This window comes from Bacillus sp. Xin1, assembly GCF_013314535.1.
Taxonomy (GTDB): Bacteria; Bacillota; Bacilli; order Bacillales; family Bacillaceae_G; genus Bacillus_A.
The window spans coordinates 346,028-403,698 of sequence record NZ_JABUAE010000002.1; the positions used below are offsets into that span (position 1 = coordinate 346,028).

Here is a 57,671-nt window from a genome sequence, read left to right on the forward strand (position 1 = left end):
TTGCACCACGTTATATACAAGAAGCACCTGGAAATGCATATGAGAGTGGTGGAGTGTATCAATATGTATTAGTAGATGTAGAAACAAATCCAACGGTAAAGTTACTTGATGTCAGAATGGCGGAACAAATACGAGATGTCCAGTTGAAGTTACAAATGTATCGCGATGATCATCAATATCCTCCTTTTAAAAAGGTTATTGCAGACGGTGTTTATGAACTGGATTTTAAAAAAATGGGATATAAAGATGTGCCGCAAGTGACAAGTCCGTATTCTGGAAGAGGATTGCCGCTTGTAATCAATGAAAAAGGAGAGATTTTTGTTGATTATCGAATGGATTTATATGAAATGTTACAAAAAAATGGAGAAAAAATGAAAGAGGGGGAAGATATTCGGAGTATACTTTTAAAAGATACGCCATTTGTGCCTGCATACTCTTTACCGTATACAGTAAAAAACGGAGAACCAATTTTTTTTAAATGATAAGTCATGAACCTTTCTTTTAGCGAATAAGTTCTAGAAGAAAGGTTTTTTCATGTAATACAACTTATGATGAAAACAAAAAAGTTCCTTTTAAATAGTCATATGAATTTAGGACAAAATCATATGATATATTGTCCGCACTTCTAGAATATTTTATATGATAAAAAACATCAATGAAGGCTATTGTATGTAAATACAAACTTGTATTATTCCCAAAAATTTTGAGGGAGGGAATCACTTGGAAAAGGTCGATATTTTTAAAGATATTGCTGAGCGCACGGGCGGTGATATTTATTTAGGGGTTGTAGGAGCTGTTCGAACAGGGAAATCAACGTTTATTAAAAAATTTATGGAACTTGTTGTTATTCCGAATATCGAAAATGATTCAGATCGTCAAAGAGCACAAGATGAATTACCTCAAAGTGCCGCTGGACGTACGATTATGACAACAGAACCAAAATTTGTTCCAAACCAAGCGGTTTCCATCCAGGTTGATGACGGTCTTGAAGTAAATATTCGATTGGTAGATTGTGTAGGTTATACGGTTCCTGGAGCGAAAGGGTATGAAGATGAGAATGGCCCAAGAATGATCAATACACCTTGGTATGAAGAGCCTATCCCGTTTCATGAGGCTGCTGAAATTGGAACGCGTAAAGTAATTCAAGAACATTCTACTATTGGGGTTGTCATTACAACGGATGGAACGATTGGAGAAATTCCAAGACGGGATTATATAGAAGCAGAAGAACGTGTGATCAATGAGTTAAAAGAAGTAGGTAAACCATTTATCATGATTATTAATACTGTACAGCCATATCATCCAGATACAGAAAAGTTACGCCAAAGTTTATCAGAAGAGCATGATATTCCTGTATTGGCAATGAGTGTGGAGAGTTTAAGGGAAACAGATGTTTACAATGTACTTCGCGAAGCATTATTTGAATTCCCTGTTTTGGAAGTGAATGTAAATCTACCAAGCTGGGTTATGGTATTAAATGAAGGGCATTGGTTACGTCAAAGTTATCAAGAAGCTGTTCAAGAGACAGTTAAAGATATAAAACGACTTCGTGATGTAGACCGTGTTGTCTGGCAGTTTAGTCAATATGAGTTTATTGATCGGGCAAGTCTAGCTGGAATCGATATGGGGCAAGGTGTTGCAGAGATTGACTTATATGCACCTGATGAGTTGTACGATCAAATATTAAAAGAAGTTGTAGGGGTAGAAATTAGAGGGAAAGATCATTTGTTGAAGTTGATGCTTGATTTTTCTCATGCGAAAACGGAGTATGATCAAGTTTCAGATGCTTTAAGGATGGTCAAACAAACAGGGTATGGTGTGGCTGCACCTGCATTAGCTGACATGAGCCTAGATGAGCCGGAAATTATTCGCCACGGATCGCGATTTGGCGTGAAATTAAAGGCCGTTGCACCGTCGATTCATATGATTAAAGTCGATGTTGAATCTACTTTTGAGCCGATTATTGGTACTGAAAAGCAAAGTGAAGAGCTTGTCCGTTACTTAATGCAAGATTTTGAGGATGACCCGCTTTCTATATGGAATTCTGATATCTTTGGACGTTCGCTGAGTTCAATTGTTAGAGAAGGGATTCAAGCAAAATTGTCTTTAATGCCTGAAAATGCACGTTATAAATTAAAAGAAACGCTCGAAAGAATTATTAACGAAGGATCTGGCGGATTGATTGCCATTATTTTATAAGCAAAAGCTCCCTGATTGCAGGGGGCTTTTGTTTTTTTTATCCCGGATAAAATACCTACCGCAAAGGAGGAGGACAGGTGGAGAGTGCGCGGTTTGTGATGGGAGTTTCGCTTTATAGGGGAGTAACTAGCAAATAAATAGACATTATCTAACACTTTGTAGCATATTGTCAAGTTTCATCGTTTTTTCACATTTTCGTAGTAACAATTTCTTTAAAAATATTGAATTATACAGGAGAATCGTATAATATAGGCGTTGATAATGATTTATCTACATCTTTGTAGTATAGAATTTGTAAAAATTGCCTACAAATGAAAGTAAGACTCATTTTATGATCATTATACAGTCTTATCTTTGGGAGGAGGTGAATGGCATGAACAAGACAGATTTAATCAATGCTGTTGCAGAAGCAAGTTCCCTTTCTAAAAAGGACGCAACAAAAGCAGTTGACGCTGTTTTTGATTCTATCTTAGAAGCTTTAAAACAAGGTGATAAAGTACAATTGATCGGATTCGGTAACTTCGAAGTTCGTGAGCGTGCGGCTCGTAAAGGACGTAACCCACAAACTGGTGAGGAAATTGAAATCGCTGCAAGTAAAGTACCTGCATTCAAACCTGGTAAAGCGTTAAAAGATGCGGTTAAATAATCTTTACATATTAACAGGGAAGAAGAGTTTCCTTTTTTGGGGAACTCTTCTTTTTGCTTTTAAAATCATAAATATGCTAGAATGTGTTCGTATCACTTTTAGGTTTTTCGGGAGGGTTAAGCGGATGGCAAAAGTTAACTTAGAACAAATCGAGCAAGCAGTGCGTCTTATTCTAGAAGCAATTGGAGACGATCCAAATCGTGAAGGAGTACTTGATACGCCGAAGCGTGTTGCAAAAATGTATGCAGAAGTATTTTCAGGTATGCATGAAGATCCAAAGGAACATTTGCATAAAGTGTTCGGGGAAGATCACGAGGAGCTTGTATTAGTAAAAGATATTCCATTTTATTCGATGTGTGAGCACCATCTTGTTCCGTTTTACGGAGTTGCTCATGTTGCATACATTCCACGTGGTGGGAAAGTAACGGGTTTAAGTAAATTAGCTCGTACTGTAGATACAATTGCACGTCGTCCACAACTTCAAGAACGTATTACTTCAACAGTAGCGGATTCTATTATGGAAGTACTAGAACCACATGGTGTGATGGTAGTTGTTGAAGCGGAGCATATGTGCATGACAATGCGCGGAGTGAAGAAGCCTGGTGCAAAAACGGTAACTACAGCAGTGCGCGGTGTATTAGAAAATGACGCAGCGGCACGTAGTGAAATTTTGTCTTTTATTAAGGCGAAGTAAAGGAAAGCGGGAAACTGCTTTTCTTTTTTATTTATATCATTTTATAAAGGGTTACATATAGTTTTCGATTGTCCATGAACTTATGGATGAGTGATTTTTTGTTTTTTATGCATATTATATGAATAGAAATCTAAATTGTAGTTTGTTTTGATTCCCTAAGTTTTGGTTATAGAAAATAGAATGTATGTGTTATAATAGGTTTTATGAATTAGAAAACAAGGGTGATTTTTTGTGTGTGACATCTACGGAGGGTATGCGGATATAAGGGAGCAGTTGCTAGCAAAACTGCGCCATCCTTATTTTATAAACTATATTGAAGAACCATTTATTGATGAAGAAAAAGTAGTGCTTTTATATGCTGCTTTAAAAAGTGCAAATTTACATAAAGAACAAATTGATCATTATGTAGTAACGATTATGCTTGTGCAGATTGCTCTTGATACACATGAAAAAGTGTCAAACAAAGCAGATAAAGAAACGAGCGGATTTCATAAGCGGCGTCAACTTACAGTCCTTGCAGGTGACTATTATAGTGGGTTGTATTATTATTTGCTTTCAATGAATTGTGATATTGTACTGATTCGTGCGCTCGCTGAAGGAATTAAAGAAATTAATGAACATAAAATTATGTTGTATCAGAAGGCGTATCAAACAGTTGATGAAGTCATTGAAAGTATGATGACGATTGAATCCGCACTTTTGCAGAAAACATGTGATCATTTTCATGTATCATATTGGAAGCCATTTATAGCGTATGTATTAGGGAGAGATCGTCTTCAAAAAGAGTATCAATTGCATGCTGAAAGACAAAATGCACCTGTTTTTCAAGCGGTTCAAGCGACTCTATCAAATGATGATGACAGAAACGTGGAAACCGTATATAAAGAATGGTTGGAAGAAGTGGACAAACAAGAACGTGCATTTCTACAAAAGCATAAAGAAATTGGAGATGTAGTTTCTACTTTAAAAGGTAAATTGAAAACATAAGCAATTTTATATTGGAAGAAGGGTAAGAGCATGCAGCAATCAAAAGAAGAAAGAGTACATGATGTATTTGAGAAAATCTCTGATAAATATGATGTAATGAATTCGGTTATAAGTTTTCAAAGACATAAAGCATGGCGGAAAGAAACAATGCGAATTATGGATGTACAGCCTGGAAGTAAGGCGTTAGATGTGTGTTGTGGAACTGCTGATTGGACAATTGCACTTGCGGATGCAGTAGGAACGACTGGAAAAGTATATGGATTAGACTTTAGTGAAAATATGCTATCTGTCGGAAAAGAAAAAGTAAAAGCTTTAGGGTTAAAACATGTAGAACTTATGCACGGGAATGCAATGGAACTACCGTTTGAAGATAATACATTTGATTATGTAACAATTGGTTTTGGATTGCGTAACGTTCCAGATTATATGCACGTATTAAAAGAAATGACTCGAGTGGTAAAACCGGGTGGAAAAGTAATTTGTTTAGAAACGTCCCAACCAACGATGATTGGTTTTCGTCAGGGATACGTTTTATATTTCAAATACATCATGCCATTATTTGGGAAAATGTTCGCAAAAAGTTATAAGGAATATTCATGGCTTCAGGAGTCTGCTAGCACATTCCCAGGGATGAAAGAATTAGCAAGTATGTTTGAGTCCGCTGGGCTTGAGCGTGTACAAGTGAAACCATTTACTTTTGGAGTAGCAGCTATGCATTTAGGGTTTAAACCCGGCTCAAAATAGAAAAAAGACGTTTTAGGTTAAGGTGAACAATATGAAGTTACAACTTATGTACTCTTTTTTACGATCGGATATTAATGTGATAGAAAAAGAATTAAAGAAGGTTGTTGCCTCAGAGCAACAGCTAATAGAAGATGCGGCATTGCAGCTTATTGAAGCTGGTGGGAAACGGATTCGTCCTGTTTTTGTGTTGCTTGCAGGGAAATTTGGGGACTATAAGTTAGATGCAATTAAGCATGTGGCAGTTGCGCTAGAACTTATTCATATGGCTTCTCTTGTTCATGATGACGTAATTGATGCAGCGCTATTGCGACGTAGTAGCCCAACGGTTAATGCGAAATGGGGAGACCGAATTGCGATGTATACAGGAGATTATTTGTTTGCAAAGTCTCTTGAGTGTATTACTAATTTGGAAGTTCCAGAAGCACATCAAGCTTTATCGTATACAATTTTGGAAGTTTGTAAAGGCGAAATTGAACAAATTAAGGATAAGTATAATTACAACCAAAATTTAAGAACATATTTACGAAGAATAAAGAGGAAAACAGCACTATTGATTGCAGCAAGTTGTCAGTTAGGTGCTATTGCTTCGGGAGCGAATCGTGATACGGTGAATCGTTTGTTTTGGTATGGCTATTTTGTTGGCATGTCTTATCAAATCATTGATGATATTTTAGATTTTGTGTCAACAGAAGAAAAGCTTGGAAAGCCTGCAGGTGGAGATTTATTGCAGGGGAATGTTACATTGCCAGCGCTGTATGCTATGGAGGATCCAAAACTTCGAGAGAAAATTGTAGCAGTTCATGAAAATACAACGGCAAGTGAAATGAATGAAATTATTCATGCGATTAAAAATAGCCCAGCAATTGACCAAGCTTTTGCGTTTAGTGAACGTTATTTACATAAAGCATTAGAGGTAATAAAACCATTGCCACGTGGGCAAGCAAAATATGCATTGCAAAATGTTGCGAAGTATATTGGAAAACGAAAATTTTAATGCATTTCTTTTACAAATAAAATAATCTCTCTATTTCAAAACTATTGCACAATTGTGATAACGGTGTTAATATGTGTGTGGGGATATACAATTACATACATAATTCAGAAGTGGAGAGATTTTTTATGGAAAAAACATTTCTAATGGTAAAACCAGACGGCGTACAACGTGCCTTCATTGGGGAAATTGTAGCTCGCTTTGAGAAAAAGGGCTTTCAATTAGTTGGTGCGAAATTAATGCAAGTGACTCCAGAAATTGCAGGACAACATTACGCTGAGCACACAGAAAAACCTTTCTTTGGTGAATTAGTAGATTTCATCACATCTGGTCCTGTTTTTGCTATGGTATGGCAAGGTGAAGGTGTAGTAGATACTGCTCGTAATATGATGGGTAAAACAAGACCTCATGAAGCGGCACCGGGTACAATTCGTGGCGATTTTGGTGTAACAGTTGCGAAAAATATTATCCATGGTTCTGATTCTCTAGAAAGTGCAGAACGTGAGATTGGTATTTTCTTCAAAGAAGAAGAGTTAGTAGATTACTCAAAATTAATGAATCAATGGATTTACTAATTATTTTGAAATAATTTGTAAACGCTTTAATCACTGTGATAATAGTGAAAAGTGCAAGGGGATAATGACTTCCTCTTGCACTTTTTTAGTTTCAAATAGTTACGAAGGTAAGCTTGGTATGATATATTGATACATAAAGTAAAGTTTCTTAATTAATAGAAACTTTACTTTATGTATTAACAGGATAAAAATTTATGTTTAAGCGAATAGTATGTGTTCTGCCCTGCTATTTTCGTTTTTAGTATGGTGTTGTAGTATTGCTAGAACAAATGAAATAAATACAAGAAAAGAGGAATAACCGATGAGATATATTACAGCTGGTGAGTCTCATGGTCCGCAACTTACAACGATTTTAGAAGGAATTCCGGCAGGTTTATCTCTAGTGGCGGATGATATAAATGAAGAGTTAGCGAGAAGACAAAAAGGATACGGCCGCGGAAGACGCATGCAAATTGAAAAAGATCAAGTGCAGATTGTCAGTGGTGTTAGACATGGGTATACACTCGGGTCTCCAATTGCGCTCGTTGTAGAAAATCGAGATTTTACCCATTGGACAAAGATTATGGGAGTAAATCCTTTGACTGAACAAGAAGCAAAAGAGATGAAAAGACAAATTACAAGACCAAGACCTGGTCATGCTGATTTAAATGGTGCCATTAAATACGGACATCGTGATATGAGAAATGTACTTGAACGCTCTTCAGCACGTGAAACAACAGTTCGAGTTGCAGCAGGCGCTGTTGCGAAAAAACTTTTAGCAGAGTTAGGTGTAAAGGTTGCAGGGCATGTAATTGAAATTGGTGGTGTGCAGACAGAAAAGCTTGCATATGACTCGATAGAACGATTACAAGAAATTACAGAAGCGTCTCCTGTTCGTTGCTTAGATGAAGAAGCAGGGAAAAAAATGATGCAGGCAATTGATGATGCAAAAACAAGTGGAGATTCTATAGGTGGTATTGTGGAAGTAATTGTAGAAGGAATGCCAATTGGGGTAGGAAGTTATGTCCATTATGATCGAAAGCTTGATGCGAAATTAGCAGCCGCAGTAATGAGCATTAATGCTTTTAAAGGTGTAGAAATTGGTATTGGATTTGAAGCAGCACATAAACCAGGGAGTCAAGTGCATGATGAAATTCTTTGGGATAAGGAAGATGGATATACAAGAAGAACAAATCACGCGGGCGGATTAGAAGGTGGTATGACAACAGGAATGCCGGTTGTCGTTCGAGGCGTCATGAAACCAATTCCGACCCTGTATAAACCCCTTCAAAGCGTTGATATTGATACGAAAGAATCTTTTTCAGCGAGTATTGAACGTTCTGATAGTTGTGCTGTACCGGCAGCTAGCGTTGTGGCAGAAGCAGTCGTTGCGTGGGAGCTAGCGGTAGCTCTAGTAGAACAATTTGGAGAAGATCGTATAGATAGTATTCGTGAAAATATAAAGAAACATAATGAATATGCGAGGGGATTTTAATGGAAAAAATACATATTCAGGCGCAGTCTAAAGAGTATGATGTATATGTAGGAAAAGATGCGTTGGCACATTTGACAACGCTTGTTCGAAATATAAAGCCAGCTGTTTCTAATATAATGATTATTTCTGATGAATCTGTCGCATCATTTCATTTAGAAAAAGTTATGAATACATTGCAAGTAGAAAAACATGTTTTTTCATTTGTTGTTCCAAGTGGAGAAAAAGAAAAATCATTTGAAAATTTTTATGCGGCTCATACTTCAGCGCTTGAAAATGGGATGGATCGACATTCTCTAGTTGTTGCACTTGGAGGAGGAATGATCGGTGATTTAGCTGGTTTTATTGCGGCGACATTTATGCGTGGTATTCGCTTCATTCAAGTTCCAACAACGTTACTAGCGCATGATAGTGCAGTTGGTGGAAAAGTTGCCATTAATCATCCATTAGGAAAAAATATGATTGGGGCGTTTCATCAGCCAGAAGCAGTGCTGTATCATACGCCGTTTTTAAATTCGTTACCGGAAAAAGAATGGCGTTCAGGATTCGCTGAAGCAATTAAACATGCTTTGATTGGTGATGTGGAATTATATCATTGGTTAAAGCGTGAAGTGAAGACATTGGAAGATATAAGAGATGAAAAGTTAATTTATATTTTAAAGAGAGCGATTCCTGTAAAGGCGAATATTGTAGCTCAAGATGAAACGGAAAAAGGAGTGCGTGCTCATTTGAACTTTGGGCATACATTAGGGCATGCACTCGAAAAAGAGATGGGATATGGCAACATCACACATGGCGATGGGGTTGCAATTGGTATGTTATTTGCCATATTTTTAAGTGAGCAAATTTATAAGGTGGACCTTGGCTATAAAGAAATGAAGCGTTGGTTTTCTCAGTATGGTTATCCACATATGCCAAGAAATCTAAATACAGAACGTCTTGTACAAGTGATGAAGCAAGATAAAAAAGCAAACGCAGGAATAATTCGTATGGTACTAATGCAGGAATATGGGGTAGTGAATGTCGTATCTATTTCAGATGAGGCTGTTCACACTGCATTGAAAACATTTCAAAATGAGGAGGTATCTATTTGATTCGCGCAATACGCGGGCGCGATTACAGTCGAACATAATAAATCCGAAGAGATATTAACTGCAACAGAGCATTTAGCAAACAAAATCGTAAATGAAAATGAAGTCTTCCCTACTGATATCGTGTCGGTTTTAATTTCTACGACTTTAATGCTAGTTTTCCTGCAGTGGCATTAAGACGTTTAGAAGGATTTACATATGTACCGGTGATATGCGTGAAAGAAATAGAAGTACCGAATGCTTTGCAGAAATGTATTCGTGTAATGATGACAGTCATGACAAAAAAGTACAGTATGAAGTAAAGTATGTGTGTAGAAAAGGCAACTATACTTCGGCCTGATCTAATAGAATGACAGGGGGAATCAAAATGAGAGTAAAAGAGCAATTGTTAACTTTGAAAGCATATGTACCTGGCAAAAACATTGAAGAAGTAAAAAGAGAATATGGATTATCCAAAATTGTGAAATTAGCATCTAATGAAAACCCATTTGGTTGTTCAAAACGTGTAACGGAGGCTTTAGCTTCCTTAGGTACGCAATATGCTTTATATCCAGATGGAGCAGCTTTTGAACTTCGTGAAAAAGTAGCTGCGCACCTTCATGTGAAAGTAGAACAACTTTTGTTTGGTAGTGGATTAGATGAAGTCATTCAAATGATTAGCCGTGCTTTATTACATAAAGGTACAAATGTTGTAATGGCGAACCCAACATTTTCACAATACTACCATCATGCTGTGATTGAAGGAGCAGAGGTTCGTGAAGTGCCACTCAAGGATGGTATTCACGACTTGGATGCGATGCTTGAGAAAATTGATGAGAAAACACAAATTGTATGGATTTGTAATCCAAATAATCCAACAGGAACATATGTAGAAAAACAAAAATTACTTTCATTTTTAGAGGCAGTTCCGAAAAGGACCCTTGTCATTATGGATGAAGCATACTATGAATATGCAGGAGCAGAAGATTATCCGCAAACATTACCGCTTCTTGAAGAGTATGAAAACCTTATGGTGCTACGTACATTTTCAAAAGCATATGGTTTAGCTGCTTTTCGTATTGGTTATGCTGTAGGGAATGAAAAACTTATACAGCAATTAGAAGTAGCAAGACTACCATTTAATACGTCGACTATTGCGCAAGCTGTAGCCTCAGTTGCAATAGAAGATCAGGCGTTTTTACAAGAGTGTGTGAAGCAAAATGCCGAAGGATTAAATCAATATTATACATTCTGTAAGGAGTACGGCGTTTTCTATTATCCATCACAAACAAATTTCATCTTCTTAAAGCTCGGAATTCCTGGTAACGAAGCATTTGAGAGATTAATGCGAAAAGGGTATATTGTTCGTTCAGGCGCTGCGTTTGGTTTGCCTGACGGTATTCGTATTACAGTTGGTTTAAAAGAAGAAAATGCTGAGATTATTGAATTACTTACGGAACTTGTAAAGAAAGAAGAGACATATTCTTAAAAATGGTAGCGGCTCCTATTAATAGGAGTCGTTTTCTTTTAGAATAAACATATTTGCACGATGAAGAAAAAAAGAAGTACAATAAAGATATATACATACAAATTGAAAATAGTGATGCAGTCGCTGTATCCTATCCGAATTTTTTTGAGCAATTAGAATCTCTGTGAAGTAAAAGAATCTTTTCAGTTTGGAAAGATTCTTTTCTGCAGCCTTTTAGTTGCTTACATGACGACTGTTGTTTATGATTAATGAACAGAAGAGAATATTATAAGAGTTAAAGGAGACATTTATGCAAAAGTTTGAACAGGCTGTTTCTTGCATTGAAAACGGCGAAGCAGAAAAAGGGTTAGAACAATTAAAAGAATTGGTAAAACAAGGGACGGACGAAGAGAAATATGATATTGCTCGTTACTACCATACACTTGGATTTATTGATGAATCGCTAGCGATTACAGAAGATTTACGGTTGTTATATCCCGAAGAAAGCGAGTTTACCATATTTTTAGCAGAATTATATATTGATTTAGATAAAGAAGATGAGGCAATCGAAGTACTCCATGATATCCCTGAAGATGATGAACTATATGTCCAATCTTTATTACTTGTGGCGGATCTATTCCAAATGCAGGGGTTCGATGATGTTGCAGAGCAAAAACTATTAAAAGCAAAAGAAATGATGCCAGAAGAGTCTGTTATTACTTTTGGACTAGCGGAACTTTATAGCAGTAAAGGTGAAGAGCAAAAAGCGATTGCTTATTATCAGTCATTACTTTCTGAGCACAAAGTAATGGGTGGTGTTGTGATTGCCCTACGCCTAGCTGAAACGCTAAGTGCAATTGGAAACTGGGAAGAAGCAATTACATATTATGAAGAAGGATTAGAAGAACAGAAAGATATTCATTCTTTATTTGGCTATGCATTTACACTTTATCAAGGTGAAGAGTATCAAAGGTCGATTGGAGCTTGGCAAGAATTAAAAGAATTAGATCCAGAATATGCATCGTTATATATGTATTTAGCTAAATGCTATGAAAAAGAAGGAATGCTTCAAGAAAGCTATGAAACACTTCATGAAGGCATTAAAATTGATGAGTTATCCGTGCCACTTTATGTAGAACTTGCAAATATTGCAGCGAAGATAGGGAAATTAGGAGAAGCTGAAGAATTGCTTCAAAAAGCATTGCAGCTTGACCCGGGACATTTAGGTGCGATATTAAAATATGCATATATCTTAAAAGAACAAGAAAAATATGAAGAGTTAATCGCTGTTGTAGAAAATGCAATGGACAGTGGAGAGCAAGATACACAATTACTTTGGGATTTGGCATTTGCTAAAAAACAATTAGAAATGTATTCTGATGCATTAAAACACTATGAGAGTGCATATACTTCTTTTAAGAATCATCCAGATTTCTTGGAAGAGTACGGTTATTTCTTATTAGAAGAAGGGTTACGAAAAGAAGCGAAAGAAGTATTTACACGCTTATTACAACTGGACCCGACACAAATTCACATCGAAGAATTGCTATATAATTTAGAGGATTTTTCATAAGTTGGAAGGAAAGTGAATGCTGCTTCTTGAATTTAAAAAATAAGAAAAAAGAAAGACAGAGGAGGGACTAAGCGCTATGAATACCCCTGTTTCTGTAAACGAGAAGAAGGATTTCGTAAAATGGTTTTTAAACAATTATCAACTGAAACAGCGTGAATGTGTATGGATTTTAAATTATTTAATGAGTCATGACCAATTAATGCACAAAGTCCACTTCGTAGAACATGCAAAATATTGCCCTCGTGGCTTAGTGATGTCAGCGAATTGCGTGAAAGATACACCGTTTCACTTCTTTAAACAAAATGTTATGACGACGGATGCAGAAAAATCGTTTCATGACATTCGTTTAAATCGGGATGAGGATATTTATATTCAACTTAATTTTAAATCATCGTTCCAAAATGCAAATTATGTAGCGGTATTAGAAGAAAATCCATATTTACCAAAGCATATTGAAGTAAATGAAAAAGATCGTTTACTTGCAGAACGATTTTTAGAAGAGAGTGTATTTTCATTTCGAAGGGATCGACTTTTAAAACAAATTGATGAAGCGCTCGACAAGCAGGATAAGGAAGCTTTTTGTAAGTTAACAGAGGAATTGAAAAGTTTATAAGGAATGTTAATTTTGACAATTTTCCGACCGTTTAAAGAAAAACTACCTATATTGGGTAGTTTTTCTTTTTTTACCTGTTTTAGTATGGTTTAATAGATATAAAGTGAAAGTTCTGTCATTTGAAAAAGGAATACTAGGTAAAGGGGGGAATTATGGTGAAATGGGTTGTAAAAGATGCAGAGCAATTTGAACAAGCTAGAGAGTATGTGGATACTGGTATTATACCCCTTCTTTCTATTTCAGTAACAAAAGAAATGAAGAGTATTGTAGAACAAGGGGAATTTATTGAAACTTTAAGTAGGGAGTTAGAAAGAGAATATAAAGGAAGGGTGTTTCTACTACCTCCGTTTACTTATTTACTTGAACAACAAAAGAGGGAGCTAGGGCGTCTGCAAGATTGGACAAATCACTTACAAGAGCAAGGATTAAAACATATTGCTTATGTTACAAGTGACTTTTCATGGAAAGAGGCTGAAACTGCATTGTCAGGTCATTTATTTTGGTTACCTGCTTTATCACTAGAAGAGTTTAGCGATCAAGCAAAAAGAGAAGTAATTCATGCGCATGTAAAAAATATAATGGTTTTATTGACAGAAAAGTGGGAAAATAAAAAATAAGCAGATAGTTCTTATGATTATGAGTAGTATGATATTGACCTGCGCATGTGGGTATTATATCATGATAGTGTCCTAGTTTTTATTTTTATACTGTTTTGTCACGAGGGGACAATTTCTGATAGAGGGGGGAAATTTTCGTGAGCGAGAAAGAACATCGTGTGTCAAGAAGACAATTTTTGAACTACACGCTTACAGGTGTAGGAGGTTTTATGGCAGCTGGAATTTTAATGCCGATGACGCGTTTTGCACTTGATCCAGTTTTAAGGAAAGAAGCAGGGGGAGATATGGTTGCTGTTGCACAAGTGAAAGAGATTTCAGCAGAACCAAAACGCTTCGACTTTAAAGTGAAACAAGTTGATGGTTGGTATAAGTCAGAAGAACCAAAATCAGCGTGGGTGTATAAAAATGAAAGCGGCGACATTGTAGCATTATCTCCGGTGTGTAAACATTTAGGATGTACGGTAAACTGGAATTCGGACAAGAGTCATCCAAATCAATTCTTTTGTCCTTGTCACGCGGGGCGTTATACGAAAGATGGTGTGAATGTGAAGGGGACTCCACCGCTCGCACCGCTTGATTTGTATGAAGCAAAAGTAAAGGATGGAACGCTTTATCTAGGTAAAGCAAAGCCACAAGGGGGTGCGAAATAGATGCTAAATAAAATTTATGATTGGGTGGACGAGAGGCTGGATATTACACCAATATGGCGTGATATTGCAGACCATGAAGTGCCAGAGCATGTAAACCCAGCGCATCACTTTTCAGCATTTGTCTATTGCTTTGGAGGGCTAACATTCTTCGTCACTGTGATTCAAATTTTATCAGGTATGTTTTTAACAATGTATTATGTGCCTGATATTAAAAATGCTTGGGAATCCGTTTATTATTTACAAAATGAAGTTGCATATGGGCAAATTGTTCGTGGCATGCATCATTGGGGTGCCAGCCTTGTAATTGTAATGATGTTTTTACATACACTTAGGGTTTTCTTCCAAGGTGCATATAAGAAACCTCGTGAATTAAATTGGATTGTCGGTGTTCTTATTTTCTTTGTTATGTTAGGTCTTGGTTTTACCGGATATTTATTACCATGGGATATGAAAGCGTTATTTGCAACAAAAGTAGGGATTCAAATCGCGGAGCAAACACCGCTTATCGGCCCTTATATTAAAACATTACTTGCTGGTCATTCCGAAATTGTCGGGGCTCAAACATTAACTCGCTTCTTTGCTATTCACGTCTTCTTCTTACCAGCAGCACTTCTAGGCTTAATGGCCTTCCACTTCATCATGATTCGCAAACAAGGTATTTCTGGTCCGCTATAAGAGATTGCTAATTTAAAAGAATAGGAGAAAAACTGAATTGAAGGAGGGAGATTATGCATCGCGGCAAAGGGATGAAGTTTGTGGGAGATTCACGAGTACCTGTTGCACGTAAACCGAATATCCCGAAAGATTATTCTGAATACCCAGGGAAAACAGAAGCGTTTTGGCCGAACTTCTTATTGAAAGAATGGATGGTTGGTGCGGTTTTTTTAATCGGTTATTTATGTTTAACGGTGGCGCACCCGTCACCACTTGAGAGAATGGCGGATCCTACAGATGCAGGATATATACCACTTCCAGACTGGTACTTCTTATTTTTATATCAATTGTTAAAATACTCATATGCATCAGGTCCGTTTACTGTAATTGGCGCGTTTATTATGCCAGGGATTGCATTTGGAGCATTGTTATTGGCACCATTTCTCGATCGAGGTCCTGAAAGACGTCCATTGAAACGTCCAGTTGCAACTGGATTTATGCTTCTAGCAATTGCTTCTATCATCTTTTTAACATGGGAATCTGTGGCGCATCACGACTGGGAAGCTGCAAAAAAACAAGGTGCGATTGTTAAAACGGTTCAAGTTGATAAAAATGAAGAAGGTTATAAACTTTTGCAAAAAAATACGTGTTTAACATGTCACGGTGATAACTTACAAGGTGGTGCTGCAGCGCCGGCACTACAAAACTTAACGTTAAAACCAGAGGAAATTGCAAAGATTGCGAAAGATGGAAAAGGTGCAATGCCTAAAGGGGTATTTAAAGGCACGGATGAAGAGCTAAAAAAACTTTCAGAGTTCATTGCGAAATATAATAAAAAATAAGAGAGAGCTGACTACAATTTTTGTAGTCAGCTTTTCTATTTAGAAGAAAAAGTTTGGTATAATATATAAGTACATTTTGATGTAATAAAGAACTACTATAGTTGAAAGGTGTTGTACAGGTAGATTGGCTTATTTGTATGCTGTATTAAGGCAACGTTCCGTTTTATTATGTTTGCTTATTACTAACATTTTAGGGACAATATATGGATTTATTTGGTATGGAGATCAACTGATGGAAACTTCAGTTATATTTTGGCCATTTGTTCCTGATAGTCCGATTGCAAGTTTCTTTTTTGTTTTTGTGTTACTGGCCTTTTTATACAATAAAAATTGGGGATTAATAGAAGCTTTTGCAATCGTTTCCTTAATGAAATATGGTATATGGGCTGTTGTTGTAAATGGTATTATGTTTATGGTTAAGGGAGACCTTGGGTTTATTGGGTATATGTTGGTGCTTTCTCATTTTGCAATGGCTGTACAAGGTTTACTGTATGCTCCGTTTTATCGTATAAAAAAATGGCATTTTATTGTGGTGAGTATATGGACGTTACATAACGATGTAATCGATTATTTGTTTTGGCAAATGCCAAGATATGGTATCATGCATTTGTTCGTAGAACAAATCGGTTATTTTACATTTTGGCTAAGTATTGTTGTGCTAGCTATTACATATTATTGTTGTTTGAGAAGGAATCGAAAGCAGTTTTCACTATGAATTTAAATAAAGAATTGGGGAAAATAAATGAAGGAAAATAAGCTAGGGATAAGAGTGCTAGATAGTTTTATAAATTCCATTGTTGCATATTGTATAGCATTTTTTATTTTTGCACTTGCAACTACAATTGTTGTATACGGAAAATGGTTATATTATGCAGATATAAACTTTTTAAATATACCAGATTTGGCTAATATGACAGAGTTAGAGATTAAGAAAAATTATGATGCACTAATTACGTATCTCTCTCCTTTTTACCAAGGGGTATTACAGTTTCCTACATTAGATATGTCAACAAATGGAAGAATTCATTTTATTGATGTGAAAAATATTTTAGTGAACATTCAATATGGAATGTGTATGGCGCTCATGATTGCTTTACTGGGCGGATGGTATTTATTACGTAAACGAAAAGTAAGATTTTTATTACATGGCGCAATTTTGACTATTATATTTCCGATTGCACTTGTTTTACCCATTATAATTAATTTTGAAAAGAGTTTTGTTCTATTTCATAAACTTCTTTTTAGTAATGATTATTGGCAATTTGATAGCGAAAAGGATCCCGTTATTCTCATGTTACCAGAACAATTTTTCATGCATGCAGCATGTGCCATTTTGTTATTCATTTTATGCGGTAGCGCTGTTTGTTATTTTATGTATCGTTATTTACGAAAAAAGGAAAGAGCTTCAATGAACCATCTTAGTTCATAAAGAAAACCTTTAAGTGGGGTTTCATTTATCTCCCACTGATTATTAGTCCTCACGAATCGGGCTTTTACGGACAGTTCATCTCCCGCCTAACTTCTTTGTTTTTGCAGAATTGTGTGGTGGGAGTCTTACTGTCCTAAAATAGCGGGATAAAATATTTTTCAGCTTCGTTCTGTTCTATTCTTGTCCACCTTAACATATTTTGTACTAGTAGTTATAGGGGGGACCGGAATGAAGAGAGTCTTAATTGGAATGATAGCATTTCTGATTATATTGCTTCCAGTACGTATATACGCTGAAAAATGGGATGAGTTGACGGGGCTATTAGATGATTCCTTACAACTTGTAAAACAAGAAGAATATGAGAAAGCAACGCAAGTATTACAGCATTTCTCAGAGCAATTTGTATTACGAGAGAATGAAAAAGAGAATGAGCTAACACCTATACATTTTCGGGTAATTTCTTTAGCGTATGACAAAGCGCAACAATCACTTGGAGAAGAAAGTGTAGATCGTCAAATAAAAATAGATGATGTATTGGCCTTACAACTGGTGGTGGATGCGGAAGTGTCTAAGTATCAACCGCTTTGGATAGAAAGAGAAGGACGGGTTATGGGGGCTTTTGCTAAAGTCGAAAAGGCACTTCAAGTAGAAGATGACGAACGTTTCCAACAATCGCTAAATACATTTCTACATGAATTTGGTGTGATTTATCCAAGTTTAATGATTGCGTTGCCAGAAAATCAATCACAGCGTGTAAATGCTCATCTATCGTATTTGGATGAATTTCGTAACGTCATGTTAAAAAATAAAAGTGGGCAAACGCAATTAGGAATTATAAAAGAGGATTTACAAAAAATATTTCAAACAGCAAAAAAAGATGAAGTGGATTCTTCTCTCATATGGTTTATGACAATTACAGGTGGACTTATTTTCTTCACATTAACATACGTCGGTTGGAGAAAGTATAAGGGAGAGAAAGCAAAACGTACTAGTGGGATACATTCTAAAAACCGGTAAGGTTACGAATTTAGATACGAATTGTAAGGTTTCTTTATTGACAATGTGTAAAGAAGAAAATAGAATGGAAAGTACTAATAATTACGACTTCAATGGAGGTTCATGATGGGTTTTTACTTGGTTTATTTCGCGATCATTATGATCATACCGTTGTATGCACAATCAAAAGTACGCAGTGCTTATAGTAAGTATTCGCAAGTGTATTCAACATCGGGTATGACAGGAGCGGAAGTAGCTCGAAAAATTTTAGATGAAAATGGTTTATATAACGTAGCTGTAGAAGAAACGCCAGGACATTTATCAGATCATTATGATCCAACAGCTAAAACGGTTCGCTTGTCAACTGATAACTATTATGGTCATTCAGTTGCTGGAACAGCTGTAGCAGCCCATGAAGTAGGGCATGCGATTCAAGATGCGAAAGATTATAAATTTATGCGTTTTCGCCATTCTCTAGTTCCTATTGCAAACTTCGGATCGAATATGTCATGGGTGTTTATTATGATTGGTATATTTGCAACGATGTCAAAATTGTTGTTATTAGGAATTGTTTTAATGGCAGCAGGTGTAGTTTTCCAACTTGTAACATTACCGGTTGAGTTTGATGCTTCAAAACGTGCGATGCAGCAAATTGAAGCACTTGGAATTGTATCAACAGATGAATATGGGCAAGCTCGTAAAGTATTGAACGCAGCAGCGTTAACATACGTGGCAGCTGCAGCTGTAGCGGTATTTGAATTACTTCGTCTAGTACTGATGTATACAGGTATGCAACGTAGTGATGACTAAAGACTATCGATTTCGATAGTCTTTTTGTTTTGAAATCTATTTAGGGATTTTAAATGAGAAAAGAGAGCGTAATGAATTTGAGGAAGAAAGTTATAATAAGAAGCATAGGTAAAGTGACTATGGGGGAAGGTGATGAAAATACAATATCCAGATTCATTAGTGGAGCAGGTGAAAGAGCGCAGTGCTAACTATGCATTGGAAGGTTTTTTATGTGGGCAAGGTCCCAAAAAACCGAAACTAATGCTTGTTGGAGAAGCTCCTGGAGAAACTGAAATTCATAACGGAATACCGTTTAGCGGGAGAGCAGGTAAGGAGCTAATGTTTTTTTTAGAACGGATCGGTCTTACAAGAGAGGAAGTATATATTACGAGTGCTGTGCGTAGTAGGCCTTATAAATGGAGAGAGAAAAGAGAGCGGAGTGGACAAATAGTTCAGAAGAAATACAATCGCACTCCCAATCAGAGAGAAATACTTGCGCATGCTCCTTTGTTAGATTATGAGATGAAGCATGTGCAAGCACCTGTTATTGTAGCTCTTGGAAATATTGCATTAAAGCGTTTAGTGGGATCAAATAAAAAGATTACTGATGTTCATGGACAATTATTACAGCAGCCAATACAAAGATTGAAAAATAATCAAAGTACAGATTTTATTTGGACTGAAAAGGTATTTAATATTTTCCCGACATTTCATCCAGCATCCATTTTTTATAATAGAAGCTTGTTGGATTTGATCTATGAGGATTTAGAAAAGTTGAGAAAGTACATATAATAAAAGTTTTTATAGTGGTTTAAAAAGTAAAAAGCTATCGGATTCGATAGCTTTCCTATTTATATGTTTAGAAAGGTTACCTGTTTAATTGTGTAAAGGGTTTTTATTCTCATCTAATGTAAATCCTTCACCAACTACATCATGTACGTCACTCACTGCAACAAATGCATGGGGATCTACAGAAGTAATAATATTTTTTAATTTTACGATTTCATTTTTTGCTACAACACAATAAAGTACATTTCGTTCAATCTTTGTATAGGAACCAACTGCTTTCAAGAAAGTTGCACCGCGCTCCATTTCGGATAAAATTTTGGCAGCAATTTCGTCATTTTTGTCAGAAATAATGGTGGCTCCTTTCGCTGCATATGCACCTTCTTGCATGAAGTCAATAACTTTGGCACCAATAAAGACAGCAACTAACGTATACATGCCTTCGCGATACGATAAGTATGTAAGAATTGAAACGACGATGACAACAGCATCAAACATAAACATTGTTTTTCCCATACTCCAGCCTATATACTTATGTGCTAATCGGGCGATAATATCGACACCACCAGTTGTTCCTCCATATTTGAATATAATTCCGAGTCCAATCCCGATAAATGCTCCGGCGAACAATGCTGCTAATGTCATATCGTTTTGTAAGTTTAAATGTAGATTTAATGATTCGTAACGCTGGAAAATCCATAGAAATAAGGAGACGCTAAATGTTCCAATTAATGTGTACAGGAAAGTTGTTCGACCAAGTAATTTCCAACCGACGAAAAAGAGAGGGATGTTTAAGATTAAGTTTGTATAAGAGGGGTCGAGTGAAAATAGAAAATATAATAATAGCGTAATGCCTGTAAATCCACCTTCTGCTAAGTGGTTTTCAATATTAATATTAACGATACCAAAAGAGAAGATAGCCGAACCGAGCAAAATAAATATAATGTTTTGAATTTTTAAGTTGGTTTTCATGTAGTAAGCCCCCTAATATGTAATCGTTCCTTCGTTCTATTGAAATAACTCATGACAAAGAAACAAAATAAGAATAGTAAGTCACTTGTATGATTGTAAATGTTGATAGGTAATCTTTTATAAGGAAGAGCATTTTGAAAAGAAGTTTCACTTTACCCCGCTCAAACGGTTGGTAGAAGAAAAAGCCAAGAAGAAAGGGCGGACCATCCGTAAGAGCCCAATTGGTTCAACTAATCTTTTGCAAGAAGAGCGTTTGCAAAAGAAAGTTTCACTTTATTATAGTCTATCCAAAAAAACGTGGCAAATAGGGATAGAAGTGGAATAATATTTGTCAAATCGCGATGAATTGGCTAACATGAAAGAGGAAGGATTAGAGGTGAACAACATGGAACAAAAAACGATGAAAGATATGCAGCAAGAAGTAGATGCGTATATTAGTCAATTTAAAGAAGGTTATTTTAGTCCACTTGCAATGATGGCTCGTTTGACAGAAGAGATGGGTGAACTTGCAAGAGAAGTGAATCATTATTATGGTGAGAAACCAAAGAAAATAACTGAAAAAGAGAGAACAATTGAAGAAGAGCTTGGAGATGTATTATTTGTTATGATCTGTATGGCAAATAGCTTACATATTGATTTAGAAACAGCACATAACACTGTGATGAATAAATTTAATACACGTGATAAAGATCGCTGGACACGTATTGACGAGGGAGAGAAAGAATAATGGAAAATATTAAAGTAATTATTGCAGGGCCAAGAGGACGTATGGGGCAGGAGGCAGTCCTTCTTATGGAAAGAACACCACATTTTCAATTAGTAGCAGCAGTTGATTATAAGCACGGTGGTGAAAAAATTTCCAATCTTGCTGGAATGCCTGCATTAGATGCACCAATCTATGCGGATTTACATACTTGTTTAAATGAAGTAGAAGCAGATGTATTACTAGATTTAACAACGCCAGAAGTAGGAAAAAAACACGTTACACTTGCTGTTGAACGTGGTCTTCGTTCTGTTATCGGTACGACAGGGTTTACAGAAGAAGAACTTCAGCATTTAACAAACACTGCAAAAGAAAAACAAGTTGGTACCATTATTGCTCCAAACTTTGCAATCGGTGCAGTACTTATGATGAAGTTTTCTCAAATGGCAGCAAAATATTTCCAAGATGTTGAAGTGATTGAATTACATCACGATCAAAAATTAGATGCACCATCAGGTACAGCTGTCAAAACGGTAGATTTAATTCGTCAAAGCCGTGAACCAAAACAACAAGGTCATCCAAATGAAACAGAACAATTAAAAGGAGCACGTGGTGCGAATGTGGATGGTATTCATATTCATAGTGTGCGTTTACCAGGGCTTATTGCACATCAAGAAGTATTGTTCGGTGGAGATGGACAGATGCTAACAGTTCGTCATGACTCATTTAACCGAGCGTCATTTATGTCTGGAGTAAAATTATCTATTGAGACAGTAATGAACCTTGATCATCTTGTATACGGTTTAGAGAATATCATTGACTAAGGGGAGAGACAACGGATGAAAATTGCCTTAATTGCACATGACAAAAAGAAAGATGATATGGTTTCGTTTGCATACGCATATAAACCAATTTTTGAACAACATGAACTTTTCGCAACAGGAACAACAGGTCTTCGTATTATGGAAGCGACTGGTTTAGCAGTTACAAGATATCAATCTGGTCCTCTTGGCGGTGACCAAGAGATTGGTGCAATGATTGCCAAAAATGATTTAGACATGGTAATTTTTTTCCGGGATCCGCTAACGGCACAACCACATGAGCCAGATGTAAATGCATTGCTTCGTTTATGTGATGTGTATGCGATTCCGCTCGCAACGAACATGGCAAGTGCAGAAATGTTAATGCATGCATTAAATCGGGGAGATTTAGACTACCGAAAGTTAAGAAAATGAGGGGAACAACTATGAGTGGATTACATATATTAGCGTTTGGTGCCCATGCCGATGATGTTGAAATCGGCATGGCAGGCACCATTGCCAAATATACGAAACAAGGATATAAAGTTGGCATCTGTGATTTAACAGAAGCTGATCTATCTTCAAATGGAACGGTAGAATTAAGAAAAAAAGAAGCGCAGGAAGCTGCTCGCATTATGGGAGTTGAAAAGCGAATTAATTTAGCGATGCCGGACCGTGGTTTGTATATGAAGGAAGAATATATTCGTGAGATCGTAAAGATTATTCGTACATATAAGCCGGCGCTAATTTTTGCACCCTATTATGAGGATCGTCACCCAGATCATGCGAATTGTGCAAAACTTGTAGAAGAAGCGATATTTTCAGCGGGTGTTCGTAAATATATGCCGGAATTTCCGCCACACCGCACGCAATCTTTTTATTATTATATGATTAATGGTTTTCATAAACCGAATTTCTGTATAGATATTAGTGAACAGCTTTCTGAAAAATTAGCAGCGTTAGAAGCGTATGAAAGTCAGTTTACAACGGGAAGTGATGGTGTGAAGACGCCATTAACAGAAGGATATGTTGAAACAGTAATCGCTCGTGAGAAAATGTTTGGAAAAGAAGTTGGGGTTATGTATGCTGAAGGATTTATGAGTAAGAAGCCAGTTCTATTACATGCTGATTTAATAGGGGGATGTAAATGAAATTGAAAATAGGTATTACATGTTATCCTTCTGTAGGTGGTTCTGGAGTTGTGGGAACGGAACTTGGAAAGCAATTAGCTGAACGAGGACATGAAATTCACTTCATTACCTCTGGGGTTCCATTCCGGTTAAATAAAGTATATCCAAACATTTATTTTCATGAAGTAACGGTAAATCAGTATTCTGTTTTTCAATATCCACCTTACGATTTAGCATTAGCAAGTAAAATGGCAGAGGTTGCACAGAGAGAAAACTTGGATATTTTACATGTGCACTATGCGATACCACATGCAATTTGTGCATACTTAGCGAAGCAAATGATTGGAGACGATATTAAAATCGTTACGACGTTACATGGAACGGATATTACTGTACTTGGTTCAGATCCTTCACTAAATAATTTAATACGGTTTGGTATTGAGCAATCTGATGTTGTTACAGCTGTATCACACTCATTGATTCGAGAAACGAATGAGCTTGTAAAACCAAATAAAGAAATTCAGACGGTATATAATTTTATTGATGAGCGTGTCTATTTTAAGAGAGATATGTCCCAACTAAAAAAAGAGTATGGCATACGTGAAGATGAAAAGGTATTAATTCATATTTCGAATTTTCGCAAGGTCAAGCGTGTACAAGATGTTGTCCAGTCATTTGCTAAAATTGTAAAAGAAGTGGATGCGAAATTATTACTTGTTGGTGATGGACCAGAATTTTGTACAATTTTACAGTTGGTGAAAAGCTTACATATTGAAGAACATGTTTTGTTTTTAGGAAAACAGGATAATGTTGCAGAGCTTCTTGCCATGAGTGACTTAATGTTACTATTATCAGAAAAAGAAAGTTTTGGTCTTGTTTTACTAGAAGCAATGGCTTGTGGTGTGCCATGCATTGGAACAAGGGTTGGGGGCATTCCAGAGGTTATTAAACATGGTGAAACAGGATACATTTGCGAAGTCGGTGATACTATAGGTATAGCAAAACAAGCGATACAACTGCTTAAAAATAAAGAGCTTCATCGAAATATGGCAGAGCAAGCGATGAAAGCAGTATATGAGCAATTTCGTTCAGAAAATATCGTTTCACAATATGAGGCGATTTATTATGACATACTAAGGGATGACAAAAATGAAACGATTTAAACAAGCAGGAGCAATTATTGAGACATTGAAACAACATGGGCATGAAGCATATTTTGTTGGAGGAAGTGTGCGTGATTTTATTATCAATAGACCAATTGGTGATATTGATATCGCAACATCAGCTCTTCCAGAAGAAGTGATGCATTTATTCCCAAGACATGTCCCGGTTGGCCTTGAACACGGTACGGTTATTGTTGTCCAAGAAGGCGTTCCGTATGAAGTGACAACATTTCGAACAGAGAGTGATTATGAAGATTTTCGCAGACCAAGTAGTGTTCAGTTTGTTCGTTCATTAAAAGAAGATTTAAAACGACGAGATTTTACTATGAATGCGATTGCGATGAATGAAGTGGGAGACATCATTGATTTGTTTCGAGGGCAAGATGCAATTCGTAAACAAGAAATTGCAACAGTGGGAAATGCTGCGGATCGATTTCAAGAAGATGCACTACGTATGATGCGTGGTATTCGCTTTGTTAGTACTTTAGGATTCTCTTTAGAGGAACAAACGAAGCGTGCGATTGAAAAGTATGGGCATTTACTGGAACATATAGCGATTGAAAGAATTACAGTTGAGTTTGAAAAGCTGTTAACAGGTATATATTGTGTAAAGGGGCTTCAACAACTAGTAGAGACGAAACTATTTACGCACTTACCATATTTACAAATGTCAGAAGAAAGAATTTTAAAAGCCGCGCAATATAACTGGGATTCTTTTGAAACTGATATCGAGGCATGGGCATTTTTCCTATATTGCACCGGTGAAGAACATCCATCTGTGTTTTTGCGTCAATGGAAATTTTCAAATAAAAAAATAAAAGATATTGTTGCTGTTATATTAGCAATCCGCTTTAGAAAAACAAATTCATGGGATGCAGTTTCTCTATACAAAACAGGTTTACATACTGCATTAATGGCCGAAAGAGTATATCAAGCTATTATAGAAAAATATGATATGTCTTCTGTAAATCACGTACAGTCATTATTTGATTCACTATCCATTCATAATCGTCAAGAAATGAAAGTAAGCGGTAATGATTTGTTAGATTGGACAGAAAAAACACCAGGACCATGGGTTGCAGAAGTGTTGCAAAAGATTGAGAAAGAAATTTTACAAGAACGATTAGAAAATGAGAAAGAGAAAATAAGGGAGTGGCTACACAGATGCAATCTACTATAAGAAAGCAATTATTACAAGTTTTTTCTGAAGCAGATGGCGAATTTGTATCTGGTCAAACTATTAGTGACAAGCTCGGTTGTTCGAGGACTGCTGTCTGGAAACACATGGAAGATCTTCGGAGCGAAGGATACGAACTTGAAGCAGTACGCCGCTTAGGATACCGAATTGCGAGTAAGCCAGATAAAGTAACGGCAAATGAAATCCAATTAGGGTTACAAACAGAATTTATAGGAAGAACCGTGTATTTTGAGGAATCTGTTGAATCTACGCAGCATATTGCAGCCAAGCTTGCATATGAAGGGGCGGCGGAAGGAACAATTGTAGTTGCGGAAGAACAAACAGCAGGTCGCGGTCGTTTAAGTAGAAAATGGCATTCACCAAAAGGCACTGGAATTTGGATGAGTATTATTTTACGTCCAGCTATTCCTGTTCACCATGCCCCTCAGCTTACATTATTAGCGGCTGTCAGTGTAGCGCAAGCAATTGAGAAATGTACAGGTGTGAATGTCGGGATTAAATGGCCCAATGATATTTTAATTGAAGGGAAAAAGGCTGTCGGCATTTTAACAGAGATGCAAGCTGACCCTGATAAAATTAATGCTGTGATTATGGGGATTGGAATTAATGCAAATCAGAAGCAAGAACATTTTGCTGAGGAGATACAGCAGATTGCAACATCTTTAGCAATTGAATCAGGAAATCCAATTGTTCGAGCGGAACTTATGCAACAGATCTTTTTACAAATGGAAAAGTTGTATCAAGAATATGTAAAGAATGGCTTTTCAGTTGTTAAACTTCTATGGGAGAGTTATGCGATAAGCATTGGGAAAGAAATTACAGCTCGAACGATGAAAGACACGATTACAGGTATAGCAAAAGGAATTACAGCAGAGGGTGTACTTATGTTAGAAGACCGTAAAGGTGAGATTCATCATATTCATTCTGCGGATATAGAAATTAAATAAAGAGAAGTTCCTACTTGGGAGCTTCTTTTTATTTGTACATTGGATGATGCTTGAAATAGAGCTATTATTCATGTTATATTCGTTTTCATTTTTGAAATTTCACATACTGTATTAGGGTAGAAAATTATTTTTTCAAAAAAATGTAGCAATTTCATTTCTTAGTTTGCTATAATTAGTTCGAATATGGGCAGTATCTGGATGAACTGCACCATTATTTTAAGCAATGAAGAAAAATAATTTGGATTCTGCCTTGATCCAACAACGGACTGGGACAGAGGGATGAATTTTGCCGACTAACACAACCCTTCTGCCCTTTTATGGCCAGAGGGGTTTTTTATATGATTTCGGCCATCTCCTCTCTCCTGAATAAAGGAGGAGTAATTTTTGAAAACGAAAACAGATTTTTTGAAAATGAAAGAGAAAGGTGAGCCGATTACGATGCTTACAGCGTATGATTATCCATCTGCTAAGTTAGCGGAAGAAGCTGAAGTCGATATGATTTTAGTTGGAGATTCTCTCGGAATGGTTGTCCTTGGATATGATTCCACAGTTCCTGTAACAGTAGAGGATATGATACATCATACGAAAGCAGTTCGCCGCGGTGCAAAGGAGACTTTTGTTGTAACAGATATGCCGTTTATGTCTTATCATGTATCATTGTCAGAGACGATGCATAATGCGCGCCGTATTGTACAAGAAAGTGGAGCACATGCAGTGAAAGTGGAAGGCGCAGGTGAAGTGGTATCTATTATTCACTATTTAACGAATGCAGGAATTCCTGTTGTAGCACATCTTGGTTTGACACCTCAATCTGTTGGGGTACTAGGTGGGTATAAAGTGCAAGGAAAAGATGCTGAAAGTGCAAAGAAATTATTGGAAGATGCGAAGAAGTGTGAAGAAGCTGGAGCGATAGCAATTGTACTAGAATGTGTACCAATGCAGTTAGCAAAGATAGTATCAGATGAGCTAACAGTTCCTACAATTGGAATTGGTGCAGGAAAAGATGTGGATGGTCAAGTACTTGTTTATCATGATTTAATCTCGTATGGAGTAAGCAGGGTTCCAAAATTTGTGAAGCAATATACCTCGGTTCAAGAAGAAATTGTACGTGGAATCGCGCAATATGTTGCTGAAGTAAAAACAGGACGATTTCCGGAAGAACAACATTCATTCACAATGAAAGAGGAAGAGTATGTAGCATTATACGGGGGAAAACAGTGATGAAAATTATAACAACAGTACAAGACATGCAACAAATTGCGAGCGAAATCCGTGCAAGTGGGAAAGAAATTGGCTTTGTTCCAACAATGGGGTATTTACATGAAGGGCATGCAACTTTATTGCGCCAAGCGAGAAAAGAAAATGAAGTTGTTATTTTAAGTGTATTTGTAAATCCATTACAGTTTGGACCAAATGAAGATTTAGATCGTTACCCAAGGGATATTGATAGAGATGAAAGAGTGGCAAAAGAGGCTGGTGTTGACTACTTATTTTATCCGAGTGTAGAAGAAATGTACCCGGCAGAACAGACAACAAAAGTTGAGGTCGTCAAGCGTACAGACGTATTATGCGGTAAACAACGACCCGTTCATTTTGCTGGTGTTGCGACTGTTTTGATGAAGTTATTTAATATTACAATGCCAACTCGTGCCTACTTTGGTATGAAAGATGCACAGCAAGTTGCCGTTATTGAAGGATTTATAAATGACTTTAATATTCCGGTTACAATAGTGCCTGTTGACATTGTAAGAGAAGAGGATGGATTAGCACGAAGCTCTCGAAATGTGTATTTATCAGAAAGAGAACGCGCAGAGGCTCCTCATTTATATCGTAGCTTATGTATAGCGAAGGAACAAATTGAAGCTGGAGAGCGGAATCCGCAAATGATTACAAGTCTTGTGAAAGAATATATTGAGGAAAATACACAGGGCGTTGTTGATTATGCAGATTTATATGCGTATCCAACTTTGACAGAAATTGAAACAATTGAGGGACGTATTATTCTTGCAATTGCAGTGAAATTTGATCATGCACGTTTAATTGACAATATTACATTAACGGTTAAATAGGGGGAGTCATCTATGTTTCGCACAATGATGAGAGCAAAGTTACACCGCGCGACTGTAACAGAAGCAAATTTAAATTATGTAGGTAGTATTACAATTGATGAAGATTTAATGGACGCAGTGGAGATTGTAGAAAATGAAAAAGTACAAATTGTAAATAATAATAATGGAGCTCGCTTAGAGACGTATGTAATCAAAGGGGAACGTGGCAGTGGTGTTGTTTGTTTAAATGGTGCAGCTGCAAGGCTTGTACAACCTGGAGACAAAGTTATTATTATTTGTTACGGTCTCGTAGCGGGAGAAGAAGTATATAAACAAGTACCCAAAATTGCGGTGTTAGATGATAACAATCAAATTATTGAAATGTTAGGTGCTGAAAAAGCCGGTACGATTTTATAAAATGAAAAGCTATCTCATATGGGATAGCTTTTCATTTTATCTTATTATCACGAGCAGTAAGGCATATATCTCAAGATTCAGAGAGGCGCGGCAAATAGATAATTGGGAATAATAGCACGTAAAACCCCGTAGAAGGAAGCTTGTCCAATCTGCAGAATGAATCAATAGAATGTAGATATTATCGAGAAGTTGTTAGGTAAATCAATCAACGAAAAAACTATAGGTAAATGACAGGGTTCTAGTGAACAAATTAACAGTGTAAATAAACTGATTGATAGTATAAACTACTAGATACATGCGTTTTACCGATTACAGGAACAAATTAAAGATTCCTTTGCACTTTTATACTTGAATGAATAGAAAGGGCCTTTTGTCCAAAACCAGGCTCTTTTATTTTTTGCGCATCTTTTCATTAAGATGATATAAAACGTGGTATAGTAACAATATATGAATTTTTGTTGTTTGAAAGGGTAAGAAATTGAGGTGTTACATATGAGTAAGCGTTATGTCGTTGTCGATTTAGAGACGACAGGGAACTCCTGGAAAGATGGGAAGGACAGAATTACACAAATTGCAGCTGTTGTAGTAGAAGATGGAGAGATATTGGAAATTTTTTCGTCTTTTGTTAACCCGAAGAGAGAGATTCCCCCATTTATTACAGAATTAACAGGGATTGATGAAGATCTCGTGAAACAAGCCCCGCTATTTTGCGATGTAGCGCCGATGGTAGCCGAACTATTACATGGTGCTTATTTTGTTGCACATAACGTTCACTTTGATTGGAATTTTTTGAAAGAAGAATTAAAACAGGCTGGATATGGAGAAGTAAACTGCCCAAAAATTGATACGGTTGAATTGGCACAAATTTTATTGCCGACAGCTGATAGCTATAAATTACGTGATTTAGCAAAAAAACATGAATTGGAACATGATCAACCGCATCGTGCGGATAGCGATGCTCTTGTGACAGCAGAATTATTTTTACAATTTCTAAATCAATTAGAAAAACTACCACTTGTCACATTACAATCTTTATATGAGCTAAGCGATGTATTCCAAAGTGATATAGCGAATATCATTTCAGAAAATATTTTAAATAAAGTGATGCTTGGTACAGCAGAGGAAAAGGAATATGAAGTATATCGAAATATTGCGCTTCGAAAACGAAATTATTCATTAGCAATTGGTGATGATAGTACATCTAAATTTGATGCTTTTTTACATAAGTCAATGGAGCAACTTGAGCTGAAGATGTCAACTTTTGAAAAAAGAGATAGTCAGCAGCAAATGATGAAGGAAATATATACAGCGTTAAGAGATTCACGTTTTTCATTAATTGAAGCAGGAACAGGTACAGGAAAGACTCTGGCTTATTTGCTTCCAAGTATTTATTTTGCAAAGAAAAAAGAAGAGACGGTTGTGATTAGTACGCAAACCGTGCAGCTGCAACAACAAATGATTGAAAACGAAATTCCTTTATTGCAAAGTATATTACCATTTCCATTCGAAGTTTCCCTCTTAAAAGGAAGAAAACACTACCTTTGCTTACATAAATTTGAATACGCATTGCAAGAAGAAGAGAAGAATTATGATGCTGCGCTTACGAAAGCAAAAATTTTAATATGGTTACTGCAAACGGAGACTGGTGATCGTGACGAGCTGAATATTCCAGAAGGCGGTAAGTTACTGTGGGATCGTATTTGTAGTGATACGTATAGCCCAGGCGCTATGCAAAGTAACTGGTTTAGTCGCTGCTTCTATCAACGAGCAAAAAATAAAGCGTTATTTGCAGATATTGTTATTACAAACCATGTGTTACTATTTCAAGATTTTATTAGTGAAGATCCACTTTTGGCATCTTGTGAATATGTTATTTTTGACGAGGCTCATCATATCGAAGAAACAGCAACTAGGACACTTGGAGAGCAATTTTCGTGTATGTATTTCCAATTGATTTTATCGCGATTTGGTACGTTAGAAACGGATGATGTGCTATCAAAGGTGTATGAAATGATGAAAAAATCTCACCATTCGTCACGCTCAACTTTTCGGATGGTGAGTCATAGGCTGAAGGAAATTAAATTTGATGCCGATGAATTATTTCAAATGTTACGTACATTTATATTCCAACAAACAAAGCAAGAACAAGGGGCAAATAATATGCCGCTTATCTATCGATATAAGGCGGACCAAGAGGATGGAAAGCTATGGAGAAGTATAGCCGAGTTAACAAATCGCTTTGTATACGAATTGAGAAAAATACTTACTGCGTTAGAGCAACAGGGGGACTTATTACAAAGTAAAATCGAATCGGAGATGCATGTTGTTACAGGTGAATTTTTGCATCTAATTGAATTATTGCGCAAAATGGTCGACTCATTACAGTTGCTTATATTAGAAAAAACAGCATATGTGACATGGATGGAAACGGAAACGAAAGGTACAATCCATTCCACTGTGCTATATGCACAACCTGTCCATATAGGAGAAAGGTTTGCGGATGATTTTTTAGCAAAAAAGCGAAGCGTTATTTTTACTTCGGCGACATTAACTGTCAATCATACATTTGATTATATGCAGGAGCAACTTGGATTACATGACTTTGCACCAGACACATTAACAGTTCTATCGCCGTTTCATTATGAGGAACAAGTAAAGTTAATGGTTCCGACAGATGTTCCCCTTATTAAGCAAGTAAGTGAGGATGTGTATATAAGAGAAATATCACATCATATTACAAAGATTGCTAAAGCAACAAATGGGAGAATGCTTATTTTATTTACATCATATGAAATGATGAAGGAAACATATACACATTTAAAGCGAGCGGAAGAATTAGATGATTTTGTATTATTAACGCAAAGTGTTCATAATCGTAGTCGGAGTCGCTTAGTTCGGAAATTTCAAGAGTTTGATAAGTCGATTTTGTTAGGCACAAGTAGTTTTTGGGAGGGCATTGATATTCCTGGAGATGCATTAAGCTGTCTTGTTATTGTTCGGCTGCCGTTTACACCGCCAAATCAGCCAATGATGGAAGCAAAAAGTGAATGGATAAAAAATAAGGGAGAAGATGTATTTACCCAGCTAGCACTTCCACAAGCGATTCTTCGCTTTAAGCAGGGATTTGGTCGGTTAATTCGCACAATGACGGATACTGGGACTGTGTTTGTGTTAGATCGTCGTTTGACCAAATCTTTTTATGGAAAAAGATTTATGCAATCTATTCCAAAAGTTCCTCTTTATGAAGGAACGTTAGAAGAATTACTGGATCGATTAGAAGAATAAATTGAAGTGTTATGTAATGGGAGTTTACATTCTTTACGGGTAATATGTTTTTTACCAATTGTTTTTGATGAAGATACTTTCCCTTTTATCCCGAATTGCCCGTGAAATCCCGATTAGTGAGGGCTAATAATCAGTGGGGGATGAAGAACCCCCCACTGATTAAAGTTTTACTTTATTGTTTTTAGATAGAGTGAATTGTAATCAGTAAGCATGGGGGAAAGCGACTAAGAAAAAACATGCCTGAAGTACGATGTACTTCAGACATGAAATGTGGGTAGGAGGAAATTTATTTTTTCTTACTTCTTGTATACAAATGTTTCAGTTTTGGGTTTGAAACCTTTTTTTGCTGAACATGTCCTGCTATAATAGATGGGTGATGAAGCAGGGGTTGTAAAGAATGTACTCTTATTGTAACCGCATTGCGTTCTTCTATAATTAGAAATTTTTGTGTAACGGAGGAGTTTTCATGGAGAAGAAAATCGAAGTGCTATCAACGACGCGTATTAAATATTCGTCTGATTTATATAAAATTGTTGATAGTTTGAATCGCACTTTAAAAGAACAGGACCTCATGTTCGGGTTGGCATTAGACGAAAAAGAAAAAGAAACAGCTGTATTTACGATATATAGAACGTAGTGATACAATGAAAAAGTGGATCTTTGCCATCATTATCGTTATCGTTGCCATTGGATTGTATGGGGTGCATGTTTATAATGCGACAATGGAAAAGAAAATTCCGAAAGAGTCAAAAGTTGTAGAAATTGCAAAAGAAAAAGCAAAGCTTACAAAGGTAAAAAACGTTGAATATTATAACGGAAAATCTTCATATACAGTCGTACAGGGTGTAGATGAAAAAGGGGAAAAAATCATTGTTTGGGTACCTGAGAAAAAAGGAGATGTTTTAGTAAAGAAACAGAGCGAAGGTATTTCTGAAAAAGATGCTTTGCAAATTGTTACTAAAGAGCAAAAACCAAAACAATTCCTGAAAGTAAAATTAGGCGCTGAAAACAATGTACCATTATGGGAAGTTACATATATTGATGATGAAAATCGTTATACTTACTATTATCTTGCATTTCAAGATGGTAAGTTTTTGAAGCGATATAGCATTGAAAAATAGATGTAGGGGGAACCACAAATGAAATTAGCAAAGCGAGTAGCTGCCTTAACACCGTCTTCAACTTTAGAAATTACAGCAAAGGCACAAGCATTAAAAGCTGAAGGACATGATGTGATTGGATTAGGAGCAGGGGAACCTGACTTTAATACACCAGAACATATTATGGATGCCGCACATAAAGCGATGTTAGAAGGACATACGAAATATACACCGACTGGTGGATTAGCAACATTAAAAAAAGAAATTGCGCAGAAATTTACTCGTGATCAAGGATTAGCGTATGATGGGGCTGAAATTATTGTATGTAATGGTGCAAAGCATGCACTTTATACATTGTTCCAAGTGCTACTTGACGAAGGAGATGAAGTTATCATCCCAACTCCTTATTGGGTAAGTTATCCTGAACAAGTAAAACTTGCTGGTGGTAAGCCAGTTTATGTAGAAGGGCTAGAAGACAATCAGTACAAAATTAAGCCAGAGCAGCTACGTGAGGCAATTACAGAGAAAACGAAAGCTGTTATTATTAATTCACCAAGCAACCCAACAGGAATGATTTATAGCAAAGAAGAATTACAGCAGCTTGGAGAAGTATGTTTAGAGCACGACATTTTAATTGTTTCTGATGAAATTTATGAGAAATTGGTTTATGATGGCGTGGAATATACTTCAATTGCCCAGCTTTCTAATGCATTAAAAGAACAAACACTTATTATTAATGGTGTGTCTAAATCGCATTCTATGACAGGATGGCGTATCGGCTATGCAGCAGGAAATAAGCAGCTTATTAAAGCGATGACGAATTTAGCAAGTCATAGTACGTCAAATCCTACTTCAATTGCTCAATATGGCGCAATTGCTGCGTATGCTGGATCGCAAGAGCCTGTAGAAATGATGCGTCAAGCATTTGAAGAACGATTAAACATTATTTATGATAAATTAATTCAAATTCCTGGTTTCACTTGTATTAAACCACAAGGTGCATTTTATTTATTCCCGAACGTAAAAGAGGCTGTGGCATTAGCTGGATATGAAACAGTTGATGAGTGGGCAAAAGCGTTGTTAGAAGAAGAGAAAGTAGCTCTTGTTCCAGGAACAGGATTCGGCGCACCAAACAATGTTCGCTTATCCTATGCAACATCTCTTGAACAGTTAGAGAAAGCGTTAGAACGTATTCATACGTTTATGAAAAGTAAAGTACAGGCTTAAATTTTTCCTGGATAAATCACTTTGAACAAATGAAGATGACCTCCCTATCTATAGGGAGGTTTTTTGACGAATTGTGGTAAAAGGAAATCATAACAGGTGTGTTATACTAGAAAGCGAGGTGTATGGTCATGAAGAAAAAAATGATGTTAAAATGGTTTGAACAAGGCAGCATCGCAATTCCAAAATTGCTTATGATGCACTATAAAAAATTAGGTTTAAATGAGATGGAATTTATGGTTGTACTCCATGTGCATACCTTTCTAGAGTCGGGTAATTCTTTTCCAACTCCTTCAGAGATTGCAGAACGAATGACAATAACAGAAATGAAATGTATGGAAATTATTCAAGCGTTAATTCAAAAAGGCTTTTTAGCATTAGAAGGTAGTCAAAAATCTGAAGCGATGATGTGTGAAAGTTATTCATTACAACCGCTTTGGGAAAAAATCTTACACTTTTTAATGAACGAGACAATAGAAGAAGAAAAACAAGAACAAAAGCAACTTCAAGTAAATTTATATACAATTTTTGAACGGGAATTCGGGAGACCATTATCGCCTTTTGAATGTGAAACGTTAGCGATGTGGCAAGACCAGGATCAACATCACCCCAATTTAATTCAAGCGGCTCTTCGAGAATCTGTAATGAGTGGAAAACTTAATTTTCGATATATTGATCGTATTCTTTTTGAGTGGAAAAAGAATGGAATTAAGACGGTTGATCAAGCGCAAGATCAAGGGCGCAAATTTAGAGCGAATCAACAACGCCCACAGCAAGTCACAAAGCAAGAGACAAAATATACAGGGAAAGTGCCCTTTTATAATTGGCTGGAACAGTAATATAGGAGGAAAGTTATGTTAAACAAAACGCAAATTCGTCATTGTTTAGATACGATGGCGGATATGTATCCAGAAGCACATTGTGAATTAAATCATGACAATCCATTTGAGCTTGTAATTGCAGTTGCATTATCTGCCCAATGTACAGATGTACTGGTAAATAAAGTAACAAAAAGTTTATTCCAAAAATATAAGACGCCTGAAGATTATTTAAATGTTTCTTTAGAAGAATTACAACAAGATATTCGTTCAATTGGACTGTACCGAAATAAAGCAAAAAATATTCAAAAATTATGTCAGATGTTACTTGATGATTATAACGGAGAGGTTCCAAAAGACCGTGATGAATTAACAAAACTACCAGGTGTCGGCAGAAAGACTGCAAACGTAGTTGTTTCTGTAGCATTTGGTATCCCAGCTATCGCTGTGGATACACATGTAGAACGAGTAAGTAAGCGCTTGGCTATTTGCCGTTGGAAAGATTCCGTACTAGAGGTAGAGAAAACATTAATGAAGAAAGTACCAATGGAAGAGTGGGGAGTTACGCATCACCGAATGATTTTCTTTGGACGTTATCATTGCAAAGCGCAGCGGCCGCAATGTGAAGAATGTCGGTTACTAGAAGTGTGCCGTGAAGGAAAGAAGAGAATGAAGGGGAAGTAAAAAATGGAACAAGTTGTACAAATACCGGATGAGTTTCAATGCTCTCCTTTTTTTGAACGTAATATAAGTAAAGTGACATATGATACGGATCTATCTTTTGAAAAATTGCTAGAAAGTATTTATTTTTTATTTGATATAGAAAAGTGCTATGAACCATGGAGCAAAATCGAAAAAACGATTCCAGTAGTGTTGAATGTATGGAAAGTGAAGAAAGAAGATATCTCTATACTTTTTCGAGATCGAAAGCGAAAAGAAGCAAAAGAACCAATGATTCGCTTTACAGCTCATTTATTATCGATTTTATATTGGTTAAATGGACAACCTGTGTCAGGGTTAAAGAATATGAAGGATAAGGTTGATGAGCTACAGATTAAACCAATTAACTTTATAGAACGTTACTCATTTATTACAGAGCAACCAAATCATTATCATTCTTATATTCAATTGGAACAGTTGTATGTAGAAGTAGAAAAGTTATATGCAAAAAAAATAATCAAAAAAAAGAAGTCACCATCTCTTTAGAGAAAGGTGACTTCTTTTTTTGATTACTGTGTTGGGTGTTCCGGTTTTGGGGTATCTTCATCACCACCACCATCTGCTGGCTTGTCTGGTTTTGGGGTATCTCCATCACCACCACCTGCTGGCTTGTCTGGTTTTGGTTTGTTAGCTTCTTCTTCAGCTTTCTTAGCTTCTTCCTCAGCTTTTTTCTGTTCCTCAGCTTTTTTCTGTTCCTCAGCTTTTTTCTGTTCCTCAGCTTTTTTCTGTTCCTCAGCTTTTTTCTGTTCCTCAGCTTTTTTCTGTTCCTCTAATTTTTTCTGCTCATCTTGTTGCTTCTTAGCATCCTCTTCAGCTTTTTTCTTAGCCTCTTCTTCAGCTTTCTTCTTAGCTTCTTCCTCAGCTTTCTTCTTAGCTTCTTCGCTCTCACCAGGAACAGTGAAGGATACGCCAGCTGCATTGCTTGTGCCGGTTCCTTTTTTCGCTACTACTGAGAAGCTGTAAGTTACACCTGGTTTTACGCCGCCAAGTGAAGCGCTTGTACCACTTACGGATAGACTACCGCTAGAGCCGTCATTTGCTTTATAACTTGCGGAGTAAGCAGTAACATCTGAAGGCCCAGACCAACTCAGGTTAATTGTATTAGACGCTGCATCATAAGATGGTGTTACACCAGTTGGTGGGTCAACTTTGATTTGTTTAACAGCATCCTTTTTCGCACCTTTCACATAGAGCTCTTCATTTAAACGTTCTACTGAAGAAGGTTGCTCAAAACGAGATTTATCTGTTGCAAATTCACTCATCATTGCTTTAAACATTTGTTGAGCAATTCTTGTTGATCTATCACCTATATAATTTTCTGCACTATCTTTTTCATAACCTGTCCATACAGCCATTGTATATTGTGGTGTATATCCTGCAAACCAACTATCCCTGTTGGCGTCTGCTGGGATACCGTATTTTTGTATTACTGACGCATCGTAGTTTTGGGTTCCTGTTTTACCAGCAACATCAAATCCAGGAACATATGCTGTTGGGCCTGTTCCACCTGAACCTGGTTTTACTACATCACGAAGAATATCAGTAATCATGTATGCTGTGTAATCTTTCATTACTCGTTTTTCTTTTGGTTTAAAGTTTTTCTCTTTTCCATCAGGAAAGACAACTTTTGTTACGAAATGAGGTTTATTGTATACACCATCGTTACCAAATGCAGCATATGCCCCGGCTACATCTAATGGAGAACTGTCATTACTACCAATTGCAGTTGACTCATATACTTCGCCATTTTTGAATGTCATACCAAGTCCTTCGGCAAATTCCTTTGACTTATTTAAACCAACTGCTTGAGCGGTTTTTAAAGCAGGAATATTTAAAGATTTTTTCAATGCTTCACGCATGGAAACGTCACCTTTATAACTGTTTGTAGCGTTTCGAATCTTTTTACCGTTTGAGTATGTATATTCTGAGTCATTTAACTGATGATATGTTGACCACTGCATATACTCAATAGCTGGACCATAATCAAAAATTGGCTTCATTGTAGAACCAACTTGTCGTTTTAAATCAATGGCCATATTATGCCCTTTAAATGTTGTTTTGCTTTCTTTACGTCCTGCCCCTACTGCCCGGACTTCACCATTCGTTGTATCCATAAATACGAAAGAGCCTTGGAATTGATCGTTTGGATAGCTAATAATGTCACCATCCATTATGTTTTCCGCATATTCTTGCGCTTTAGGATCAAGAGTTGTGTAAATAGATAAACCATCAGATCCGATATTTACATCAGGCATTTCTTTTTCAATTTGCTTTACAACCGCATCCAAGAAGGCAGGATAAGGCATTTCAGTGATTTCTTTAGATGGAAGAAGTCCTTCAGTTACAGGGATTTTTAATGCTTCATCCATTTCTTGTTTTGAAATAAAGCCATGTCGATTCATTAACGTTAATACAACGTTACGACGTTTTGTTGCTCGATCAACATTTTCTTTTTTTGTTGGATCATAAATGTTTGGACCTTGAGGTAACCCAGCAAGCATCGCTGCTTCGTGTAATTTTAAATCTTTTAAGTCTTTCCCATAATAGTTTTTCGCTGCTGTTGCAACCCCATAAGAGCGATTACCAAGGTTGATTTTGTTCAAGTACATTTCTAAAATTTCATGTTTGGAATATTGTTGCTCTAATTTATAAGCTAAATACCATTCCTGTACTTTACGTTTTGATGTTTTTTCCATCGTTAGAAAATAGTTTTTAATTACCTGTTGGGTAATTGTACTACCACCTTGAGAACCAAAACCACCTGTGATATTTTCAAGAATTGCTTTTCCTGTACGTTTAAAGTCGATTCCATTATGTTGATAGAATCGAGCATCTTCTGTCGCTAGGAATGCACTTTCTACCACTTTTGGAACTTGATCGTAAGTAATATTTGTTCGTTTTTCGGCACCATATTCATAAAAGAAGTTCTTGTCTTTATCATAAAATTTAGTTGATAGTGGATTGACAAGTTTTGCTTTATCTAGCTTTGGAGCATCTTTTACCATTACAAAAAAAGCAGAAACTCCAGCTATAAGACCAACAATGCCAAGAAGTAGACAACCAATTAAAAATCTCTTGAAAAAGGAACCTTTTTTCTTTGGTTTCTCCGTTTGGTTTTTTTCTTGTTGTTGATGTTGTGCATGTTTTCGTTCTGTACGAGAACGATAATTTTCTGACATTATACTTTCTCCTACCTTTCATTTTCTCCCCAAAAGTCGAAAAAAGAGCCTTATTGTTGACTCTATCACGAAAAATAAGCCATGTCTAGTACACGAATATAATCAATTCGAGGGTGATAACCGCATGATAACAAGTATCCGTGCTCTTCGATTTCTTGTTTTTTAATCGATTTGCGTCCACCAGCATCTTGACGATTCCAAAATGAAATGACATGTTTTGCATCGAGTAAATAAAATTCATCATAAAGCGTAAATTTAATAATAACAAATGCAATTCCATTATGAGCTATTACTTGTTCCATATGCTTAATTTGATGAAGATGGAAATTTTGCAGCGGAAAACTTGTTTTATTTTTTGTTTCTTTCGCTTCGAAGTCAATGTATTTTCCTTTGTATACACCGTTGTAGTCCGTTGTAGAAGGCTGTTTAAAATAAGCTTCTTTCACAACTGCAGCACTTCGAGCGGGGTAATCCACTTTTACAATTTGAAGAGGGGTGGGTTTTTTATGTACGCATGCGATATTATGGGTTAAATAATATTGATTTGTTTCATTTAGCTCCTCTTCAAGAGACATACCTCTATTGCCATAAGTATGTTTTTTAAATTGTGTTTTTTGAGGTTGTAATGCTTGATTATACCTTTTTCCGTTTGGATAACGAATGGTCATAGTTTGTCCACTCCAACTTACCTAGAATTACTTACAAAGGTGATTATATCAAAAAAAGTAAAAAAGATGCGATTTTTTTCAAGAGAGATGTGGTGATTCATATATGCTTATGCAGAATGAGTATGAAAAAATAAATAGAGATCGTAGTAGAGTTTTACGTACAAAGGAAGAAAAGCGCTTAATAGCGCATATTAAACAACAAACAGCTCTTGCAAATATGGATAATATTTCACGTACATATGCTTATCAAGAATATTACTTGAGAAATAAAGAAATCAGGTGGTCATTTTTGGCGAGTATGGTTTCGAGAAATTCTGGATGGAATATGACAGATTTAGCAGGGAAATGTTATCAAAATGTTTTATCTGAAAGAATGAGAAAGCAGCTCTTTTTTACGTATGAAAGTGCAAATTGGCTTATTTTTTCAGATGCATACCCACAATTGTTGTTATACGAATACAGTAAAAAAATGTCTAGCCCCCTTTTTCATTTATTACAGTTTTTTAATGTATCTATTTTTATGGAAAAGGAATGGAAAGATTTTTGGAATAAAAGAGATCTCACACGTCTTATTACAGCGCTTATTATTAATGAACAAAATAAGATTCAAAAACCGATTATTGAACATCCATATTTTCAAAAACATGTATTTCAAACTTTACTGTTTAAATTTCAAGAACTCTTTCACTTTAATGCTGTAATTTTCCCGACAACAAAAGGTAGCCTATATGGTTTTTCGGTTTATCAATTTGAAAAGCTACAAAAACGTATAGAACTCGGGAAGAATTTGGCGTGGTTATTATTTCATCCTGACTATGAAGTGTTATTTTATGATTTTTCTTTGCGAACATCCCCTACAGGATCGAGAGTGGATTACGAGCAGTATTTTACAATTCCAAAAGAGAAAGATACACCGAGGTTAAGAGATGCTTTTTCAATTGTGCTACATCAAAATAGCTTAGAAAAAGATTGGTTTCATCAAAAAATGGATATTGAGACGTTGTTTTTGTTTCGGGAACCAAAGGAAGAAGTTGAGATTACGGAATGGTTTCTACAAAAACAACATCAAGTACATATTTTCTCTACATTGAATCGCTTTTTTCAAAGGGGTAATGACTTCATGATATAATAAGAAAAGTCCCGCTCTTTTAAAGGAAGTCGGGACTAATTGATTACATGAATGAATCGACGTTTTTTATACAGTTTCAGCTGAAACTGTATAAAAAATTAAGGGAGCTACGTGGAAGATAAACTGCTCATAAAAGTTCGATTGGTGAGGTCTAATAATCAGCTGGGGATGAAGTCCTCAACTGATTAAAGTTTCACTTTATGTAGCAGGAAAGTTCGGACCATCTAGCTTCGGATTTCCGGTTTCAGGTTTAGTTTGCTGTTTGTTTTGTTTTTTCTTCTTCTCATTTTTATTTTTAGTCATGGTAAACACCTCCCTTTTGTATTGTTACCATTTCTATAAAACTCATACAAACCGATTTCTTTGCCGAATATCAACTAGTTTTGTCAGTCGTGCAGGAGTGATAAGTGAATCGTCGAAATAACATGACAAAGAAAAAGCAAAGAAGGAGGCGTTTTATAAATGGCGATGGTTCAGAAGGAAAACGTAATGAAAAAAATGGATCAAATGTTAAGTGCTCTTGATTTGCTGGAAATGAATGTTTCACTTAGAGTTAATCATTCTTTAAAAGACAAGCGTGAAGATATATATAATAGAGGAGAAGTAACAGAAATGCATATTCAGCATATGGAGGATAAATTATTGCATCATGAAGAAAAAGGAAGTTGGCTCCAAACGTTTCAAAACGTTATTGTGAGCGCATAAGAGGGTGGAAATAAATTGGGTTATGGAACATTAATGCAGTCTTCAATAAAATTAATGCGGTACAATGATGAAACAATTATAAAAAAAAGAGAAGAAAAAGAATTTGATTTTTATCAAGATATGAAACCTTTTGTTGATATGGTTGATCAGGAGTTAGATGTGTGGAAAGAATTAGCTTATCAATGGATAAAACATGAGAAGCCTAAGTATATACATGTACAACAAATTGACCAAGTATATGAAAATTTACAAAATAATGCACTGCAATGTTTTGTAAATAAGGGAAAAGGTAAGCGGTTTTATGAAACACATCAGGCGATTTTATATACGTTGCAAAATATAGTAGAACAATGTAAGTGACAAGAGGGGAAACCCTCTTGTTTTTTTATGCTTCTACAGTTGTATGTGTGGGTTTCGCCCCATTTATTTCTAGTTCACGTATTAATACTCGATATTCTGAGATGCAGATTTTCCCTTCTAAATAGTGATGTCTAGCAAAATCAAGCAATTCATTCATATCCTCTGTAAAGTACCCCTTTTTTTGAGCGAAAGCTTGTTTTAAATCCCCTAATATCATGTTGATTCCTCCCCCATGAGAATCTTCTTCTCTACTATGGTAACATGAAAAGGCTTACTTTCTTATTTTTTTAAAAATTTAAACTTCCGACAAAAACAGACATTTATAAGGTTACACATTTTATTTTATGGGTACATATTCTATATGTAGAAACTTAGTTAGAGGGGGGAAATACATGTTTCAACAGCCGAATACCTATTCACAGCCGAATGTCTATTCACAGCCGAATGCCTATTCACAGCCGAATGCCTATTCACAGCCGAATGCCTATTCACAGCCGAATGTCTATTCACAGCCGAATGCCTATTCACAGCCGAATGCCTATTCACAGCCGAATGCCTATTCACAGCCGAATGTCTATTCACAGCCGAATGCCTATTCACAGCTAAATGCCTATTCACAGCCAAATGCCTATCCACAGCTGAATGCCTATTCACAACCAAATACCTATTCACAACCAAATGCTTATCAAAATAACGAGGATACATATTTACGTTATAATATGTATCCATTCGCTCCTTATTACGGAAATCAAATGGATTATTATCAGCCATTTGAGGTATCTTTTATGAACCAGCAGCCACAAGTTCATATGAATCAACAATCTTATATGAATCAGCCGTCAATGTTTTACCCACCGAAGCAGCCTTTTCAACCATATCCAACGATGAACAAACAAAAACAACAACAGCCAAGTCAATTTTCTAGTTTCGTATCTCAATTTAAGACGGCAGATGGTAATTACGATGTGAATAAAATGATGAATACAGCTGGTCAAATGATGAATGCGATGAATCAAGTCACTGGGATTGTAAAACAAGTTGGAGGATTTTTTGCTAAAGGATGATAGTTGTGTGTCCAAGTTATCGTACGTAAGCAGCTATCATATAGACAAATTTCCATTAAATAAATAGGTATATATAACAAGCGGCTTTTAACCCTTTCTCATATTGTAAAGTGTAGTCAGATTTTTTTTAATGAGAGAGGAGAGAAAAAACTATGCATCATTGTCATCCATGTTTTGGAGGGCATAAGCCTACAGGACCTATTTGTACAACGCCTCCTGTCGTTCATCCAACAAAGCAATGTGTAACACACACTTTTTCTACAACGGTGGTACCGCATATTCATCCAACTCATACAACACACGTTCATCATCAACAAGTTAAAAATCAACATTTCTTCCCGCAAACAAATTCAAATGTGAATGTTGTAGACCCCGTTGATCCAGGATTCGGCGGAGTTGGTGGATTCGGTGGACCTGGTGGACCTGGCGGAGTTGGTGGATTCGGCGGACCTGGTGGACCTGGCGGAGTTGGTGGATTCGGCGGACCTGGTGGACCTGGCGGAGTTGGTGGATTCGGCGGACCTGGCGGACCTGGCGGAGTTGGTGGATTCGGTGGACCTGGCGGACCTTGTGGACCATGTGGCCATGGCCCGCAAGTATCTCCATTCGGACCAGGACCAAATGCAGGCCCACAAGTATCCCCGTTCGGACCAGGGCCAAATGCAGGCCCACAAGTATCCCCATTCGGACCAGGGCCAAATGCAGGCCCACAAGTATCCCCATTCGGACCAGGACCAAGTGCAGGACCAAATGTATCCCCATTCGGACCAGGACCAAATGTCGGTGGAATGTTTAAAAAGTAAATGTTATGTTAGAGCTAGCAAAATGCTAGTTCTTTTCTTTTTATTGGAGTGTTGATATGAAAGTTGTTGCAGTAACAGGATATAAACCATTTGAACTTGGAATTTTTAAAAATGATCATCCAGGTGTTGTATGTATAAAAAAAGCATTGTGTCGTAAATTACTCGCTTTTATAGAGGAAGGGTTAGAATGGGTCATAATAAGTGGGCAGTTAGGAGTAGAGTTATGGGCAGCTGAAGTAGTTTTTGAAATGCAGTTAGTGTATCCGGATTTAAAGTTGGCTGTGTTCACCCCTTTTTTAGAGCAGGAAGAAAGTTGGAAGGAAGGGAATCGAGAATATTATGAATCCATTCTCGCGCAAGCTGACCATGTTGATAGTATTACAAAAAGAAAATATGAAAGTCCAGAACAGTTTCGATTAAAAAATCAATTTTTTATTGAAAAAAGTGATGCACTTTTGGCGGTATATGATGAAGAAAAACCAGGGAGTCCTAAATACATGGTAGAAGTAGCAAAGAAAAAAGGAGAAATAGAAAATTATCACAGTTATTTTATTCTTTTTTCTGATTTACAAGATATAATAGAAGAGGAACAGTGGAATAATGCAGAGTAATATGTAATATAGATCCGCGTATATATGATTGACAAAAGGCATTGTTTCTGAAAAAATTTAGTTAGTGAAAGTTTTGGTAAAAATTTGAGGTGAAGAAAATGATTTCGGATAAAATTAAATTAACAGCGAAAGACATTTTGGAAAAAGAATTTAAGACGGGTATGAGAGGTTATCAACAAGAGGAAGTAGATAAGTTCCTTGATATGATTATTAAGGATTATGAAGCATTTCATAAGGAACTTGAGCAATTACAGCAACAAAATGCTCGTTTGAAACGTGAATTAGAAGAACAGAAATTAGTGAAAGCACAAGTTCCGCAGCAACCAGCTCCAACACCGGTTGCACAACCTGTATACAACAATACGAATACGGATATTTTAAAACGTTTATCCAATCTAGAAAAAGCTGTATTTGGAAGTAAGTTATACGAGTAATCTAAGGATAGAAAAAGATTGAAGCATTTTACATATAAAAAAGCATTGCAAAATCTTTTTGTTTCCACTATACTAATGTTTGTCATAACGTTTGGGTAATCGCTGCAACGCCAACGTTGTAGAGGAAAGTCCATGCTCGCACAACCTGAGATGGTTGTAGTGTTCGTGCCTAGCCAATTCATAAGCTAGGGTATTCTGGCTGTAAAGCTGGATTAACGGCAGGGAAAAAACCTAAGTCCTTTTGGATATGGTTTGACTACCTTTAAAGTGCCACAGTGACGAAGTCCTTGAAGAAATGATAGGAGTGGAACGAGGTAAACCCCACGAGCGAGAAACCCAAATAATGGTAGGGGAATCTTTTCCAAGGAAATGAACGATGGAAAAGGACGGGCATTTTGCCCTGTAGATAGATGATTGCCACCGGAGTACGAGGCGTGGGCCGTTTGTAGTACAAAGGAACAGAACATGGCTTACAGAACGTTATGAACCAATTATGGAATAACCCAGCTCTCCTTTGTAAGAGGAGGGCTTTTTATTTGTATGAAGTAATAACTTGTGAGTTAAAATGGTTAATAAGGGAATTCTTCGTAATATTTCATAATTAATAGATAGAAAAACTATTAATTATTGTTTGATTATACATAAGAGGTGAATGTAAATGGGAAAAGTTACTTTAATTGCAACAGCAGCAATGGGAATCGAAGCTTTAGTTGCAAGAGAAGTTCGCGATCTTGGTTATGAGTGCCAAGTAGAAAACGGAAAAGTAACGTTTGAAGCGGATGCAAAGGCAATTTGTCGTACGAATTTATGGTTACGTACTGCGGATCGTGTGAAAATTAAAGTTGGTGAATTTAAGGCAACAACATTTGATGAGTTATTTGAAAAGACAAAGGCGCTAAATTGGGGAGATTATATTCCTGAAAATGGTGAGTTTCCTGTTATCGGAAAATCAATAAAATCAACATTATTTAGTGTGCCAGATTGTCAACGTATTGTAAAAAAGGCTGTTGTTGAAAAATTAAAATCAACGTATAAGCGCACAACTTGGTTTGAAGAAAACGGTCCTTTATTCCGCATTGAGATTGCAATGTTAAAGGATATTGCAACATTAACAATTGATGCGAGTGGTGTCGGACTTCATAAACGTGGATACCGTGTTGATCAAGGGGAAGCACCTTTGAAAGAAACACTAGCTGCATCTTTAATTAAACTTACAAATTGGAAGCCAGATCGTCCGTTTGTTGATCCGTTTTGTGGTTCGGGAACAATTCCAATTGAAGCGGCACTAATTGGGCAGAATATTGCTCCTGGTTTTAATCGTGAATTTGCATCTGATGAATGGGGTTGGATTGGTAAGCAAAATTGGAAAGAAGCACGTCAAGAAGTAGAAGATTTAGCAAATTATGATCAGCCATTACAAATTATCGGATCAGATATTGATCACCGCATGATAAGAGTTGCGCAAGATAATGCCGATGAAGTTGGATTAGGTGATTTAATTTCCTTTAAACAAATGCAAGTAAAAGATTTCACAACGAAAGAGGAGTATGGCTATGTTGTAACGAATCCTCCATACGGAGAACGTTTAAGTGAAAAAGCACTTGTTGAAAAGTTATATAAAGAAATGGGAGAAGTATTCCGCCCATTGGATACATGGTCTCTGTATTTATTAACGAGCTATGAAGCATTTGAAAAGTGTTATGGAAAAGAAGCATCGAAAAAGCGTAAATTATTTAACGGCTTTATTCGTACAGATTACTATCAGTACTTCGGGAAGCGCCCACCTCGCAATTCATAGTATAAAACCTCTTTTACGCGCATATACTGGCTATTATGTAATGTGCAAAAGGAGGAATGCATATGGATGGTTTTCAATTGTCAATGATTCAAAAGGCCATTCATCGTACGTATGATGAGCTAGGAAGAGAAATTGATCTTCAAGGCGTAGCGGCAGATGAAATTCAAAAGGCACAGGAAGAATATTTATCTGCATTATCATATGAAACATTAATTGATAAGCGTTACCTAAAGTCATTAATAGAGTAAAAAAGTTTTCCTTTATATAAAGGAAAACTTTTTTCACGCATTTCTATGTATTACAACAGGGGAAAGCAACTGCTATTTAGAAATAGCAGTTGCTATATCTTTTTATAGAAAAACTTTTTGGTTGGAGGCTGAGGATGTTTACTGAGAAGAGATTACCATTTGAAGTAGGAAAACAAGATAATTTTTATGATAAGTTGAATGAGTGGATTGGAGATGTATTTTACGATATCCTTCCGGAAAAAGGCTTTGAAGAGCGTGATGAACAAATTTTTATGGCATTCCAATTAGAACGTGCGTTTCAAGAGAAGAAAGTAATGTTCGCAGAGGCAGGCGTAGGAACGGGTAAAACGATTGTGTATCTTTTATATGCAATTTGCTATGCGCGTTATACAGGGAAACCAGCTATTATTGCTTGTGCAGATGAAACATTAATCGAACAGCTTGTGAAAGAAGAAGGGGACATTGCAAAATTATCAGAAGCATTAGGATTATCTGTTGATGTACGTCTAGCGAAATCGATGGATAATTATTTATGTTTACGTAAACTAGAAGATGTGATGAGTGGACGAGCTCCAGAAGTCATTGAAGATTTATATTACGAATTACCTCAGTTTGTATTTGATCATGGAACGATGCAAAACTTTACGCATTATGGTGATCGAAAAGAGTTTCCATTATTAAATGATGAGGAATGGTCAAAGGTATCTTGGGATTATTTCCAAGACTGTTTCACATGTGACTCTCGTCATCGTTGTGGTCAAACACTTTCTCGTGAACATTATCGTAAAGCAGCAGATTTAATTATTTGTTCTCAAGATTTCTATATGGATCATATTTGGACATATGATGCTCGTAAGCGTGAAGGACAAATGCCACTTTTACCAGAAAGTAGCTGTGTTGTCTTTGATGAAGGACATCTTGTTGAGTATGCAGCGCAAAAAGCACTAACGTATCGTCTAAAACAAACGATGATGGAACAATTATTAACAAGATTATTACAAAATGATATTCGTGAAGAGTTTGCTCATTTAGTAGAAGAAACGATTTGGCAAACAGAGCGATTCTTTGATGTCTTACAAGAGAATAAAAAAGAAATCGCTGGTTCAGATCGTCTAGAAATAACTGTGACAGAAAAAGTAACTGCTGAGGCGAAAAGACTCTATGCGAAAATTGCAGAAGTCGGTGATGCATTAGTATTTGAAAGTGAAATGTATACAGTAAACACATACGATTTAAATATCGTTGATGAGCATTTAGATGTATTAGAACATTCACTTCGTCTTTTCATGCATGAGAAAAATGTAATTACATGGGGAGAAGAAGGTGATGGTGCCTTCACGCTAGTTATTATGCCGCGTGCAGTAGAAGAAGTATTACAGGAGAAAGTGTTCTCGAAAAAAATTCCATATATTTTCTCTTCTGCTACACTATCTGAAAATGACTCATTTGCGTTTACGGCAAATAGTTTAGGAGTAAAAGACTATTTATCATTCTCAGTAGCTTCTCCATTTGACTATGAAGAGCAAATGAAAGTGTACTTGCCATCGTATAACCAGGAAAATGAATGGGAAAGAAAATGCCAGTATACCCTTGAAAACATTCAAAAAATAAATGGACGTACGCTCGTATTATTCCGTACAACAGGGGAGCTTGCAGCGTTCAAAGAATATGTGAATAAAGAGCAAATGTCTGTTCCGTTCCTATATGAAGGAGATCAAGAAATTAGCCAACTTGTTTCACGTTTCCAAAATGAAGAAGAGACTGTACTTTGCGCTGTTCATTTATGGGAAGGTTTAGATATACCGGGATCGTCATTATCACATGTTGTTATTTGGTCGCTTCCATTCCCTCCAAACGATCCTGTGTTTGAAGCGAAACGTAAGCACGTCAATGATCCGTTTTGGGATGTAGATGTACCGTATATGATTTTGCGTCTTCGTCAAGGGATTGGACGTTTAATTCGTACGAGCGAAGATAAAGGTGCTATTTCGTTATTCTTGTCAGAGGATGAAAATGAAAAGGTTGTAGAAGCTGTGAAAAAAGTGCTTCCAGTAGAAGGTATGGTATTGTAAAAGCTTAGCGTTTGCTAAGCTTTTTCTTTTTATCCCGTAAAAGCCCGATTGGTGAGGGCTAATAATTAGTGGGGGATGAAGAAAACCCCCACTGATTAAAGTTTCACTTTATATGGAAAAGGACTTTATATCTTTATGTCGAAATATAGGTGAGGTAGAAAAAGGAGGCCATATCATATGACAATCGTTATAACTGAAATAGAAAAAGAATTTTTAGCGCATGTGAAAAAGATAAATAATTATGGAGAAGCATTAAGCCTTATATTTTGGGATTTACGTACTGGTGCGCCGAAACAAGGTGTGGATCAACGTTCTGAAGTAATAGGGATGCTTTCATCAGAAGTATTTTCATTATCAACTTCTGATGAGATGGGAAGATATTTAACACAATTAGAACAGCTAATTGCAGAGAATAAAATTTCTAAAACAACGAAAGAAATTGTAGAAGAGTGCCGCAAGGAGTATGATCGAAATAAAAAAATTCCACAAGCCGAATATGAAGAATTTGTTAAATTGCAAGCAAAATCGGAAAGTGTTTGGGGAGAAGCACGTGAAAAATCTGATTTTGAAATGTTTAGACCATACTTAGAAAAAATCGTTGAATATAAGAAGAAATTTATTACATATTGGGGTTATGGAACGTATAAGTATAATACGCTTTTAGACTTGTATGAGCCAGGTATGACAGTAGAAGTATTAGACCATGTGTTTGGACAACTACGTGAGCGTATTGTTCCGCTTGTAAAAGAAATTTCTGAGTCTAATAAAGAATTAAAAACAAATGTCCTGTTTGAACATTTTTCAAAAGAACAACAAAAGAATTTCACCTTAGAGTTACTAAAACAATTAAATTATAATTTCGAGGCCGGCCGTCTAGATGAAACGATACATCCTTTCGAAATTACATTAAATAGAGGGGATGTTCGTATTACGACTCGTTATGACGAGAATGATTTCCGGATGGCAGTTTTCGGAACAATTCACGAATGTGGACATGCTGTATATGAACAAAATGTTTCAGAGGAATTAGAAGGAACGCCGCTTTGCAGTGGCACGTCAATGGGGATTCATGAATCGCAATCGCTATTTTTCGAAAACTTTATTGGACGTAATAAATCGTTCTGGAAGAAAAATTATGAATTATTAAAACAATTTAGCGACGGACAATTTGAAAATGTATCTGTAGACGAGTTCTATAATGCGATTAATGAATCGAAACCGTCCTTTATTCGTATTGAGGCAGACGAGCTTACATATCCATTGCATGTTATGGTTCGTTATGAATTAGAGAAAGAATTATTTGATGGAACATTAGAAGTAAAAGATTTGCCAGCAGCGTGGAATGATAAGATGGAAAGTTATTTAGGTATTCGTCCAGAAACGGATGCACAAGGTGTGCTGCAAGATGTACATTGGTCAGATGGCTCGTTTGGATATTTTCCATCGTATGCACTTGGTTATATGTATGCAGCGCAATTTAAACATAAGATGTTAGAAGAAATTCCTAACTTCGATGCACTACTAGAACAAGGAAATGTGACGCCAATTCGTGAATGGCTGACAAAAAATATTCACCAATACGGCAAAACGAAAAAACCGTTAGAAATTTTAAAAGATGTAACAGGTGAAGGGTTAAATGCAAATTATTTAGCTGATTATTTAGAAGCAAAATATAAAGAGATTTATGAGCTGTAAAAAAGGGCTGCCTGTATGCAGCTCTTTTTTATGAATAAAAGCTTTACCATACATGTGTTTAATGGGAGGAGGAGATACGATGAAGTATACTTTTGGAGTTATGACACAAGAGCAAGCAGAAGAAATTGCGTATCATTGGCACTATGAGGGAAAGTATTCGTTTTATGATATGGAAGCGGATCAGGAAGATTTAGCTGAGTTTTTAGATTCTAATATACGTGGAGAAATGACTTTTGCAGTTTGTGAGGAGAAGGAGACCGTTGGCTTCTTTCGTTTTAATAGAGTAGATGTACATATAGTAGATATTGGACTTGGAATGAAACCAAATTTGACTGGAAGGGGTTTTGGTGAAGCGTTTATACAGAGAGGCTTAGAATTTTGTATGGAAAAATATCAACCGCAGTATATAACGCTTTCAGTAGCAACTTTTAATGAAAGAGCAATAAAAGTCTATAAAAAGGTAGGATTCGAAGTAGTCGGTACTTTTATTCAAGCGACAAATGGAAGTCGTTTTGAATTTTTAAAAATGATTTGGAGATCTAACTTGAAATTTGGTAAAAGGAAGTTAGTCGGATACTCGCTAACTGCAGAAGCGTTATTCGTAAAGAATTCTATAACGGGGAGGGGAATGAAAATGAGTAAATTAAGTGAAATAAATAGATTTGAAAATAGATTTACAAAAGAGATTATTGAGGTAGCAGCTGTTACAGGAGCATCGGGTGTAGGTGCGGGAAAAGCAGGTGATGCTATTTTGTGGGGTGCATCAATCCCTTTGATTGCATGGAAAGATTTATGTAATCCTGAATTGATTATAGAAGGAAAACTAAGACTTGAATGGTTAGCTGATGATGCAGAATTGAGACGGTCAAGAGAACTTTTACAAGAAAATACCGTTGTAAGGTTGCTGGTGCGTAGGGAAGAAAATGCAATGATGCTTGTTCAGGTTTTGGACAAAACATATGAAGATAATGAATTAGAAAAGATATTACAAGATTCAATGAAGCCAGTCTATTATCAAGATAAGATATTCGGTGAGTTTACACTTGAGAAGACTGTGGAGTTATTCGAAAAGCAAATTTCTTGGGTTGGTGAAGAATGTAGTTTATCTTTTGATTGGAATAAAGATGAACAGATAATGCAGGATGCTTTAAAAACAGCATATATACTTTTCGAGGGGCAAAATGAATGGGATAGAAAAATGAAATTGTTCGCAGTAACAGAACTACTGGAGTTAGCAAATGAGTGGTTACAGGATGATGATGAGAAAACCGTAGATGAGGTTACACAGGAAATGTTCATTAATTTGATGAAGTTAGAAAGTATAAGTGTTTATCCAGATGGTGATTTTACAATATATTTTTCGGATGGAGATATGTTTTGGGGACATTGTATTGTTGTAGATGGAAATATTAATGGAACGTTTAATTCAGCTGAGATTGCAGGATAAATGATATATACTGTAAGGGAATAAAAAGCAGAGGGAATTCCCTCTGCTTTTTATTTACCACAATTTAAACCCTTTCGAACCAGGCGGAGCATTTTGAATCATATCAATAAATGGAATGGTGTAAGCAAATAAAATAAGTAACGCTGTAATGCCAATCCAAAGCTTCCAATTATCAAAAACTAATGGCGTACGTTCAGATGCATCGGCTACTTCACCGATTGGGAACTCAGTTTGCCCTTTTGGTGCGAAGAAGACTAGGTCTATATAAATGATGATCGCAATTACAATGCCAACGAATAAAATGGATCCTCCGACTGCTTGGGCAATTTGGTATGGAATCCATTCGAGTGCTTGTTGTGAATTTCCATATGTAGAAAAAGCTGAGCGACGAGGTGCTCCGAGTAATCCGGCAAAGTGCATACCAGCAGACATGAAGAACATACCAATCGCCCATACGCAAGTTTGAATCATAGCAAGTCGATTCATTTCTTTTGTCATAACGCGTCCTGTTAGATGTGGAATTAACCAGTAGGCGATTCCGAAAAATGTTAATATAACAGAGGTTGCCAATGTTAAATGGAAATGTCCCGTTACCCATACAGTATTGTGAACGACTTGATTTAGTTGGTTACTTGCATTAACAAGTCCACCAGCACCAGCTGGAATAAACATTAACATACCGACGAATGGGGCGAAAAATCTAGCATCTCCCCATGGAAGCATGCGAAGCCATCCAAATAATCCAGTAGCCCCTTTTGATCGTCCAAATTGTTCAAAGGTTGCAAATAAGGAGAAGGCAGTCATTAAAGAGGGAATAACAACCATAAATGTTAAGACAACTTGCAAGTATTTCCAACCAGGATCAATGCCTGGTTCGGTTAATTGATGGTGGAATCCTACAGGCATAGAAAAGAGTAAAAATAAGATAAATGACAAACGAGCTAGTGAATCACTGAAGATTTTACCACCAATGATTTTCGGTATAATGACATACCAAGCCATATAGGCAGGAAGGAGCCAAAAATAAACGAGTGGATGACCGAAGTACCAAAATAATGTTCGACTGACTAAGACATCGATTTTATCAACAAAGCCTAAGCTCCATGGAATAAATTGAATAAGTGCTGCAGCTGCAACACCGAGCGTTGCAACAAGCCACAGTGCCATTGTTACAACAGCCATAAAGCTTAACAAGGGACCTATTTTTCCTTTGTTATGTTTTTTCCATGTACGATACTGAGCAAACATTGCAAATCCGCTAAACCAACTTCCAACAATAACAAGGGTAAGTCCAATATAAAACCCAGGGTGCGCTTTTAATGGAGCATAGAAGGTATAGAGTACAGTTGCTTTATTGAGTAGAATAAAGATAGCAGTAAGTGTTGTTCCAACTGTCATAAGCCAAAAGCCAATCCAGCCTGTTTGTCGAACACCTTTTGATAGGACACCGGTTGTTTTACTCATACAAGCAAATAAGAAGCCAATAATAAAGAAAGTTGTTAATACGATTCCAAGTAAAACGCCATGTGTAGTTAACACTTGATAGTAGCCAATGCCGGCAGGTAAATTGAATTTCCCTGAGCGAACGAGAACTTGCAGTAATCCACATAAACCACCTAGAAAAAGAGCAATAAATGCGATATGGATATGAGCCATTGTTAATTTGGCATCTCGTTTACTTATTTTATCTTGCAATGTAATCATTTTTCAGTTACCTCTACTTTCGCGCTCATCATATGATGGCCGGTACCACAGTATTCATTACAGACAATTAAATACTCCCCTGTTTTTGGGAAAACTTGTGAAGCAGTACTTACATATCCAGGCTCAACCATCATATTGACATTTGTTCCTGCGATTTCAAACCCATGAACAACATCTTTTGTTGCTACAACAAAATCTACTTTTGCACCTTTTGGTACTTTAATTGTATTCGGAGTGAAAGAGAAGGCCTGTGAGACAATCGTCACCTGATAATGATTTTTCCCCACCTTTTTAACACCAGGTTGATCAAATGGTGCCGTTGCGTGAACCTTTTCGGGGTCAATTGTAGTTAAACAACTTGGTGGTTTGTTACCCATATAAAAAGCACTAATTCCTAAAATAGCTAAAAATACGAATAGTGAACCAACACCGAAAATGAGCCAAATTTTTTCGTATTTATGTAAGTGAATATCCCCATCTCCCTTTTCAAAACGATATTTTATAGCCGATTAACAAAAATTTGATAGACACTAAACCATGTGAAAATAATGAAAAAGCCGACAAAAAAAACAGCGGTTAAAGTTCCTTTTAATGAACTTTTTTCATTCGTTTCGGATTCTGTTTGATGTAATTTATGTTCGCCCATGATACCCCTCCTTAGATAAATAAAAATCTTACATTTTTATAATACAAAAAATTTAGAAAATTTTATCGCATCCTAATATGCTTTCAAAAAGTGTTCATTAATACAATAAAAACTATGTCTATAATGAGAACTTGAAAAGTCGTGACTTCTTACAAGTTTTGGTATGTGAATTTGTGAAGAAAATGTGAAATGATAACTCTTTTGAAATTTCTGGGATGGTGTGTATGATTGAATTTGGATAACTTATATGGTGGGGAGCATAAAGCACGTGGATAGAAGAATAAATGAGGAGAGAGGCAATGATTACGATAAAAACGAAAAAAGAAATAAATTTGATGCGTGAATCTGGAAAATTGCTAGCTTCGTGTCATCAAGAACTTGCAAAGATGATAAAGCCAGGGATTACTACACTAGAAATTGATACATTTGTTGAAATGTATTTAGAAAAACATGGTGCATCGCCGGAGCAAAAAGGATATAACGATTATCCATATGCAATATGTGCGTCTGTGAACGATGAAATGTGTCATGGTTTTCCAACTAATCAACCGTTACATGTAGGAGATATTATTACGATTGATATGGTAGTGAACTTAAATGGTGCGCTTGCTGATTCTGCATGGACTTATCAAGTAGGAGATATTTCTCATGAGGCAGAAAAGTTACTACTAGTAACAGAAAATGCTTTATATAAAGGGATTGAGCAAGCGATAGTTGGAAATCGTGTAGGGGATATTGGATATGCGATTGAAAGCTACGTGACCTCAGAAGGATGTTCTGTGGCAAGGGATTTTACAGGGCATGGAATTGGTAAGGAAATTCATGAGGAACCTGCAATTTTTCATTTTGGAAAGCTAGGTCAAGGACCAGAACTACAAGAAGGAATGGTTATAACGATTGAACCCATTGTAAATGTAGGGATGCGATATTCAAAAGTAGATTTAAATGGGTGGACTGCAAGGACAATGGATGGAAAGCTGTCAGCGCAATACGAGCATACGATAGCAATTACAAAGGATGGACCAGTTATTTTAACGACTCTTTAGCAGGAAATACAAAATGTAAGAGTTTCCAAAACTCGAACGAAAATGATATTTTCGTGAAATTTGTACGTGTTTTTTATTAGAGATGCTTTTCAAAATAAAAAAAATGCGTTATAATCCCTCTATAAAATAAATAGGTTAGCTACACTCATATAATCGCGGGGATATGGCCTGCAAGTTTCTACCGAAGTACCGTAAATACTTTGACTATGAGTGAGGACGAATATATTGCTGGTTTAGCATTCTTTTTTGCGAAGCTCCAAAAGCGCGTCTCTCACTTGTAACGAGTGGTGGCGGCTTTTGGAGTTTTTTTATTGCATAAGAGGAGGAACAAACATGAAAGTATTACAAGAAAAGATTTTAAATGAAGGAACGGTTTTATCTGGTGATGTATTAAAGGTAGATGCATTTTTAAATCATCAAATTGATCCAGTACTTATGCAAGAGATTGGAAAAGAGTTTGCACAGCGTTTTAAAGAAGAGAACATTACAAAAATCGTGACGATTGAATCTTCAGGGATTGCGCCAGCAGTTATGGCAGCTTTAGAACTTGGTGTAAAAGTAATCTTTGCAAGAAAGCGTAAATCGTTAACGTTACAAGATAATATGTATGTGGCGAAAGTATACTCATTTACAAAACAAGAAACGAATGAAATTTCATTATCTAGAAACCATATCAATGAAAACGATCGTGTCTTAATCATAGATGACTTTTTAGCAAACGGTCAGGCTGCTTTAGGATTAATGAGTTTAGTAGAGCAAGCTGGAGCAAGTATTGAAGGAATTGGAATTGTCATTGAAAAAGCATTTCAAGATGGGGGAAAGAAACTGCGTGAGAGCGGTGTTCGTGTAGAATCACTTGCAGAAATTGCATCACTTGATAACGGTACTGTTACATTTGTAGAGCATGAGACTGCGGAGGTGAAATAGTCATGAAGCAACACCCTTTTAAAATTGCATCCCTTGGTGTTCAACATATGCTTGCGATGTATGCAGGAGCGATAATTGTTCCGCTTATTGTTGGCGGGGGACTTGGCTTAAATCAACGAGAATTAACATACTTAGTATCCATCGATTTATTAATGTGTGGTGTCGCAACGATTTTACAAGCTTTATCGAATCGATTTTTTGGAATTGGTCTTCCCGTTGTACTCGGTTGTACATTTACAGCAGTAGGACCGATGATTGCAATCGGTAAACAGTACGGTGTTTCTTCCATATATGGAGCAATTATTGCAGCAGGGTTGTTCGTTGTTATTTTTGCGAAACTATTTGGAAAGCTTGTAAAACTATTCCCGCCTGTTGTAACGGGTTCTGTTGTTACAGTTATTGGGGTTACATTAGTTCCGGCAGCAATTAATGATATGGCTGGGGGCGTAGGGAGTAAAGATTTTGGTAGCCTTGAAAACTTAGCGTTAGCATTTGGGGTTTTATTATTTATCATCATTATGTATCGTTTCTTTGATGGTTTTATTCGCTCTATTTCTATATTACTTGGTCTTTTATTTGGTACGATTGTTGCATCCTTTATGGGGAAAGTGAGCTTGCAAGCGGTTGGAGAGGCAGATTGGTTCCACGGTATTCAGCCATTTTACTTCGGTACACCAACATTTGAGCTAACGCCGGTTATTACGATGATTCTCGTTGCTTGCGTTGGTATTGTAGAAGCAACAGGTGTGTACTTTGCCTTATCTGATATTTGTAATAAAAAAATCGGTGAGAAAGAGTTAACAAAAGGTTATCGTG

Annotated in this window: 61 protein-coding genes, 1 other RNA gene, 2 pseudogenes and 1 riboswitch (2 of these 65 running past the window's edge); of the genes and pseudogenes, 57 read left to right on the forward strand and 7 right to left on the reverse strand. The window is 36.5% G+C overall.

Going from position 1 to position 57,671, the window contains the following annotated elements; genetic code table 11:
• The 23 genes and pseudogenes from HRG09_RS04905 to HRG09_RS05015 all read left to right on the forward strand — a co-directional run.
• Positions 1-482: the 3' portion of a hypothetical protein gene (locus HRG09_RS04905; protein WP_174099688.1), read on the forward strand. 229 nt of this gene lie to the left of the window's left edge; only the last 482 of its 711 coding nucleotides appear in the window; its start codon lies beyond the left edge, outside the window; its stop codon occupies positions 480-482.
• Positions 483-720: 238 nt separating this feature from the next.
• Positions 721-2,199: a stage IV sporulation protein A gene (gene spoIVA / locus HRG09_RS04910; protein WP_174099624.1), complete on the forward strand. Its 1,479-nt coding sequence runs from the start codon at positions 721-723 to the stop codon at positions 2,197-2,199.
• Positions 2,200-2,572: 373 nt separating this feature from the next.
• Positions 2,573-2,845: an HU family DNA-binding protein gene (locus HRG09_RS04915; RefSeq protein WP_001043860.1), complete on the forward strand. Its 273-nt coding sequence runs from the start codon at positions 2,573-2,575 to the stop codon at positions 2,843-2,845.
• A 124-nt stretch (positions 2,846-2,969) separates the two neighbouring features.
• Entirely contained in the window at positions 2,970-3,539 is a 570-nt protein-coding gene (gene folE, locus HRG09_RS04920; protein ID WP_017152519.1) for a GTP cyclohydrolase I FolE, read from the forward strand.
• 231 nt (positions 3,540-3,770) lie between these two features.
• Positions 3,771-4,526, forward strand: a complete 756-nt coding sequence (locus tag HRG09_RS04925; protein ID WP_174099625.1) for a heptaprenyl diphosphate synthase component 1 — start codon at positions 3,771-3,773, stop codon at positions 4,524-4,526.
• Positions 4,527-4,556: 30 nt separating this feature from the next.
• Positions 4,557-5,270 (forward strand): demethylmenaquinone methyltransferase, encoded by a 714-nt coding sequence (locus tag HRG09_RS04930; protein WP_174099626.1) that lies wholly within the window; start codon positions 4,557-4,559, stop codon positions 5,268-5,270.
• 31 nt (positions 5,271-5,301) lie between these two features.
• Positions 5,302-6,264 carry a heptaprenyl diphosphate synthase component II gene (hepT, locus tag HRG09_RS04935; protein WP_174099627.1) on the forward strand — a complete coding sequence of 321 codons (963 nt, stop codon included), beginning with the start codon at positions 5,302-5,304 and terminating at the stop codon, positions 6,262-6,264.
• Between the two features lie 125 nt (positions 6,265-6,389).
• On the forward strand, positions 6,390-6,836 hold the full coding sequence (ndk, locus tag HRG09_RS04940; RefSeq protein WP_174099628.1) for a nucleoside-diphosphate kinase: 447 nt from the start codon (positions 6,390-6,392) through the stop codon (positions 6,834-6,836).
• Positions 6,837-7,137: 301 nt separating this feature from the next.
• Entirely contained in the window at positions 7,138-8,310 is a 1,173-nt protein-coding gene (gene aroC / locus HRG09_RS04945; RefSeq protein WP_174099629.1) for a chorismate synthase, read from the forward strand.
• Positions 8,310-9,401 carry a 3-dehydroquinate synthase gene (gene aroB, locus HRG09_RS04950; protein ID WP_174099630.1) on the forward strand — a complete coding sequence of 364 codons (1,092 nt, stop codon included), beginning with the start codon at positions 8,310-8,312 and terminating at the stop codon, positions 9,399-9,401. Before aroC ends, aroB begins: the two co-directional genes overlap by 1 nt.
• 51 nt (positions 9,402-9,452) lie before the next feature.
• A pseudogene (locus tag HRG09_RS04955) lies at positions 9,453-9,700 on the forward strand (chorismate mutase).
• 65 nt (positions 9,701-9,765) lie between these two features.
• Positions 9,766-10,866 (forward strand): histidinol-phosphate transaminase, encoded by a 1,101-nt coding sequence (gene hisC / locus HRG09_RS04960; protein ID WP_174099631.1) that lies wholly within the window; start codon positions 9,766-9,768, stop codon positions 10,864-10,866.
• A 289-nt stretch (positions 10,867-11,155) separates the two neighbouring features.
• Positions 11,156-12,418 (forward strand): tetratricopeptide repeat protein, encoded by a 1,263-nt coding sequence (locus tag HRG09_RS04965; RefSeq protein WP_174099632.1) that lies wholly within the window; start codon positions 11,156-11,158, stop codon positions 12,416-12,418.
• Between the two features lie 76 nt (positions 12,419-12,494).
• Positions 12,495-13,031, forward strand: coding sequence for a ReoY family proteolytic degradation factor (locus HRG09_RS04970; protein WP_174099633.1), 537 nt, complete (start codon positions 12,495-12,497; stop codon positions 13,029-13,031).
• Between the two features lie 152 nt (positions 13,032-13,183).
• Positions 13,184-13,648, forward strand: a complete 465-nt coding sequence (locus tag HRG09_RS04975) for a YpiF family protein (RefSeq protein WP_174099634.1) — start codon at positions 13,184-13,186, stop codon at positions 13,646-13,648.
• Positions 13,649-13,785: 137 nt separating this feature from the next.
• Positions 13,786-14,298, forward strand: a complete 513-nt coding sequence (locus HRG09_RS04980) for a QcrA and Rieske domain-containing protein (protein WP_174099635.1) — start codon at positions 13,786-13,788, stop codon at positions 14,296-14,298.
• Complete coding sequence (gene qcrB / locus HRG09_RS04985; RefSeq protein WP_000932700.1) at positions 14,299-14,973, forward strand: menaquinol-cytochrome c reductase cytochrome b subunit; 675 nt, start codon at positions 14,299-14,301, stop codon at positions 14,971-14,973.
• A 53-nt stretch (positions 14,974-15,026) separates the two neighbouring features.
• Positions 15,027-15,794, forward strand: coding sequence for a menaquinol-cytochrome c reductase cytochrome b/c subunit (qcrC, locus tag HRG09_RS04990; RefSeq protein WP_174099636.1), 768 nt, complete (start codon positions 15,027-15,029; stop codon positions 15,792-15,794).
• A 124-nt stretch (positions 15,795-15,918) separates the two neighbouring features.
• Positions 15,919-16,509, forward strand: a complete 591-nt coding sequence (gene lhaT / locus HRG09_RS04995) for a lipoprotein heptaprenylglyceryl N-acetyltransferase LhaT (RefSeq protein ID WP_174099637.1) — start codon at positions 15,919-15,921, stop codon at positions 16,507-16,509.
• A gap of 27 nt (positions 16,510-16,536) precedes the next feature.
• A complete protein-coding gene (lit, locus tag HRG09_RS05000) occupies positions 16,537-17,223 on the forward strand; it encodes a lipoprotein intramolecular transacylase Lit (RefSeq protein ID WP_174099638.1) in 687 nt (228 codons plus the stop codon).
• 228 nt (positions 17,224-17,451) lie between these two features.
• On the forward strand, positions 17,452-18,240 hold the full coding sequence (ypjB, locus tag HRG09_RS05005; protein WP_174099639.1) for a sporulation protein YpjB: 789 nt from the start codon (positions 17,452-17,454) through the stop codon (positions 18,238-18,240).
• Positions 18,241-18,345: 105 nt separating this feature from the next.
• Complete coding sequence (locus HRG09_RS05010; RefSeq protein WP_174099640.1) at positions 18,346-19,029, forward strand: zinc metallopeptidase; 684 nt, start codon at positions 18,346-18,348, stop codon at positions 19,027-19,029.
• 129 nt (positions 19,030-19,158) lie between these two features.
• A complete protein-coding gene (locus tag HRG09_RS05015) occupies positions 19,159-19,800 on the forward strand; it encodes a uracil-DNA glycosylase (RefSeq protein ID WP_174099641.1) in 642 nt (213 codons plus the stop codon).
• Between the two features lie 84 nt (positions 19,801-19,884).
• Here HRG09_RS05015 and HRG09_RS05020 read toward each other — a convergent pair whose 3' ends face one another.
• Entirely contained in the window at positions 19,885-20,766 is an 882-nt protein-coding gene (locus tag HRG09_RS05020; RefSeq protein ID WP_174099642.1) for a YitT family protein, read from the reverse strand.
• Positions 20,767-21,151: 385 nt separating this feature from the next.
• Here HRG09_RS05020 and HRG09_RS05025 point away from each other — a divergent pair, with 385 nt between their 5' ends.
• From HRG09_RS05025 to HRG09_RS05105, 17 genes are all read left to right on the forward strand, one after another.
• A complete protein-coding gene (locus tag HRG09_RS05025; protein ID WP_174099689.1) occupies positions 21,152-21,493 on the forward strand; it encodes a nucleotide pyrophosphohydrolase in 342 nt (113 codons plus the stop codon).
• Positions 21,493-22,293: a 4-hydroxy-tetrahydrodipicolinate reductase gene (dapB, locus tag HRG09_RS05030; RefSeq protein ID WP_174099643.1), complete on the forward strand. Its 801-nt coding sequence runs from the start codon at positions 21,493-21,495 to the stop codon at positions 22,291-22,293. Before HRG09_RS05025 ends, dapB begins: the two co-directional genes overlap by 1 nt.
• A gap of 15 nt (positions 22,294-22,308) precedes the next feature.
• A complete protein-coding gene (gene mgsA / locus HRG09_RS05035; RefSeq protein ID WP_017152496.1) occupies positions 22,309-22,704 on the forward strand; it encodes a methylglyoxal synthase in 396 nt (131 codons plus the stop codon).
• 11 nt (positions 22,705-22,715) lie between these two features.
• Complete coding sequence (gene bshB1, locus HRG09_RS05040) at positions 22,716-23,420, forward strand: bacillithiol biosynthesis deacetylase BshB1 (protein ID WP_174099644.1); 705 nt, start codon at positions 22,716-22,718, stop codon at positions 23,418-23,420.
• Positions 23,417-24,562: an N-acetyl-alpha-D-glucosaminyl L-malate synthase BshA gene (bshA, locus tag HRG09_RS05045; protein ID WP_174099645.1), complete on the forward strand. Its 1,146-nt coding sequence runs from the start codon at positions 23,417-23,419 to the stop codon at positions 24,560-24,562. Before bshB1 ends, bshA begins: the two co-directional genes overlap by 4 nt.
• The gene (locus HRG09_RS05050; protein ID WP_174099646.1) at positions 24,549-25,742 is read left to right on the forward strand and encodes a CCA tRNA nucleotidyltransferase; all 1,194 of its coding nucleotides are present in this window, start codon (positions 24,549-24,551) and stop codon (positions 25,740-25,742) included. Before bshA ends, HRG09_RS05050 begins: the two co-directional genes overlap by 14 nt.
• Entirely contained in the window at positions 25,727-26,707 is a 981-nt protein-coding gene (locus HRG09_RS05055) for a biotin--[acetyl-CoA-carboxylase] ligase (protein ID WP_174099647.1), read from the forward strand. The genes HRG09_RS05050 and HRG09_RS05055 overlap by 16 nt, the downstream gene beginning before the upstream one ends.
• Before the next feature lie 384 nt (positions 26,708-27,091).
• Complete coding sequence (gene panB, locus HRG09_RS05060; RefSeq protein ID WP_174099648.1) at positions 27,092-27,928, forward strand: 3-methyl-2-oxobutanoate hydroxymethyltransferase; 837 nt, start codon at positions 27,092-27,094, stop codon at positions 27,926-27,928.
• Entirely contained in the window at positions 27,928-28,776 is an 849-nt protein-coding gene (gene panC, locus HRG09_RS05065) for a pantoate--beta-alanine ligase (protein ID WP_174099649.1), read from the forward strand. Before panB ends, panC begins: the two co-directional genes overlap by 1 nt.
• 12 nt (positions 28,777-28,788) lie before the next feature.
• Complete coding sequence (gene panD / locus HRG09_RS05070) at positions 28,789-29,172, forward strand: aspartate 1-decarboxylase (RefSeq protein WP_000490174.1); 384 nt, start codon at positions 28,789-28,791, stop codon at positions 29,170-29,172.
• Between the two features lie 492 nt (positions 29,173-29,664).
• Entirely contained in the window at positions 29,665-32,457 is a 2,793-nt protein-coding gene (gene dinG, locus HRG09_RS05075; RefSeq protein WP_174099650.1) for an ATP-dependent DNA helicase DinG, read from the forward strand.
• Between the two features lie 466 nt (positions 32,458-32,923).
• A complete protein-coding gene (locus HRG09_RS05080) occupies positions 32,924-33,094 on the forward strand; it encodes a YpmA family protein (RefSeq protein WP_174099651.1) in 171 nt (56 codons plus the stop codon).
• A gap of 7 nt (positions 33,095-33,101) precedes the next feature.
• Positions 33,102-33,578 carry a cell wall elongation regulator TseB-like domain-containing protein gene (locus tag HRG09_RS05085; RefSeq protein ID WP_174099652.1) on the forward strand — a complete coding sequence of 159 codons (477 nt, stop codon included), beginning with the start codon at positions 33,102-33,104 and terminating at the stop codon, positions 33,576-33,578.
• A gap of 18 nt (positions 33,579-33,596) precedes the next feature.
• Positions 33,597-34,784, forward strand: coding sequence for an aspartate transaminase AspB (gene aspB / locus HRG09_RS05090; protein ID WP_174099653.1), 1,188 nt, complete (start codon positions 33,597-33,599; stop codon positions 34,782-34,784).
• A gap of 128 nt (positions 34,785-34,912) precedes the next feature.
• Entirely contained in the window at positions 34,913-35,620 is a 708-nt protein-coding gene (gene dnaD, locus HRG09_RS05095) for a DNA replication protein DnaD (RefSeq protein WP_174099654.1), read from the forward strand.
• Between the two features lie 15 nt (positions 35,621-35,635).
• Positions 35,636-36,283, forward strand: a complete 648-nt coding sequence (gene nth, locus HRG09_RS05100) for an endonuclease III (protein ID WP_174099655.1) — start codon at positions 35,636-35,638, stop codon at positions 36,281-36,283.
• 3 nt (positions 36,284-36,286) lie between these two features.
• The gene (locus HRG09_RS05105) at positions 36,287-36,805 is read left to right on the forward strand and encodes a YpoC family protein (protein WP_174099656.1); all 519 of its coding nucleotides are present in this window, start codon (positions 36,287-36,289) and stop codon (positions 36,803-36,805) included.
• Between the two features lie 23 nt (positions 36,806-36,828).
• On the opposite strand, the gene HRG09_RS05110 is transcribed toward HRG09_RS05105, so the two are convergent.
• Together HRG09_RS05110 and recU are read right to left on the reverse strand one after the other, a co-directional pair.
• The gene (locus HRG09_RS05110) at positions 36,829-39,498 is read right to left on the reverse strand and encodes a penicillin-binding protein 1A (protein WP_174099657.1); all 2,670 of its coding nucleotides are present in this window, start codon (positions 39,496-39,498) and stop codon (positions 36,829-36,831) included.
• A gap of 65 nt (positions 39,499-39,563) precedes the next feature.
• Positions 39,564-40,166 carry a Holliday junction resolvase RecU gene (gene recU, locus HRG09_RS05115; RefSeq protein WP_174099658.1) on the reverse strand — a complete coding sequence of 201 codons (603 nt, stop codon included), beginning with the start codon at positions 40,164-40,166 and terminating at the stop codon, positions 39,564-39,566.
• A 103-nt stretch (positions 40,167-40,269) separates the two neighbouring features.
• On the opposite strand from recU, the gene HRG09_RS05120 reads away from it, so the two are divergent.
• The 3 genes from HRG09_RS05120 to HRG09_RS05130 all read left to right on the forward strand — a co-directional run bounded on the left by HRG09_RS05120 (position 40,270) and on the right by HRG09_RS05130 (position 42,360).
• Positions 40,270-41,295 carry a DUF2515 domain-containing protein gene (locus HRG09_RS05120; RefSeq protein WP_174099659.1) on the forward strand — a complete coding sequence of 342 codons (1,026 nt, stop codon included), beginning with the start codon at positions 40,270-40,272 and terminating at the stop codon, positions 41,293-41,295.
• 462 nt (positions 41,296-41,757) lie between these two features.
• Positions 41,758-42,000 carry a hypothetical protein gene (locus HRG09_RS05125; RefSeq protein WP_174099660.1) on the forward strand — a complete coding sequence of 81 codons (243 nt, stop codon included), beginning with the start codon at positions 41,758-41,760 and terminating at the stop codon, positions 41,998-42,000.
• A gap of 33 nt (positions 42,001-42,033) precedes the next feature.
• Positions 42,034-42,360, forward strand: coding sequence for a YppE family protein (locus tag HRG09_RS05130; protein WP_375335748.1), 327 nt, complete (start codon positions 42,034-42,036; stop codon positions 42,358-42,360).
• Positions 42,361-42,385: 25 nt separating this feature from the next.
• Here HRG09_RS05130 and HRG09_RS05135 read toward each other — a convergent pair whose 3' ends face one another.
• The gene (locus HRG09_RS05135; RefSeq protein ID WP_174099662.1) at positions 42,386-42,577 is read right to left on the reverse strand and encodes a YppF family protein; all 192 of its coding nucleotides are present in this window, start codon (positions 42,575-42,577) and stop codon (positions 42,386-42,388) included.
• Between the two features lie 421 nt (positions 42,578-42,998).
• Between HRG09_RS05135 and HRG09_RS05140 the strand changes: the two genes are divergently transcribed.
• The 11 genes and pseudogenes from HRG09_RS05140 (at position 42,999) to HRG09_RS05190 (ending at position 52,532) form a co-directional block, all read left to right on the forward strand.
• Entirely contained in the window at positions 42,999-43,424 is a 426-nt protein-coding gene (locus HRG09_RS05140; protein ID WP_174099690.1) for a YppG family protein, read from the forward strand.
• A 152-nt stretch (positions 43,425-43,576) separates the two neighbouring features.
• Positions 43,577-44,227: a CotD family spore coat protein gene (locus HRG09_RS05145; RefSeq protein WP_174099663.1), complete on the forward strand. Its 651-nt coding sequence runs from the start codon at positions 43,577-43,579 to the stop codon at positions 44,225-44,227.
• A 56-nt stretch (positions 44,228-44,283) separates the two neighbouring features.
• Complete coding sequence (locus tag HRG09_RS05150) at positions 44,284-44,838, forward strand: SLOG family protein (RefSeq protein WP_174099664.1); 555 nt, start codon at positions 44,284-44,286, stop codon at positions 44,836-44,838.
• Between the two features lie 98 nt (positions 44,839-44,936).
• A complete protein-coding gene (gpsB, locus tag HRG09_RS05155; RefSeq protein WP_174099665.1) occupies positions 44,937-45,272 on the forward strand; it encodes a cell division regulator GpsB in 336 nt (111 codons plus the stop codon).
• Between the two features lie 87 nt (positions 45,273-45,359).
• An RNA gene (gene rnpB / locus HRG09_RS05160) (RNase P RNA component class B) lies at positions 45,360-45,750 on the forward strand.
• Between the two features lie 180 nt (positions 45,751-45,930).
• On the forward strand, positions 45,931-47,070 hold the full coding sequence (locus HRG09_RS05165) for a THUMP domain-containing class I SAM-dependent RNA methyltransferase (RefSeq protein WP_174099666.1): 1,140 nt from the start codon (positions 45,931-45,933) through the stop codon (positions 47,068-47,070).
• 62 nt (positions 47,071-47,132) lie between these two features.
• Positions 47,133-47,318 (forward strand): DUF3921 family protein, encoded by a 186-nt coding sequence (locus HRG09_RS05170; protein ID WP_174099667.1) that lies wholly within the window; start codon positions 47,133-47,135, stop codon positions 47,316-47,318.
• Between the two features lie 134 nt (positions 47,319-47,452).
• On the forward strand, positions 47,453-49,390 hold the full coding sequence (locus HRG09_RS05175) for an ATP-dependent DNA helicase (protein ID WP_174099668.1): 1,938 nt from the start codon (positions 47,453-47,455) through the stop codon (positions 49,388-49,390).
• A gap of 177 nt (positions 49,391-49,567) precedes the next feature.
• Positions 49,568-51,085 carry a carboxypeptidase M32 gene (locus HRG09_RS05180; protein ID WP_174099669.1) on the forward strand — a complete coding sequence of 506 codons (1,518 nt, stop codon included), beginning with the start codon at positions 49,568-49,570 and terminating at the stop codon, positions 51,083-51,085.
• Positions 51,086-51,164: 79 nt separating this feature from the next.
• Positions 51,165-51,614: pseudogene (locus HRG09_RS05185) on the forward strand (GNAT family N-acetyltransferase); the annotation flags it as partial.
• Positions 51,615-51,719: 105 nt separating this feature from the next.
• Positions 51,720-52,532 carry a DUF2262 domain-containing protein gene (locus HRG09_RS05190; RefSeq protein WP_174099691.1) on the forward strand — a complete coding sequence of 271 codons (813 nt, stop codon included), beginning with the start codon at positions 51,720-51,722 and terminating at the stop codon, positions 52,530-52,532.
• Positions 52,533-52,586: 54 nt separating this feature from the next.
• Here the strand turns inward: HRG09_RS05190 and HRG09_RS05195 are convergent, their stop codons facing one another.
• From HRG09_RS05195 to HRG09_RS05205, 3 genes are read right to left on the reverse strand one after another with little or no spacing between them, the layout of a single operon-like run.
• A complete protein-coding gene (locus tag HRG09_RS05195) occupies positions 52,587-54,236 on the reverse strand; it encodes a b(o/a)3-type cytochrome-c oxidase subunit 1 (protein WP_174099670.1) in 1,650 nt (549 codons plus the stop codon).
• A complete protein-coding gene (locus HRG09_RS05200) occupies positions 54,233-54,706 on the reverse strand; it encodes a cytochrome c oxidase subunit II (RefSeq protein ID WP_174099692.1) in 474 nt (157 codons plus the stop codon). Before HRG09_RS05200 ends, HRG09_RS05195 begins: the two co-directional genes overlap by 4 nt.
• A 29-nt stretch (positions 54,707-54,735) precedes the next feature.
• Positions 54,736-54,882, reverse strand: coding sequence for a cytochrome c oxidase subunit 2A (locus tag HRG09_RS05205; protein WP_098358635.1), 147 nt, complete (start codon positions 54,880-54,882; stop codon positions 54,736-54,738).
• A 299-nt stretch (positions 54,883-55,181) separates the two neighbouring features.
• On the opposite strand from HRG09_RS05205, the gene HRG09_RS05210 reads away from it, so the two are divergent.
• The 3 genes from HRG09_RS05210 to pbuX form a co-directional block, all read left to right on the forward strand.
• On the forward strand, positions 55,182-55,928 hold the full coding sequence (locus tag HRG09_RS05210) for a type I methionyl aminopeptidase (protein WP_174099671.1): 747 nt from the start codon (positions 55,182-55,184) through the stop codon (positions 55,926-55,928).
• A gap of 125 nt (positions 55,929-56,053) precedes the next feature.
• Positions 56,054-56,155: riboswitch (purine riboswitch) on the forward strand.
• Positions 56,156-56,261: 106 nt separating this feature from the next.
• Positions 56,262-56,855, forward strand: a complete 594-nt coding sequence (locus HRG09_RS05215; RefSeq protein ID WP_174099672.1) for a xanthine phosphoribosyltransferase — start codon at positions 56,262-56,264, stop codon at positions 56,853-56,855.
• A gap of 2 nt (positions 56,856-56,857) precedes the next feature.
• Positions 56,858-57,671: the 5' portion of a xanthine permease PbuX gene (pbuX, locus tag HRG09_RS05220; RefSeq protein ID WP_174099673.1), read on the forward strand. It continues 509 nt past the right edge of the window; 814 of the gene's 1,323 nt are visible here — the first part of the coding sequence; its start codon is at positions 56,858-56,860; the stop codon falls past the right edge of the window.

What these genes read in the sequence shown, in the direction of transcription:
- HRG09_RS04915 (WP_001043860.1), top strand. Translation starts at nt 2,573, where the DNA reads ATGAACAAGACAGATTTAATCAATGCTGTTGCAGAAGCAAGTTCCCTT.
- folE (WP_017152519.1), top strand. Translation starts at nt 2,970, where the DNA reads ATGGCAAAAGTTAACTTAGAACAAATCGAGCAAGCAGTGCGTCTTATT.
- HRG09_RS04930 (WP_174099626.1), top strand. Translation starts at nt 4,557, where the DNA reads ATGCAGCAATCAAAAGAAGAAAGAGTACATGATGTATTTGAGAAAATC.
- hepT (WP_174099627.1), top strand. Translation starts at nt 5,302, where the DNA reads ATGAAGTTACAACTTATGTACTCTTTTTTACGATCGGATATTAATGTG.
- ndk (WP_174099628.1), top strand. Translation starts at nt 6,390, where the DNA reads ATGGAAAAAACATTTCTAATGGTAAAACCAGACGGCGTACAACGTGCC.
- aroC (WP_174099629.1), top strand. Translation starts at nt 7,138, where the DNA reads ATGAGATATATTACAGCTGGTGAGTCTCATGGTCCGCAACTTACAACG.
- aroB (WP_174099630.1), top strand. Translation starts at nt 8,310, where the DNA reads ATGGAAAAAATACATATTCAGGCGCAGTCTAAAGAGTATGATGTATAT.
- hisC (WP_174099631.1), top strand. Translation starts at nt 9,766, where the DNA reads ATGAGAGTAAAAGAGCAATTGTTAACTTTGAAAGCATATGTACCTGGC.
- HRG09_RS04965 (WP_174099632.1), top strand. Translation starts at nt 11,156, where the DNA reads ATGCAAAAGTTTGAACAGGCTGTTTCTTGCATTGAAAACGGCGAAGCA.
- HRG09_RS04970 (WP_174099633.1), top strand. Translation starts at nt 12,495, where the DNA reads ATGAATACCCCTGTTTCTGTAAACGAGAAGAAGGATTTCGTAAAATGG.
- HRG09_RS04975 (WP_174099634.1), top strand. Translation starts at nt 13,184, where the DNA reads ATGGTGAAATGGGTTGTAAAAGATGCAGAGCAATTTGAACAAGCTAGA.
- qcrB (WP_000932700.1), top strand. Translation starts at nt 14,299, where the DNA reads ATGCTAAATAAAATTTATGATTGGGTGGACGAGAGGCTGGATATTACA.
- qcrC (WP_174099636.1), top strand. Translation starts at nt 15,027, where the DNA reads ATGCATCGCGGCAAAGGGATGAAGTTTGTGGGAGATTCACGAGTACCT.
- lit (WP_174099638.1), top strand. Translation starts at nt 16,537, where the DNA reads ATGAAGGAAAATAAGCTAGGGATAAGAGTGCTAGATAGTTTTATAAAT.
- ypjB (WP_174099639.1), top strand. Translation starts at nt 17,452, where the DNA reads ATGAAGAGAGTCTTAATTGGAATGATAGCATTTCTGATTATATTGCTT.
- HRG09_RS05010 (WP_174099640.1), top strand. Translation starts at nt 18,346, where the DNA reads ATGGGTTTTTACTTGGTTTATTTCGCGATCATTATGATCATACCGTTG.
- HRG09_RS05020 (WP_174099642.1), bottom strand. Translation starts at nt 20,766, where the DNA reads ATGAAAACCAACTTAAAAATTCAAAACATTATATTTATTTTGCTCGGT.
- HRG09_RS05025 (WP_174099689.1), top strand. Translation starts at nt 21,152, where the DNA reads ATGGAACAAAAAACGATGAAAGATATGCAGCAAGAAGTAGATGCGTAT.
- dapB (WP_174099643.1), top strand. Translation starts at nt 21,493, where the DNA reads ATGGAAAATATTAAAGTAATTATTGCAGGGCCAAGAGGACGTATGGGG.
- mgsA (WP_017152496.1), top strand. Translation starts at nt 22,309, where the DNA reads ATGAAAATTGCCTTAATTGCACATGACAAAAAGAAAGATGATATGGTT.
- bshB1 (WP_174099644.1), top strand. Translation starts at nt 22,716, where the DNA reads ATGAGTGGATTACATATATTAGCGTTTGGTGCCCATGCCGATGATGTT.
- bshA (WP_174099645.1), top strand. Translation starts at nt 23,417, where the DNA reads ATGAAATTGAAAATAGGTATTACATGTTATCCTTCTGTAGGTGGTTCT.
- HRG09_RS05050 (WP_174099646.1), top strand. Translation starts at nt 24,549, where the DNA reads ATGAAACGATTTAAACAAGCAGGAGCAATTATTGAGACATTGAAACAA.
- HRG09_RS05055 (WP_174099647.1), top strand. Translation starts at nt 25,727, where the DNA reads ATGCAATCTACTATAAGAAAGCAATTATTACAAGTTTTTTCTGAAGCA.
- panC (WP_174099649.1), top strand. Translation starts at nt 27,928, where the DNA reads ATGAAAATTATAACAACAGTACAAGACATGCAACAAATTGCGAGCGAA.
- panD (WP_000490174.1), top strand. Translation starts at nt 28,789, where the DNA reads ATGTTTCGCACAATGATGAGAGCAAAGTTACACCGCGCGACTGTAACA.
- dinG (WP_174099650.1), top strand. Translation starts at nt 29,665, where the DNA reads ATGAGTAAGCGTTATGTCGTTGTCGATTTAGAGACGACAGGGAACTCC.
- HRG09_RS05080 (WP_174099651.1), top strand. Translation starts at nt 32,924, where the DNA reads ATGGAGAAGAAAATCGAAGTGCTATCAACGACGCGTATTAAATATTCG.
- HRG09_RS05085 (WP_174099652.1), top strand. Translation starts at nt 33,102, where the DNA reads ATGAAAAAGTGGATCTTTGCCATCATTATCGTTATCGTTGCCATTGGA.
- aspB (WP_174099653.1), top strand. Translation starts at nt 33,597, where the DNA reads ATGAAATTAGCAAAGCGAGTAGCTGCCTTAACACCGTCTTCAACTTTA.
- dnaD (WP_174099654.1), top strand. Translation starts at nt 34,913, where the DNA reads ATGAAGAAAAAAATGATGTTAAAATGGTTTGAACAAGGCAGCATCGCA.
- nth (WP_174099655.1), top strand. Translation starts at nt 35,636, where the DNA reads ATGTTAAACAAAACGCAAATTCGTCATTGTTTAGATACGATGGCGGAT.
- HRG09_RS05105 (WP_174099656.1), top strand. Translation starts at nt 36,287, where the DNA reads ATGGAACAAGTTGTACAAATACCGGATGAGTTTCAATGCTCTCCTTTT.
- HRG09_RS05110 (WP_174099657.1), bottom strand. Translation starts at nt 39,498, where the DNA reads ATGTCAGAAAATTATCGTTCTCGTACAGAACGAAAACATGCACAACAT.
- recU (WP_174099658.1), bottom strand. Translation starts at nt 40,166, where the DNA reads ATGACCATTCGTTATCCAAACGGAAAAAGGTATAATCAAGCATTACAA.
- HRG09_RS05120 (WP_174099659.1), top strand. Translation starts at nt 40,270, where the DNA reads ATGCTTATGCAGAATGAGTATGAAAAAATAAATAGAGATCGTAGTAGA.
- HRG09_RS05125 (WP_174099660.1), top strand. Translation starts at nt 41,758, where the DNA reads ATGGCGATGGTTCAGAAGGAAAACGTAATGAAAAAAATGGATCAAATG.
- HRG09_RS05130 (WP_375335748.1), top strand. Translation starts at nt 42,034, where the DNA reads ATGCAGTCTTCAATAAAATTAATGCGGTACAATGATGAAACAATTATA.
- HRG09_RS05135 (WP_174099662.1), bottom strand. Translation starts at nt 42,577, where the DNA reads ATGATATTAGGGGATTTAAAACAAGCTTTCGCTCAAAAAAAGGGGTAC.
- HRG09_RS05145 (WP_174099663.1), top strand. Translation starts at nt 43,577, where the DNA reads ATGCATCATTGTCATCCATGTTTTGGAGGGCATAAGCCTACAGGACCT.
- HRG09_RS05150 (WP_174099664.1), top strand. Translation starts at nt 44,284, where the DNA reads ATGAAAGTTGTTGCAGTAACAGGATATAAACCATTTGAACTTGGAATT.
- gpsB (WP_174099665.1), top strand. Translation starts at nt 44,937, where the DNA reads ATGATTTCGGATAAAATTAAATTAACAGCGAAAGACATTTTGGAAAAA.
- HRG09_RS05165 (WP_174099666.1), top strand. Translation starts at nt 45,931, where the DNA reads ATGGGAAAAGTTACTTTAATTGCAACAGCAGCAATGGGAATCGAAGCT.
- HRG09_RS05170 (WP_174099667.1), top strand. Translation starts at nt 47,133, where the DNA reads ATGGATGGTTTTCAATTGTCAATGATTCAAAAGGCCATTCATCGTACG.
- HRG09_RS05175 (WP_174099668.1), top strand. Translation starts at nt 47,453, where the DNA reads ATGTTTACTGAGAAGAGATTACCATTTGAAGTAGGAAAACAAGATAAT.
- HRG09_RS05180 (WP_174099669.1), top strand. Translation starts at nt 49,568, where the DNA reads ATGACAATCGTTATAACTGAAATAGAAAAAGAATTTTTAGCGCATGTG.
- HRG09_RS05190 (WP_174099691.1), top strand. Translation starts at nt 51,720, where the DNA reads ATGAGTAAATTAAGTGAAATAAATAGATTTGAAAATAGATTTACAAAA.
- HRG09_RS05195 (WP_174099670.1), bottom strand. Translation starts at nt 54,236, where the DNA reads ATGATTACATTGCAAGATAAAATAAGTAAACGAGATGCCAAATTAACA.
- HRG09_RS05205 (WP_098358635.1), bottom strand. Translation starts at nt 54,882, where the DNA reads ATGGGCGAACATAAATTACATCAAACAGAATCCGAAACGAATGAAAAA.
- HRG09_RS05210 (WP_174099671.1), top strand. Translation starts at nt 55,182, where the DNA reads ATGATTACGATAAAAACGAAAAAAGAAATAAATTTGATGCGTGAATCT.
- HRG09_RS05215 (WP_174099672.1), top strand. Translation starts at nt 56,262, where the DNA reads ATGAAAGTATTACAAGAAAAGATTTTAAATGAAGGAACGGTTTTATCT.